Genomic DNA, 56,020 nt, shown 5'->3' with positions numbered 1-56,020 from the left:
GGCGTATCTGGTGGAGGGCCTCGGACATTGCGGCGCCTGCCATACGCCACGGGCCCTGACCATGCAGGAAAAATCCCTGAGCGCGGCCGAAAGCAGCAGTTTTCTGTCAGGCAGCGCGCCGCTGGAAGGCTGGATCGCCAAGAGCCTGCGCGGCGACCACAAGGACGGCCTCGGCAGCTGGAGCGAAGAGCAACTGGTGCAGTTCCTCAAGACCGGCCGCAGCGACCGCAGCGCGGTGTTCGGCGGCATGAGCGACGTGGTCACCCACAGCATGCAGTACATGACCGACGCTGACCTGACCGCGATCGCGCGTTACCTGAAATCGCTGCCGGCCAACGATCCTGCCGACCAGCCGCATCAGTACGACGAGAAAGCCGCCAAGGCGTTGTGGAATGGTGATGACAGTCACCGCGGTGCGTCGGTGTACATCGACAACTGCGCGGCCTGCCATCGTACTGACGGCCACGGCTACACCCGGGTGTTCCCGGCGCTGGCGGGCAATCCGGTGCTGCAATCGGACGACCCGACGTCGCTGATTCACATCGTGCTCAAGGGCGGCACATTGCCCGCGACGCATACGGCACCGTCCACTTTCACCATGCCGGGTTTCGCCTGGCGACTGTCGGATCAGGAAGTCGCAGATGTGGTGAGTTTTATTCGTGGAAGTTGGGGTAACAAGGGCGCGCCGGTCAAGGCTGCTGATGTTGCGGAGTTGCGCGAGGAGGACATGAAGCACACCTCCAGCGACGACCTCGGCCAAGTCACGCCACACAACTGACCAGACGCCCGACGGCACTAGCCAGATGCACGGCGCCTCGATACTGTATATGCAAACAGTATCGAGGCGCTGCCATGTCTACCCCTCTTCCCCCACGCGGCCGCGGCACCGCCACCAATCCGCACAACCGCTTCGCGCCGAGTCGTTCGGTGGCCGAGGACGACGGCTGGTTTCAGGAAGTGCCGCTGACCCAGGGCACCGAAGTCAGTTTCGAGACGGCGAAAACCATCATCACCCGCAACACCTCGCCGGACCTGCCCTTCGACCGCTCGATCAACCCCTATCGCGGCTGCGAGCATGGCTGCATCTATTGCTACGCACGACCGAGCCACGCCTATTGGGACATGTCGCCGGGGCTGGATTTCGAAACGAAGCTGATCGCCAAGACCAACGCCGCCCAGGTGCTGGAGGAACAGCTTGGCAAGAAAGGCTATCAATGTGCACCGATCAATCTGGGCTCCAATACCGACCCGTATCAACCGATCGAACGCGAACACAGAATCACCCGCCAGACCCTCGAAGTGCTGCTGCGTTATCGACATCCGGTGACCATCGTCACCAAGGGCTCGCTGATCCTGCGCGACCTCGACCTGCTTACCGAACTGGCGCAGCAACGGCTGGTGGCGGTGATGATCAGCCTGACCACCCTGGACGATGAACTCAAACGCATCCTCGAACCCCGGGCCGCCGCGCCCAAGGCCCGGTTGCGGGCGATCCGGGTGATGCGCGAGGCGGGGATTCCGGTCGGCGTGCTGTGCTCGCCGATGATTCCGATGATCAACGACAGCGAAATCGAAAGCCTGCTGACCGAAGCCCACGCCGCCGGCGCCCAGAGCGCCGCGTACATGATGTTGCGCCTGCCGCTGGAAGTGGCGCCGTTGTTCGAGGAATGGCTCGAGGCGCATTACCCGCAGCGCGCCGCCCATGTGTTGAGCCTGATCCGCCAGAGCCGTGGCGGCGAACTGTACGACAGCCGTTTTGGCGCCCGGATGCGCGGTGAAGGGCCGTTCGCCGACCTGCTCGCGCAGCGCTTCGCCAAGGCGTTGAAACGCCTGGGACTCAATCACCGCGAAGGTTTCAATCTCGACTGCACAGCCTTTTGCCCGCCGGGTCGCCAGATGGCGCTGATTTAAGGAGGGAATTACCGGCCCGGTTCACCCCAGTCACGTTTTTTGTGACCTGGAACACACGTTCTAGAGCGTTTCATTCAGTTTGAGTTAAGTTTCGGCGGTTACCGTGTTCATCGAGTGACTGATGGGTCAGGACGGCCCGGATGTTTTAAACAGCCACTGGCTTCATACCGGAATACACGGGAATGACTCCCCGAATCCGCCAAAGAGGATGAATCATGAGTGACAAGGATAAACAGCCGTTGGCTGCGTCGGCGCAAGCCGTCCCCGGGGCGGTTTCCGCCGATGCAGCACTGCGACATATCGTTGACGGCTTTTTGCATTTTCATCATGAGGTCTTTCCACAACAGGAAGAACTCTTCAAGAAACTCGCCACGGCCCAGTCGCCACGGGCGATGTTCATCACCTGCGCCGACTCGCGCATCGTTCCCGAACTGATCACCCAGAGCTCTCCCGGCGATCTGTTCGTGACCCGTAACGTCGGCAACGTGGTTCCCCCCTACGGCCAGATGAACGGCGGCGTTTCCACCGCCATCGAATACGCGGTACTGGCCCTTGGCGTGCAACACATCATCATTTGCGGCCACTCCGATTGCGGCGCCATGCGCGCGGTACTCAATCCGGGCAGCCTGGAAAAGATGCCGACGGTCAAGGCCTGGCTGCGCCACGCCGAAGTCGCGAAAACCATGGTGCATGACAACTGCAACTGCACCGACGAAAAAGAGAGCATGCCGATCCTCACCGAGGAAAACGTCATTGCCCAACTGCAGCACTTGCGTACCCATCCTTCGGTAGCCTCGCGCATGGCGAACGGTCATCTGTTCATCCATGGCTGGGTCTACAACATCGAAACCAGTGAAATCAAAGCTTACGACGCGGATCAGGGACGCTTCCGGCCGCTCGACGGCAGCCATCCGATTCCGGTGGCGACGCCCAAAGCGCGCTTCTGAATCCTCCTAAAAATCCGTGTGGCCTGATGCCGGTCGCTGTTCAAGCGACCCGGCTTCGCCACGCCTGAAGAAAACTTCGGGAGAGTCATCATGCGTACGGCTCAATTGAAAGCGGTGTTGCCACGGGAGCTGCTGGCTTCGGTGGTTGTGTTTCTGGTCGCCCTGCCACTGTGCATGGGCATTGCGATTGCTTCAGGGCTGCCGCCGGCCAAAGGCCTGATTACCGGGATCATCGGTGGTCTGGTGGTGGGTTGGCTGGCGGGGTCGCCGTTGCAGGTCAGCGGGCCGGCGGCGGGGCTGGCGGTACTGGTGTTCGAGCTGGTGCGCCAGCACGGGATCGAGATGCTCGGGCCGATCCTGCTGCTGGCGGGTTTTCTGCAACTGGTGGCCGGGCGACTGAAGCTCGGTTGCTGGTTCCGGGTCACGGCGCCAGCGGTGGTCTACGGGATGCTCGCCGGGATCGGCGTACTGATCGTGCTCTCGCAAGTGCACGTAATGCTGGATGCCGCGCCGAAACCCTCCGGGCTGGACAACCTGACAGCGTTCCCCGGCGCAGTGGCGCAGGCCTTGCCGTCCTTTGGCTGGCAGGCCGGGTTGCTCGGGCTGTCGACCATCGCCGTGATGTGGCTGTGGGAGAAATTCCGCCCGCACTCGCTGCGTTTCATTCCCGGTGCGCTGCTCGGTGTCGGCTTGGCGACCGGCGCCAGTCTGCTGTTGGCATTGCAGGTCAAACGGGTTGAAGTACCGGCGAATCTGGCCGAAGCCATCGACTGGCTGAAGCCGACGGATCTGCTGAGCCTGGCCGACCCGACCCTGCTGATCGCCGCGTTTGCCGTGGCGTTCATCGCCAGCGCCGAAACCCTGCTGTCCGCCGCGGCGGTGGATCGCATGCACAGCGGCCCGCGTTCGGACTTCGACCGCGAACTGTCGGCGCAAGGGGTCGGCAACATGCTCTGCGGGCTGGTCGGCGCGTTGCCGATGACCGGGGTGATCGTGCGCAGTTCGGCCAACGTCCAGGCCGGTGCGACCACGCGCTACTCGACGATTTTCCATGGCCTGTGGCTGCTGGCCTTCGTGCTGTTGCTGTCGAGTCTGCTGCAAAGCATTCCGGTGGCGAGCCTGGCCGGGGTGCTGGTTTACACCGGCTTCAAACTGGTGGATCTCAAGGCGTTTCGTGGCTTGGGCCGTTATGGCCGGATGCCGATGTTCACCTACGCCGCGACAGCGCTGGCGATTATTTTCACTGACCTGTTGACCGGTGTGTTGATCGGTTTCGGTTTGACCCTGGTGAAACTGGCGTTCAAGGCTTCACGGCTGAAGATCAGCCTGATCGACCTGCCGCAGGAGGGGGAAATGGAGTTGCGTCTGGTGGGCGCGGCGACATTCCTCAAGGTGCCGGCACTGACGCAGGTGCTGGGCAGCATTCCGCCGGGCACGACGGTGCATGTGCCGCTCAACAACCTGAGCTACATCGACCATTCCTGTCTGGAACTGCTGGAGGAGTGGGGCCGGGCCAATGCGGCCAAGGGTTCGAAGCTGTTGATCGAGTCGCGCGGACTGAAACGCAGGCTTGAGGGGAGAATCCGTACCACTACCGGCATCGGTGCGGCAGGCTGAAAAAACCTGGGGGAACAGAGCGATCTGTTCCCCCAAACGTTTGCGCCGAGATCAAGCCGCAGGCTGATCCAGTTCCAGGCCCACGCCCAGACGGCGGCTCATGCACGGCCAGCGTTTCCACGCTGCACCGGTGTCCGGGCTGCTGAGTTTTTCGCGGTAGGCTTCCACCGACTCCAGCGCAAAGCTATCGTCGTCGAGCATGCTGTCCACCGCGTGGTGCACCACTTCATCGAGTTGATTGGCAAATTCCTCACCGAGCAACTGGTGAGCAATCAGATTGGCGACCGTCATGTCCAGGGGGATCAGTGGCTGGCCGAAATGCTTGATGTACAGGTCGTTGACCTCTTCGACAAAGCGGTGGGCCAGATAGGCCTCGTCCAGCAGACTGTCCAGGCCGACCGGCGGCTGGAGAAAGTACTGTTCGGCGATTTTCAGCACCGGTTTGATCTGTGACTCGATTCCCGCTTCCCTGGCGACTTCATTGGCTGCATCCAGCAGGTCTGGCACTTCATCGATGTAGGCGGCGACAAAACGCGTCAGCACGCCGTTGGCGTCGGTTTCCGGCAACTGGATGGCCGGGTGCAGGTGTTGCAGTTGATTTTCGAGCTGACGGGTCAGCTTTCCGGTTTCGATCTCGTGTTGTCGGGCTATGTGGATCTGCTCGCGCAATGCGGCGGTGTTCATGAAAACTCCAGGAAACAAGGCAATGAAATAGGGAAGACATAACTTAGCTGGCTTACGAAAAATGCTAAGACGCATTTGTCATAATTATTTCATCCTTGATACACCTGCGTTATATCGGTTTGCCACCACTCGTCTGCATCCTTCTCCATTCGTGCCCTGGAACGCAAGTGCCAGCTGTTTCATTCGATTTACGTGCGCACATTGCATTTTTCCGCCGCTGTCTATACTCGCCATTGAATGGAGTTAGCTGATGACGCCCGACTGCACCCGCAGCAAGGCCCGGCGATTCAAGTTCGTAGTCTGATGCAGCCGCTCCCTTGCCGCAGGCGAAAGCCGGCGGGATAACAAGAACGATAAGGGGAACCCGCAATGATGCGACATCCACACGTCTGGATGGGCCTCCTGTTGTGGTCGATTTTCAGCCAGGCCAACGCCGCCTGGACTGTGAATATGGCGCCTGGAGCGACTGAAATCAGTCACGCAGTATTCGACCTGCACATGACCATTTTCTGGATCTGTGTGGTGATCGGGATCATCGTCTTCGGCGCCATGTTCTGGTCGATGATGGTGCACCGCCGTTCTACCGGGCAGGTCGCCGCAAAATTCCACGAAAGCACCACCGTCGAGATTCTCTGGACCGTCGTCCCGCTGCTGATCCTGGTGGCAATGGCCGTTCCGGCGACCGCCACCCTGATCCGCATGTACGACACCAGTGAGCCGGATATCGATATCCAGATCACCGGCTACCAGTGGAAATGGCACTACAAATACCTGGGCCAGGACGTCGAGTTCTTCAGCAACCTGGCCACCCCCGCCGAACAGATCCACAACAAGGAAGCCAAGGGCGAGCATTACCTGCTCGAGGTCGACAAGCCATTGGTGCTGCCGATCGGCGCCAAGGTGCGCTTCCTCGTTACTTCCGCCGACGTGATCCACTCCTGGTGGGTACCGGCCTTCGCGGTCAAGCGCGATGCGATCCCCGGATTCGTCAACGAAGCCTGGACGCGCATCGACAAGCCCGGCATCTACCGTGGCCAGTGCGCCGAGCTGTGCGGCAAGGATCACGGCTTCATGCCGATCGTGGTCGACGTCAAGGAAAAGGCCGACTACGAAAAATGGCTGGCCGACCGCAAGGCCGAGGCTGCGCAACTCAAGGAGCTGACCAGCAAGGAATGGACCCTCGACGAGCTCAAGGAACGCGGCGACAAGATCTACCACACCACCTGCGTGGCCTGTCACCAGGCCGAAGGCCAGGGCCTGCCGCCGATGTTCCCGGCGCTCAAGGGCTCGCCGATTGCCACCGGGCCGAAAGCCGATCACCTGCATCGCGTGTACTTCGGTAAACCGGGCACCGCCATGGCGGCGTTCGGCAAGCAACTCTCGGAAGTCGACATCGCAGCGGTCGTGACCTACGAACGTAACGCCTGGGGCAACAACAAGGGCGACATGGTCACGCCAAAAGAAGTGCTGGAGCTGAAACAGGCGGAAAGCAAATGAGCCGGTCTATTGCGTACTTCGTGAACCGGCCGGGGCAAGGCGCCCCGGCCTGCCAAGTCCACTCACTTGAAGGAGACCGGCCATGAGCGCTGTCATCGATGACCACGGTCATGCCGACCACGCCCACGGCCCCGCCAAAGGCCTGATGCGCTGGGTGCTGACCACCAACCACAAGGACATCGGCACGCTGTACCTGTGGTTCGCGTTCTGCATGTTCCTGCTCGGCGGCTCGTTCGCCATGGTGATCCGCGCCGAGCTGTTCCAGCCCGGCCTGCAGATCGTCGAACCGGCGTTCTTCAACCAGATGACCACCATGCACGGTCTGGTGATGGTGTTCGGTGCGGTGATGCCGGCGTTCGTCGGCCTTGCCAACTGGATGATCCCGTTGATGATCGGCGCGCCGGACATGGCCCTGCCACGGATGAACAACTTCAGCTTCTGGCTGCTGCCGGCGGCGTTCCTGTTACTGGTGTCGACCCTGTTCACCCCCGGTGGCGGGCCGAACTTCGGCTGGACGTTCTATGCGCCGCTGTCCACCACCTATGCGCCGGAAAGCGTGACCTACTTCATCTTCGCCATCCACTTGATGGGGATCAGTTCGATCATGGGCGCGATCAACGTGATCGCCACCATCCTCAACCTGCGTGCCCCCGGCATGACGTTGATGAAAATGCCGTTGTTCGTCTGGACCTGGCTGATCACCGCGTTTCTGCTGATCGCGGTGATGCCGGTGCTGGCCGGGTGCGTGACGATGATGCTGATGGACATCCACTTCGGCACCAGTTTCTTCAGTGCCGCCGGTGGCGGTGACCCGGTGCTGTTCCAGCATGTGTTCTGGTTCTTCGGCCACCCCGAGGTGTACATCATGATCCTGCCGGCCTTCGGTGCCGTCAGCCAGATCATCCCGACCTTCTCGCGCAAGCCGCTGTTCGGCTACACCTCGATGGTCTACGCCACGGCGAGCATCGCGTTCCTGTCATTCATCGTCTGGGCGCACCACATGTTCGTGGTGGGTATTCCGCTGGTGGGCGAGTTGTTCTTCATGTACGCGACGATGCTCATCGCGGTGCCGACCGGGGTGAAGGTGTTCAACTGGGCCAGCACCATGTGGCAAGGCTCGCTGACCTTTGAGACGCCGATGCTGTTTGCCGTGGCGTTCGTGATCCTGTTCTCCATCGGCGGTTTCTCCGGGCTGATGCTGGCTATCGCCCCGGCAGACTTCCAGTACCAGGACACCTACTTCGTGGTCGCGCACTTCCACTACGTGCTGGTGCCGGGGGCGATCTTCGGGATCTTCGCCTCGGCGTATTACTGGCTGCCGAAATGGACCGGCCACATGTACGACGAAACCCTGGGCAAGCTGCATTTCTGGCTGTCCTTCGTCGGCATGAACCTGACCTTCTTCCCGATGCACTTCGTGGGACTGGCGGGGATGCCACGGCGGATTCCGGACTACAACCTGCAGTTCGCCGACTTCAACATGGTCTCGTCGATCGGCGCGTTCATGTTCGGCGCCACGCAGATTTTCTTCCTGTTCATCGTGATCAAGACCATCCGTGGCGGGGAGCCGGCACCGGCCAAACCGTGGGATGGCGCCGAAGGCCTGGAGTGGAGCGTGCCGTCGCCGGCGCCGTATCACACCTTCACTACGCCGCCGGAAGTGAAATGAACACCCAACCCTATGTGGGAGCGAGCCTGCTCGCGATGAACGATGACGCGGTCTGCCTGCAGAATCGTAGCGCCTGCATCGCGAGCAGGCTCGCTCCCACAAGGGCTCTCGGGAGAGGCATGACTCATGGCTGACTCGATTTCGCTGAAGAAACTGGTGACCCGACTGTTGAGCGTGGTGGTGGCGATGTTTGTCTTCGGTTTTGCCCTGGTGCCGATCTACGACGTGATGTGCAAGGCGTTCGGCATCAACGGCAAGACTGCCGGGCAGTACGAGGGCGAGCAGGTTGTGGATAACTCGCGACAGGTGCGGGTGCAGTTCCTGTCGACCAACAATATCGACATGCCGTGGGAGTTTTATCCCAAGCATGACGAACTGACAGCCAATCCCGGGGCGGTGAACGAGATGATTTTCATCGCCCGCAATCCCACCGACAAGCCGATGAGCGCCCAGGCCGTACCGAGCATCGCACCGAGCGAAGCGGCGGCGTATTTCCACAAGACCGAATGCTTTTGTTTTACCCAGCAGGTGCTGCAGCCCGGTCAGCAGATCGAGATGCCGGTGCGCTTCATCGTTGACCGCGACATGCCCAAGGACGTGAAGCACCTGACGCTGTCCTACACGCTGTTCGATATCACCGCCCGACATCCTCCGGTGGCTGCAAACACTGGCGGTTAAGCGTGCCCGATAAGGAGAACAATAAATGGCAACTCATGAGCACTATTACGTCCCGGCCCAGAGCAAGTGGCCGATCATCGCCACCTTCGGCATGGTCATCACCGTCTACGGACTGGCCACCTGGTTCAACGATCTGAAGGCTGCACGCCCGGAATCCCACGGCCCGTACATCTTCTTCGTCGGTGGGCTGTTGCTGGCGTACATGCTGTTCGGCTGGTTCGGCGCGGTGATCAAGGAAAGCCGCGCGGGGTTGTACAGTCCGCAGCTGGATCGCTCGTTCCGCTGGGGCATGAGCTGGTTCATCTTCTCCGAGGTGATGTTCTTCATCGCCTTCTTCGGCGCGCTGTTCTACGTGCGGCACATTTCCGGCCCGGCGCTGGGCGGCGAAGGCACCAAAGGCATTGCGCACATGCTCTGGCCGAACTTCCAGTTCACCTGGCCGCTGCTGCACACGCCCGACCCGAAACTGTTCCCGCCACCCAAGGAAGTCATCAGCCCCTGGGGCCTGCCGCTGGTCAACACCATCCTGCTGGTGAGTTCCAGCGTGACCATCACCATCGCCCACCACGCGCTGAAGAAAGGCCATCGCGGGGCGCTGAAAATCTGGCTGGCGATTACCGTGCTGCTGGGTTGCGGCTTCCTCGCCTTGCAGGCCGAGGAGTACATGCACGCCTATCACGAGCTGGGCCTGACCCTCGGTTCGGGGATCTACGGCGCGACGTTCTTCATGCTCACCGGGTTCCACGGTGCCCACGTGACCATCGGCACGATCATCCTGTTCGTGATGCTGATGCGCATCATGAAGGGCCACTTCGACAACGAGCACCAGTTCGGCTTCGAAGCCGCGAGCTGGTACTGGCACTTCGTCGATGTGGTGTGGATCGGCTTGTTCATCTTCGTTTATGTGCTCTGAAGGACAGAGCTACCAAGGCGCATGCGACACCAGTTGGCCGCTGTAGAAACCCCAGGCAATCAAGCCGACGGTGCAAGCGGCCAATGCCACCCGAACACTCAAGGCGATGACCAGGCGATTTGAACTGCTGTCGTCCTTGACCAGGAAAAACAGGCCGCTGAACAGGCTGATCACCGTGGCAATCAGCATCAGGACGATAGCTGCTTTGAGCATGGGAAGACTCCGGGGGTACAGGCGATGCATTCAAGTATAGCGGTCGCATTCACTGCTTTTCTGGCGCGGCCATGAAGCGCTTCCGGCCGGGCGTCGTGCCGACGCTGGTGGTCGCCTTGCTGCTGCCGCTGCTGATTTCGCTGGGCTTCTGGCAGCTGGGCCGGGGCGCGGAGAAAACCGCCCTGCTCGCCAGTTACGCCGAACGCCGCGCTGCCGAGCCGATGGCCAGCACCGAGTTGCTGCACAGTGCCGATCCGGCCTTTCGCCGGGTGCATCTGCACGGCCAGTTCGATGCGGCGCACAGCCTGCTGCTGGACAACCGGCAGCGGGACGGCAAGGTCGGCGTCGAATTGCTGCAACCGTTTCAGGATCAGCGCACCGGCTTGTGGCTGCTGGTCAATCGCGGCTGGCTGCCGTGGCCGGACCGGCGCGTAACCCCGCAATTCAACACACCGGCCGAGGCCGTGAATGTTGATGCCTGGGTGTATGTCGCCCCCGGCGCGACCTTCCAGCTGCACGCCGACCCGGTCAGCAGCACCTGGCCGCAAACCGTCACCGCCGTCGAACCGGCCAAATTGTGGAAAACCCTCGAGCGCGACGGCTTCGCCTATGAATTGCGCGCTGAACCCGGTCCCGCCAGCTACCAGGCCGACTGGCCGGTAGTCGCCATGGGCCCGGAAAAACACCTCGGCTACGCCGTGCAGTGGTTCGCCATGGCCACCGCCCTGTTCGGTCTCTACATCTACCTCGGATTGCACAACGCGAAGGAGAAACACCATGGGAGCGGCCATGAATCCACCCAGCATGTCTGAAGCAAAGGCCCCGGCCGGTCGCCGCCGCGGGCGCATTCAACTGCTGTTGATCCTGCTCGGCGTGATCGGCCCGATGATCCTCGCCACCGGCATGTACAAATTGCAGTTCTGGGTGCCGGAAGGACGCAGTTATCACGGCGAACTGATCGGCAACGGTCAGAGCCGCGCCGACCTCGGCGTGACAGCTGACGAAGAACGCTGGCAGATGCTGGTGACCGCGCCGAAAGACTGCGCGGTGGACTGCCAGCAGCTGGTGTACCTGGCGCGGCAGATCCAGATCGGCCTCGGCCGCGATGCCGGCCGCGCCAGCCACGCCCTCGCCGCCGCACAACCGTTGAGCGCCGACTACGAAGCCAAACTCACTCGCGAATATCCGCAACTGCAACGCTATCCGCTGGACGCCGCCGCATTCAGCAAAGCGACGGGCGACAAAGCCACGCCACAGCTGTGGATCATCGACCCCCACGGCAATCTCGTGCTGCGCTACGACCCGAGTGTGAAGGGCAAGGATCTGCTCAACGACCTGCGTCACCTGCTGAAACTGTCGAACATCGGATAAGGGCATCGTCATGGCCAAACCTGGATTTCGCCTCGCGCTGTTTGCCACCCTGCTGGCACTGATCGTGGTGCTGCTCGGCGCCTATACCCGCCTGACCCACGCCGGCCTCGGCTGTCCGGACTGGCCCGGCTGCTACGGGTTCATCAGCGTGCCGAAGAGCGAAGCCCAACTGGCCCATGCCGAACTGCATTACCCGGACTCACCGGTGGAGGCGCACAAAGGCTGGAACGAGATGATCCACCGCTACTTCGCCGGCACCCTCGGCATGCTGATCTCGATTCTGGCTGGTCGCGCGTGGGTTAACCGCCGTCATCCGGGGCAACCGCTGAAACTGCCGCTGTTTCTGCTGGCGGTGGTGTTCGCCCAGGCCGCGTTCGGCATGTGGACGGTGACGCTCAAGCTCTGGCCGCAAGTGGTGACCGGGCATTTGCTCGGTGGCTTCGCGACCTTGAGCCTGCTGTTTCTGCTGACGCTGAGGCTGTCCGGCGTGCTGCCGGCGCTGACCGTGCCCAAGCGCCTGCAATATTGGGCCACCGCCGGATTGCTGCTGGTGATCGGCCAGATCGCTCTCGGTGGCTGGGTCAGTTCCAACTATGCGGCGGTGGCCTGCATCGACTTCCCGACCTGCCACGGCCAATGGCTGCCGCCGGCGGATTTCGCCAACGGCTTTCACCTGACCCAGCACATCGGCCCCAACTACCTCGGCGGGCAACTCGACAGCGACGCACGCACGGCGATTCACCTGACCCACCGCATCGGCGCCCTGCTGGTGACGATTGTCCTGCTCGGTCTGGCGTGGCAATTGAAAGGGGTGGGCATGACGCGACTGGCCGGGCTGGTGCTGGTTGCGCTCGGCGCGCAGATCACCCTCGGTATCAGCAACGTGCTGTTTCATCTGCCGCTGCCGGTGGCCGTGGCGCACAACGCCGGCGGCGCAGCGCTGCTGCTGACCATGGTGCTGGTCAACTATCACGCGCGGACCAGTCTGGTCAGGGTCAAGCAACCGATGCTCGCACGCTGGCGCCTGAGCCCGCGTAAACCCTCGGCGGCGCCCATCACCCTAAAAGGAGAGACGCCATGGCGATTCTGATCGGCGAGCGTCACGCACAGGCGTTGTGGCGAGACTATCTTGAGCTGACCAAACCGAAAGTCGTGGTGCTGATGCTCATCACTTCGCTGGTCGGCATGTTCCTCGCGACCCGCGCCGGGGTGCCATGGACAGTGCTGGTGTTCGGCAACCTGGGGATCGCGCTGTGTGCCGGAGGTGCGGCGGCGGTCAATCACGTGGTGGACCGGCGCATCGATGCGGTCATGGCGCGCACCCATAAACGGCCATTGGCCGAGGGCCGGGTTTCGCCCACGGCGGCGCTGACCTTTGCGCTGGTGCTGGCGCTGCTCGGCCAGGCGTTGCTGCTGACCTTCACCAACCCGCTGACCGCTTGGCTGACCCTGGCCTCGCTGCTCGGCTACGCGGTGATCTACACCGGTTTCCTCAAACGCGCGACACCGCAGAACATCGTCATCGGCGGCCTCGCCGGCGCCGCACCGCCGCTGCTCGGCTGGACCGCCGCCACCGGCCATATCGGTGCGGAACCTTTGCTGCTGGTGCTGATCATCTTCGCCTGGACCCCGCCGCACTTCTGGGCGCTGGCGATTCACCGCAAGGAGGAATACGCCAAGGCCGACATCCCGATGCTGCCGGTCACCCACGGCGAGCACTACACCAAGGTGCACATTCTGCTGTACACCTTCGCCCTGCTGGCGGTCAGTCTGTTGCCCTACGTGATCCACATGAGCGGCGCGCTGTACCTGATTTGCGCCCTCGGGCTGGGCGCGAGGTTTCTGCAATGGGCCGTGGTGCTGTACCGTGGCACTCGGCCGCACGCGGCGATCAACACCTTCAAGTACTCTATCTGGTACCTGTTTCTGCTGTTCATCGCCCTGCTCGTAGACCACTACTTACTGTTGAACCTATGACTCGAACCCAGAAAACCGTCTTCATCCTCGTGGCCGTGATCGCGCTGATCCTCGGCCTGACCGTCAACAAAGTGCTGAGCGGCAAGGGCCAGGGCGACCCGACCGCGCTGATCGACGCCGGCATCATCCTGCTGCCGCAGAGCCGCAACCTGCCGGACGTGACGATGACCAATCAGGACGGCCAACCGGTCACGGTCAACGAGCTCAAGGGCAAGTGGAGCCTGCTGTTCTTCGGCTACACCTTCTGCCCGGACATCTGCCCGACCACCCTCGCCCAGCTGCGCCAGATCAAGAGCGAACTGCCGAAGGATGCGGTGGATAAACTGCAGATCGTACTGGTCAGCGTCGACCCGAACCGCGACAACCCTGCGCAGCTGAAGCAGTACCTGGGCTACTTCGACCCGCAGTTCATCGGCCTGACGCCGAAGTCGATCGAGGAACTGCAGAAGGTGGCGAACGCGGTGAGCATTCCGTTCATTCCGGCGGATACCAGCAAGCCGAATTACACGGTGGATCACAGCGGAAATCTGGCGGTGATCGGGCCTGATGGGACGCAGCGCGGGTTTATTCGCGCGCCGTTGACCAACGCCAAGCTGGTGGCGCAGTTGCCGGTGATGTTGAACCGCAAGTAAACGCTGAACGCACAAAAAAGGGGACGCCATTGGCGTCCCCTTTTTCGTTGCAGCGTCCGAATCAGAACGCCGGCAACACCGCACCTTTGTACTTCTCGGTAATGAATTTCTTCACTTCCGGGCTGTGCAGGGCAGCGGCCAGTTTCTGCATGGCGTCGCTGTCCTTGTTGTCCGCGCGGGACACCAGGATGTTCACGTACGGCGAATCGTTGCCTTCGATGACCAGCGCGTCCTTGGACGGATCCAGCTTGGCTTCCAGCGCGTAGTTGGTGTTGATCAGCGCCAGGTCGACCTGGGTCAGCACGCGCGGGATGGTCGCGGCTTCCAGTTCACGGATCTTCAGGTCTTTCGGGTTCTGGGCGATGTCCTTGACGGTCGACAGGATGTTGGTCGGATCCTTCAGGGTGATCACGCCAGCCTTGGCCAGCAGCAACAGCGCACGGCCGCCGTTGGTGGCGTCGTTCGGGATCACCACGTTGGCGCCGCCTGGCAGGTCTTCGATTTTCTTGATCTTGCTGGAGTAGGCGCCCAGCGGCTCCAGGTGCACACCGGTCACGGCAACCAGGCTGGTGCCCTTGGCCTTGTTGAACTCATCGAGGTACGGCTGGTGCTGGAAGAAGTTGGCGTCCAGACGCTTCTCGGCCACCTGCACGTTCGGCTGGATGTAGTCGGTGAAGACCTTGACCTTCAGATCCACGCCTTCCTTGGCCAGTGCCGGCTTCACGAATTCGAGGATTTCCGCGTGCGGCACCGGAGTGGCAGCAACGGTCAGGGTTTCAGCGTGAGCCGAAAAAGCGGCTACGGCAGCGAAAGCAGCGATCAGTTTTTTCATTCAGCTAACTCCTTTTGAGGTGCCCGTGTGGCACCTGCCAGCGAATGGCCGGCTCATTTTTTGATTACCAAACCGGGTTATTTGCGCGAGAAATGCACGACCAGTCGGTCGCCGACCATTTGCAGCACTTGCACCAGAATCAGCAGCAACACCACGGTGACGATCATCACGTCGGTCTGGAAACGCTGGTAACCGAAACGGATCGCCAGGTCACCCAGACCACCGGCGCCGACCACACCGGCCATGGCCGTGTAGGAAACCAGTGTAATCGCCGTCACCGTAATCGCTGCGAAAATGCCCGGACGGGCTTCCGGCAGCAACGCGTTCATGATGATCTGGCGAGTGGTCGCGCCCATCGACTGGGTCGCTTCGATGATCCCGCGATCCACCTCACGCAGGGCGGTCTCCACCAGACGCGCGAAGAACGGCGTTGCACCTACCACCAGCGGCGGAATCGCACCGGCCACGCCCAGCGAGGTGCCGGTGATCAGCACGGTGAACGGGATCATCACGATCAACAGAATGATGAACGGCAACGAGCGCAGGATGTTCACCACCAGCGACAGCAGCGCATATACGCCTTTTGCTTCAAGCAACTGACGCGGGCTGCACAGGAACAGCAACACGCCCAGCGGCAGGCCGAGCAACACGGTGAACAGCAGCGAACCGCCGAGCATCATCATGGTGTCGCCGGTGGCCAGCCAGATTTCGTACCAGTCGATATTGGTGAAGAAACTCATCAGGTCTGCCATTAGCGCAACACCTCCATGTGAACGTCAGCGGCGGTGAAGCGGGCAAAGGCCGCTTCCATGTCGCCACCGGTGACGGCGAGGGTCAATTGCCCGTAAGGAATGTCTTTGATGCGGTCGATGCGACCGGCCAGGATGCTGTAGTCCACGCCGGTTTCCCGGGCGACGGTACCCAGCAGCGGCGCGTAGGTCGCTTCGCCCTGGAAGGTCAGACGCACGATGCGGCCCGGCACGTGAGCGAAGTCATCGCGCTGCTCGCTTTCATCGATCTGCTCGTCTTCCTGCACGAAACGCTTGGTGGTCGGATGCTTCGGATGCAGGAACACCTCGGCCACCGAACCCTGTTCGACGATCACGCCGGCGTCCATCACCGCCACCTGGTCGCAGACACGGCGGATCACGTCCATCTCATGGGTGATCAGCACGATGGTCAGTTTCAGCTCGCGGTTGATCTCGGCCAGCAGTTGCAGCACCGAAGCGGTGGTCTGCGGATCGAGGGCGCTGGTGGCTTCGTCGCACAGCAGGATTTTCGGCTTGGTCGCCAGGGCGCGGGCGATGCCGACGCGCTGCTTCTGGCCACCGGACAACTGTGCCGGATACTTCTTCGCGTGATCGGACAGCCCGACCCGCGCCAGCAATTCGGCCACACGCTGGTCGATCTCGGCGCGGGACAGTTCACCGGCCAGGGTCAGCGGCAGCGCAACGTTATCGGCGACGGTCTTGGACGCCAGCAGGTTGAAGTGCTGGAAGATCATCCCGACCTGCTGACGGAAACGGCGCAGGCCATTGGCGTCCAGCGCGGTGACTTCTTCGCCGTCGACGATGATCTTGCCGCCACTGGAATCTTCCAGGCGATTGATCAGACGCAGCAGGGTACTTTTTCCCGCGCCGGAATGGCCAATCAGGCCGAACACCTGACCGTTCTCGATGGAGAGACTGGTCGGATGCAGCGCGGTGATGTCCTTACCGGCGACGCGGTAAGTCTTATGGACGTTTTGAAACTCGATCACGTAGCGAACCTTGTGGGGCGCGTTGGAAAAGGATCAGCGGTTAGCCGGGCGCGCATTTTAGCCTGTCCGTATAGAGGTTCTTAGCATTTATTTCGCAATTAACCTTCGATTTGGCAATAACAGGATCAAAGGTCATAAAAAAGGAACGCCCAAAACCCTCGTCAGTCACTAGGTAAGCGACTTGAAAACCCTGGGTGCCGTGCCCGGGAACCACTCGAGCGCCCCGGCGCAACGCCGGGGCAGACAGGAGTTCATGACTGATGAGTACGAAAAAACCTGCCACAGACAAAAGCCAACTGGCCGGCACCGACACCCCGGATCGAGCCAATACCAACGCCAAGCTCGACAGCCTGGAAAAATTCCGTTCCGACGCCACCGGCCAGGCCCTGCGCACCAATCAGGGCGTGAAGGTCGCTGACAACCAGAACACCTTGAAGGCCGGGCCGCGCGGGCCGTCGCTGCTGGAGGACTTCATCATGCGTGAGAAAATCACGCACTTTGACCATGAGCGGATTCCCGAGCGCATCGTCCATGCTCGCGGTACCGGGGCCCATGGTTTCTTTCAGACCTACGAGAATCATTCGGCGCTGACCAAGGCCGGTTTCCTGCGGGATCCGGAAAAGAAAACACCGGTGTTCGTCCGTTTTTCCACGGTGCAAGGGCCACGGGGCTCCGGCGATACCGTGCGCGACGTGCGCGGTTTTGCCGTGAAGTTCTTCACCGATGAAGGCAACTTCGATCTGGTCGGCAACAACATGCCGGTGTTTTTCATTCAGGACGCGATCAAGTTTCCCGACTTCGTCCATGCCGTGAAACCTGAGCCACACAACGAAATCCCCACCGGCGGTTCGGCCCACGACACGTTCTGGGACTTCGTGTCGCTGGTGCCGGAGTCAGCACACATGGTCATCTGGGCCATGTCCGACCGGGCCATCCCGAAAAGCCTGCGCAGCATGCAGGGTTTCGGCGTGCACACCTTCCGGCTGATCAACGCCGAGGGCAAATCGCGTTTCGTCAAATTCCACTGGCGCCCCACCGCCGGCACTTGTTCGCTGGTGTGGGACGAAGCGCAGAAGCTGGCCGGTAAAGACACCGACTACCATCGGCGCGATCTCTGGGAGGCCATCGAGACCGGGGACTACCCGGAATGGGAACTTGGCGTACAGGTCATCGAGGAGGAAAACGAGCACGACTTCGATTTCGACATCCTCGACCCGACCAAACTGATTCCCGAAGAAATCGTCCCGATCACGCCGCTGGGCAAGATGACCCTCAACCGCAACCCGGACAACTTCTTCGCCGAAACCGAGCAGGTCGCGTTCTGCCCCGGCCATATCGTGCCGGGTATCGACTTCTCCAATGACCCGCTGCTGCAAGGTCGGCTGTTTTCCTACACCGACACGCAGATCAGCCGACTCGGCGGGCCGAACTTTCATGAACTGCCGATCAATCGTCCGGTGGCGCCCTTCCACAACGGCCAGCGCGATGCCCAGCACCGTACGGTGATCGACAAGGGCCGTGCGTCCTACGAGCCGAACTCCATCGACGGCGGCTGGCCGAAAGAAACCCCGCCAGCCGCGCAGGACGGCGGGTTCGAGAGCTACGCGGAGCGCATCGACGCCAACAAGATCCGCCAGCGCAGCGAGTCGTTCAGCGATCACTTCTCCCAGGCGCGACTGTTCTTCAAGAGCATGAGCAAGCACGAGCAGGAACACATCATCTCGGCCTACAGCTTCGAACTGGGCAAGGTCGAGCGGGAGCACATCCGGGCCCGGGAAGTGAACGAGATTCTGGCCAACATCGACCTGGAACTGGCCAAACGCGTGGCGCACAACCTTGGGTTGCCGGCGCCAGCCAAAGGGACGGTCGAAATGCGCAAGACATCTCTCGACCACTCACCGTCCCTGAGTCAGGCCAACCTGTTGCCGGAGAACATCAAGACGCGAAAAGTAGCGATTCTGGCCGCCAACGGCGTCGATGGTGCCGCGATTGATGTAATGAAGAAGGCTCTGGCGGCAGAAGGTGCACACGCCAAACTGCTCGGCCCGACTTCGGCACCAGTGAAGACGGCCGATGGCAAGAGCCTGGCGGTGGATGCGTCGATGGAAGGTTTGCCTTCAGTTGCGTTTGACGCGGTGTTCGTGCCGGGCGGCGCGGCGTCGGTCAAGGCGTTGAGCGGAGACGGCGTGGCATTGCATTACCTGCTGGAGGCGTACAAGCACCTGAAGGCGATTGCCCTGCAAGGCGAGGCCAACCAGTTGCTGGATGTGCTGAAGCTGGAGGCGGATGCCGGGTTGATCGAGGGCAAGGATGTGAAGGCGCTGACCAAGCCGTTCTTTGCGGCGATCGGGCAGCATCGGGTCTGGGATCGGGAGCCTAAGGCCAAGGCAATTCCGGCCTGAAAAAAAAACGCAGCCTGCGAAAAGCAGGCTGCGGTTAATTCATGGTTTGCGCGGGCTCAGAACCATCTGTGCCGGGACTGTGCGCAGAATCTGCTTCTCGATCTGCAGATCGAAATCCGGATCGAGCTTCTTCACACGCTTGGTGATCAATGTCGCCAGCCACGGATAATCATTGGTACGCGGTGCCTGAATGCTCACGGCACAGTCGTAATTCACCACATCGGCGGCGATCGCATCGAGTTGACGGCGAAGTTTGCGGCTATCGGTGATGTTCAACGCAACCGTGGTGCTCTCGGCAGTCGGATCGATCACCCTGGCTTTCGGCTTGGCCTCGGCGGCCAGGAGCGCTGCTTCGGCTTTTTCCAGCTCAGCCTTGCGCGCTTCGGTGATGGCGCCGTTGACGCCACCGGTCAGCGCCGGGGCCTTGGGCATCAGCGCGCGAGCCCGGGCCAAAGCGGTTGCGGCAGCATTCACATCGCCCTTCTGCAGGACGATCTGGCTGCGGCGCAGATAGGCTTCGGCCAACTGGCGCTGGTATTGCTCCAGGGATTGATCGTTGGGCGTTTCGGCCTGCAAGGCTGCCAACTGGTCTTCAGCAGTGGCCAGTTCGCTGCTGGCCAGGCTTTGCTCCAGCTGTGCGATGGCCGTGGCCCTCGCATCGGGGGCTTCGGCCACCGGCGGCGTGCTTTGGCAGGCGCCCAGCAGCACTGAAAATGCGACAAGGAGCAGATAACGGGAGGCGAACGGCTTCATTCCTGCGACTCTCTATTTGCGCAAAAAACGAGCAAGTCTACACCCCTCGACGGGGCAGAACAAAACTCAGCAGAAACAGTGCGGCCGCCGTCACAACGATTGACGGGCCGGCCGGGGTGTCCTTGAACCAGGACAGCGCCAGCCCGCCACACACGGCGAGCATGCCCAGCAGGCTCGCGCCCAGTGCCATCTGCTCCGGCGAACGGGCGTGACGTTGTGCCGCAGCTGCCGGAATGATCAACAGCGACGTAATCAGCAATACACCGACGATTTTCATCGCCACAGCGATCACCACCGCAATCAACAGCATCAGCGCCATGCGCAATCCGGCAACCGGAAGCCCTTCGACCCGGGCCAGTTCTTCGTGCACGGTGATCGCCAGCAGCGGCCGCCACAGCGTCACCAGCAACACCAGCACCGCCGCGCTGCCGCCGAGGATCCACGCCAGATCGGTCGGGCTGATCGCCAGCAAGTCGCCGAACAGATAGGCCATCAGGTCGATCCGCACTTCATGCATGAAGCTTAGTACCACCAGCCCGAGAGAGAGCGTGCTCGGCGCAAGAATGCCCAGCAACGTGTCGGACGCCAGCGGCTGGCGCTGTTGCAGGGTCACCAGCAGCACCGCCAGCAGCAGGCAGCCCACGGTGACCGCAACGGTCGGGCTGACATCCAGCAGAAAACCCAGCGCCACGCCGAGCAGCGCGGCGTGGGACAGGGTGTCGCCGAAATAGGCCATGCGCCGCCAGACCACGAACGAGCCCAGCGGCCCCGCGACCACCGCCAGCGCCAGACCTGCAAGCAGGGCGTAGAACAGAAAATCAGCCATGCTTGCAGCTATCTCCGTGAACGTGAGGTTGGCCTTTTACAGGCCCCTTGACCACCGAGCCGTGCAGGTCGTGGGCGTGGTCGTGATGGTGGTGATAGACCGCGAGGCTCGGCGCGTGGTTGCCGAACAGCTCGACGAAAGCCGGATCGCCACTGACCTGCTCGGGATGCCCGGAGCAGCAGACGTGACGGTTGAGGCACACCACCTGATCCGTGGTGCTCATTACCAGATGCAGGTCGTGGGACACCATCAGCACGCCGCAACCGTGGCGGTCGCGCAGCCGGGTGATCAGGCTGTACAGCTCGGCCTGCCCGGCGACGTCGACACCCTGCACCGGTTCGTCGAGCACCAGCAGTTCCGGCTCGCGCAACAGCGCCCGGGCCAGCAAAACGCGCTGCATTTCACCGCCGGAAACGCTTTGCACCGGGCTGTCGATGACATGCTCGGCCCCAACCTCCTTGAGAGCCGCCAGCGCACGCGGGCGGTCAACGCCCGGCACCAGACGCAGGAAGCGCAGGACTGACAGCGGCAGGGTCGGATCGACGTGGAGCTTTTGCGGCATGTAACCGACGCGCAGTTTCGGCTTGCGCCAGACACTGCCGCTGTCGGGTTTCAGCAAGCCGAGGACGGCGCGTACCAGCGTGGTCTTGCCGGCGCCGTTGGGGCCGATCAGGGTGACGATCTGCCCCGGCTCGACGCTCAGGTGAATGTTGTCCAGCACGTTCTGCCCGGCAAACCGGACAGCCACCTGCTCAAGACGGATCAACGCATCGCTCATCAAGCCCCCCGGCAACCGGAGCAGAGGCCGACCACTTCGACGGTCTGGGCTTCGACGATGAAGCCGACGTCCTTGGCGCTGTGGACGATGGCGTCGCTGATGGTTTTTTGCTCAAGTTCGATGGCGGCGTGGCATTCGCGGCAGATCAGGAACTGGCCTTGGTGCGAATGCTTGGGGTGAACACAGCCGACAAAGGCGTTCAGCGAGGAAATGCGGTGTACCAGACCGTTTTCCAGGAGGAAATCCAGCGCGCGGTACACGGTCGGCGGCGCTGCGCGGCGGCCGTCCTGCTCGCTGAGCACAGCGAGGATGTCGTAGGCACCCAGCGGCTTGTGGCTCTGCCAGACCAGTTCCAGCACCCGCCGACGCAATGCGGTCAGGCGCAGGCCTTTCTGTGCACACAAGGCATCGGCCTCGGACAGGGCGCTGTGGACGCAATGAGAGTGGTCGTGGGGACGGCTGGCAATCGGGGTAATAGGCATGAGCGGCGACGAGTTTGGTTAGAGACGTTATTATGTTACCCGTTCTCGCCTCCTTGAGTGGTCATCGTGTCCCGACTTTTTTCTGTTTTTGTGGCCTTTGTCGCCAGTTTTCTGCTGATCGGTTCGGCTCAGGCCGAAGTCAGAGTCCTCACCAGCATCAAGCCGCTGCAACTGATTGCCGCTGCGGTGCAGGACGGCGTGGCGATTCCGGAAGTGTTGCTGCCACCGGGGGCTTCGCCGCATAACTATGCGTTGCGCCCTTCCGACGTGCGCAAGGTGCAATCGGTGGATCTCTTGTACTGGATCGGCCCGGACATGGAAGGTTTCCTGCCTCGCGTGCTGAACGGTCGTACGCTGCCGAGCGTTGCAGTGCAGGACCTGCCGGGCATGAAGTTGCGCCGCTTTGCCGAAGACAGCCACTCCCACGCCGAAGACGACGACGAGCATGATCACGATCACCGCCCCGGCACTCTCGATGCGCATTTGTGGCTATCGCCGGTGAACGCGCGGGTTATTGCCGACAAAATGGCCGCTGACCTGAGCGCTGCCGACCCGGCCAATGCCGAGCGCTACCAGAGCAACGCCAAGGCGTTCGACGAGCGTCTCGATGCGCTGGATCAGCGTCTGAAGAAACGTCTGGCCAGCGTTGAAGGCAAACCCTATTTCGTCTTTCACGAAGCGTTCGACTATTTCGAAGACGCCTACGGCCTGAAACACACCGGCGTATTCAGCGTGGCCGCGGAAGTGCAGCCGGGCGCTCAGCATGTGGCGGCAATGCGCGCGCGTTTGCAGCAAGTAGGCAAAACGTGCGTGTTCAGTGAGCCGCCGCTGCGCCCACGTCTGGCGGAAACCCTGGTGGCAGGCTTGCCGGTGAAGCTGGCGGAGCTGGATGCACTGGGCGGGTATACACCGGCGACGGCTCAGGGTTATGAGCAAGTGCTGGAGAAGCTGGGGAATGACCTGGCGGGTTGCCTGGAGTCGCTCTGATACAAAAAAACCGCAGCCTGCACAGGCTGCGGTTTTTTTCTTTTACAGGGCAAATGGCAGCGGTGTGCTGACCTGCTGACGCTGCGCCAACCGCTGCTCGAACTCTTTCGGATCGTGAATCAGCACGTCCTGCCCGGCGAACGATTCCGCCGCGATCAACCGCGACAGCCAGAACCGCACGCACGCCACGCGCAACATGGTCGGCCAAAGTTCGGCCTCAGCCGCCGTGAACGGACGCAGTGCCGCGTAGGCACCCAGGAAGGCCCGCGCCCGAGGGCCGTCAATCAGGCCGTCATCGTCCGAACACCAGTCGTTCAAGGCAATCGCCACGTCGTAGAGCATCGGCCCGGAACAGGCGTTGTAGAAGTCGATCAGCCCGGTCAGGTGCGTGCCTTCGAACATCGCGTTGTCACGGAACAGGTCGGCGTGGATGTTCGCCCGCGGCAGCGCGAGAATTTTCTCTTTGTGCTGGGTGATTTCTTCCAGCGCCTTTTGCAACAGCGCACGCGGCTCGTCGCTCAGGTGCGAGAGAAACTCGGTCCCCTCCTCCAGCATCCAGTCCAGCCCACGATCGGTCTTGCGCTTGATCATGCTGTCGCCCTGGGTCGCCAGGTGCAGGTGCGCCTGCAAGTCACCGACCTGCGCGCAATGCTGGGCGTTGGCCTGTTTGATGTGCTTGCCGGCCAGACGTGGCTGCAGCAGCGCCGGTTTGCCTTTCAGCTCGCGCAGGGCCACGCCGTCGGTGGTGCGCAGCGCGTAGGGTACCGGCAGGTCGGCTTCGTGGAGGACGTCGAGCAGGTCGATGAAGAACGGCATTTCCTGCACCGGGCCGCGCTCGACCAGGGTCAGGACGAACTCGCCCTTTTCCATGCTGATGAAGAAGTTGGTGTTTTCGCTGCCGGCGGCGATCCCCTGGAAATCGAGCAGACGGCCGAGCCCGTAAGGGGCGAGAAAGGTTTCCAGCTCGGGCCGAGCCAGGGGGGTGAACACAGACATGGTTAAAAACTGCTCAGTTCTGGCGCCGCCATCGAGCCGGCGCCGGTTGAAATTAAGAAACTACTTCCACTCGAAAATCTTCCACGCCGGGATCAGCATATCCGGCTGGTCCGAGCGGATGAAGTTTGCATCAGTACCGTCCGCACGCACCAGAAAATAGGGCGGGAAACCCTTCTTGGTCACCTTGATCGCGTACAGGAAACCGTTCTGCCGGTACTCCTGAATGGTCTTGTCACCCTCGGTGCGGATGGTGACTTCCGGCTCCGCTGACGGCGCATCATCCGCCGCGATCGCAGGCAAGGGTGAGACAGCAATCAAACTGACCAGCAGCAAGCGATTTAACGTACGCATGATAACCTTGTCCCTTTGTCGTCAACGGTCCCGCTATTCTAGCGCCGGACCCGCCGAAAAGGTTGATCCTGCTCATGAGCCAAGCCCCCCTCGTCCTGGTGGACGGTTCGTCTTACCTGTACCGCGCCTTTCACGCGCTGCCACCGCTGACCACGTCCAAAGGCCTGCCGACCGGCGCGGTCAAGGGCGTGCTGAACATGCTCAAGAGCCTGCGCAAGCAGTATCCGGACAGCCCGTTCGCCGTGGTGTTCGACGCCAAGGGCGGGACATTTCGCGATGAGATGTACGCCGAATACAAGGCCAACCGCCCGAGCATGCCCGACGACATGCGCCTGCAGATCGAGCCGCTGCATCAGAGCGTGAAAGCCCTCGGCTTCCCGCTGCTGTGCGTCGAAGGCGTCGAGGCCGATGACGTGATCGGCACCCTGGCCCGCAGCAGCGCGGCCGCCAACCGCCCGGTGATCATCTCCACCGGCGACAAGGACATGGCGCAACTGGTCGACGGCCACATTACCTTGGTCAACACCATGTCCGGTAGCTCGATGGACGTGGAGGGCGTGAAGGAGAAATTCGGCGTCGCTCCGGAGCAGATCATCGATTATCTGGCCCTGATGGGCGACTCTTCCGACAACATCCCCGGCGTTCCCGGCATCGGGCCGAAAACCGCGTCCGGCCTGCTGGTGGGCGTCAACGGCGGCCTGACCGAGCTGTATGCGCAGCTCGACATCGTGCCGACCCTGCCGATCCGTGGCGCCAAGACACTGCCGGCCAAGCTCGAAGAGCACAAGGAGATGGCGTTCCTTTCCTATCAGCTGGCCACCATCAAGGTCGACGTGCCGCTGGACATCGGCCTCGACGACCTGCAAATGGGCCCGGAAGATCCGGCCAAGCTGCTTGAGCTTTACACCCTGCTGGAGTTCAAGAGCTGGATCAACGATCTGGAGCGCGATGCCAAACGCCTGGAACTGAGCAGCGCCGCCGCGCCTGAGCCGGCCGTCGACCTGTTCAGCGCACCTGCGGAAGAAGCACAGGTCGCACCGGCCAAGGCCGCGTACGAAACCATCCTCGATCAGGCCCGTTTCGATGTCTGGCTGGAAAAACTGAAGAACGCCAAGCTGTTCGCCTTCGACACCGAAACCACCGGCGTCGACGCGCAACAGGCGCAACTGGTCGGTCTGTCCTTCGCAGTGCAGGCCAACGAAGCGGCCTACATCCCGCTGACCCACTCCTACATCGGCGTGCCGGAGCAACTGGATCGCGACACCGTGTTGCGCGCGCTCAAACCGATCCTGGAAGACCCGAACAAACTCAAGGTGGGCCAGCACGCCAAGTTCGACATGAACATCCTGGCCAACTGCGCCATCGGTGGCGACCAGAACGAAGGCATCACCGTGCGCGGGATTGCCTTCGACACGATGCTTGAGTCCTACGTGCTCAACTCCACCGCCACCCGTCACGACATGGACAGCCTGGCGCAGAAGTACCTGGATCACACCACCGTGAGTTTCCAGGACATCGCCGGCAAAGGCGCCAAGCAACTGACCTTCGATCAGATCGCGCTGGAACAGGCGGGCCCATACGCCGCCGAAGATGCCGACGTGACCCTGCGCCTGCACCAGACACTGTTCGAAAAACTCAGCGCCATCCCGAGCCTGGCCAGCGTGCTGACCGACATCGAGATCCCGCTGGTGCCGGTGCTCGCTCGCATCGAGCGTCAGGGGGCGTTCGTCGATGCGGCGCTGCTGGGCGTTCAGAGCATTGAGCTGGGCGACAAGATGGTCGCGCTGGAACGTGAAGCCTTCGAGATCGCCGGTGAAGAATTCAACCTCGGCTCGCCAAAGCAACTGGGCGTGATCCTCTACGAAAAACTCGGCCTGCCGGTACTGAAGAAAACCGCCAAGGGCCAGCCGTCCACTGCCGAAGAAGTGCTGGCGAAACTGGCCGAAGACGATCACCGCCTGCCGAAAGTGCTGATGGAACACCGTTCCATGAGCAAGCTGAAAAGCACCTACACCGATCGCCTGCCGGAGCAGATCAACCCGCGCACCGGACGTATCCACACCTCGTACCATCAGGCCGTCGCGTCGACCGGGCGCCTGTCTTCGAGCGATCCGAACCTGCAGAACATCCCGGTACGCACCGCCGAAGGCCGACGCATTCGTCAAGCCTTCGTTGCGCCGAAAGGCTACAAACTGCTGGCGGCGGACTACTCGCAGATCGAACTGCGGATCATGGCGCACCTGTCCCGCGACGAAGGCCTGATGAACGCCTTCCGCAACAATCTGGACGTGCACACCGCCACGGCGGCGGAAGTGTTCAAGGTCGAACTGAACGAAGTGACCTCCGACCAGCGCCGTGGCGCCAAGGCGATCAACTTCGGTCTGATCTACGGCATGGGCGCACAAAAGCTGGGCAAGGACATCGGCGTCGACACCAAGACCGCCAAGGCCTACATCGACACCTACTTCGCGCGCTACCCGGGCGTTCGTGAATACATGGACCGCACCCGTGCGCAGGCAGCGGATCAAGGCTTCGTGGAAACGATCTTCGGCCGCCGTCTGTATCTGCCGGATATCAACTCCAACAAGCCGCAGGAACGTGCCGCTGCCGAACGCACGGCGATCAACGCGCCGATGCAGGGCACCGCAGCGGACATCATCAAGAAAGCCATGGTGGCGGTGGACAACTGGCTGAGCGCTTCGGGGCTGGACGCCAAAGTCATTCTGCAGGTGCACGACGAACTGGTGCTGGAGGTTCGCGAGGATCTGGTGGATCAGGTTCGCGACGAAATTCGCGTGCACATGAGCGAAGCGGCGAAGCTGGATGTGCCGTTGCTGGTGGAAGTGGGGGTTGGCAACAACTGGGACGAGGCGCACTGAGGCCTCTGGACCGGGCTTTTGCCGCGACATGGCGTCGCGGCAAAAGCATCGGAAGGGACTTAGTTCTGATCGTTCTTGAGCTTATTCCAAAGTTTTTTGAAAAGAATCTGAACTAATCTTGCGACAGGCCACTCAGAGTTACTGAATGGCTGGTGAAGCCCTTCGATGCTCCTATGTTGTGTTAAGTGTTGGCAGATATCTGAACCCCGCCCTAGCGGTTCGGAACTTGAACCCCGGAACTTCTCCCTCCCCATATGAAGTCCGGGGCTTTTTTTTGCCTGCGATTTACTCAGCAGGCAATTCAGCACCTTTATCCGCCAGTTCCATCCAGCCCGCCAGCCTGGTGTAGGCCTCTTCCAGGCCCATGCGTTTTGGTGCGGAGAACAGCTGGATCGTCACCAGATCGCCCCACCCCTTGCGAATTTCCGACTGCACTTTTAGCAAAGTGTTCTTGGCGGCGCCGTAGGTCAGCTTGTCGGCCTTGGTGAGCAGAATATGCATCGGCATGCCGGCCGCAACGGCCCAGTCGAGCATCAGCAGGTCGAAGTCGGTCATTGGATGACGGATGTCCATCATCAGAATCAGCCCCTTCAAACTCTCGCGGCCACCGAGGTAAGCCTCGAGGTGACGCTGCCAGTGTTGCTTGAGCGGGATCGGTACTTTTGCATAACCGTAGCCCGGCAGGTCGACCAGACGCCGTTCATCGTCTAGCTTGAAGAAGTTCAACAGCTGTGTGCGACCCGGGGTTTTCGAGGTGCGCGCCAGGCTGGCGTGAGTCAGGGTGTTCAGCGCGCTGGATTTACCGGCGTTCGAACGACCGGCGAACGCCACTTCGAAGCCTTCGTCGTCGGGACACTGATCGACTTTGGCGGCACTGAGCATGAACGTGGACTGTTGGCACAGGCCGAGGATGGGATTCTTGAGTTGCATGGGATTTCCGATGTGGGCAGCGCCGGGATTGGGCGCGGAACGCGGTGTCGCTTCCGTTTCAGTGACGCCAGTATATAATGCCGCAGATTTTGTGTGTGCTTTGTCCCAGCGAAGGATGAAGTTCACGAGAGCGACAGACTTTGATTGCGCAACAGAACGCAGATCGCTCTCAACCCTGAAAAGGTCGTTTTATGACGAAATGGCTGCTGGCTGCCGGAGTTCTGATGCCGCTTTACAGCGCACAGGCTACACAGGATCCGGAAGCCGTGTACAACCGTGTTTGTGGTGCCTGTCATTCCGGCCAACTACCCATGGCGCCCAGAAGAGGCGATCAGGAAGCTTGGACGCCGAGGTTGGCGAAAGGTATGGAGACGCTGGTGCAACACGTGACCCAGGGTTTCAAGGCGATGCCGCCGCGTGGTTTGTGCATGGACTGCAGTGCCGAGGATTACCAGGCCATCATCCTCTGGATGAGCGGAAGTAAACCCGGTCCATAACTCTTAACCCTTAGCCGTAGTTGGATTAGCTGATGAACAAACTGATCGTGAGTCTGCTGTTGACCGTGGGAATTTCAGGTTTCGCCCATGCTGCAGGCGATGCTGCCGCAGGCCAGGCGAAGGCTGCCGTATGCGGGGCCTGCCATGGCCCGGATGGCAACAGCATGGCGCCAAACTTTCCGAAACTGGCCGGCCAGGGTGAACGCTACCTGACCAAGCAACTGCACGACATCAAGTCGGGCAAGCGCACCGTTCTGGAAATGACCGGACTGCTGACCAACCTGAGCGATCAGGACCTCTCTGACATCGCCGCCTATTTCGCCAGCCAGAAAGGCAGCGTCGGCGCCGCCGATCCGAAGATCGTCGCTCGCGGTGAAGCCCTGTTCCGTGGCGGCAACCTGGAAAAAGGCCTGCCAGCCTGCACCGGTTGCCACTCGCCGAACGGCGCGGGCAATGCCGCCGCCGGCTTCCCGCACCTGGGTGGCCAGCACGCTCAATACATCGCCAAACAGCTGACCGATTTCCGCAAGGAAGAAGCCGGTCGCAACAACGATGGCGATGCCATGACCATGCGCACCATCGCTCGCAAGCTGAGCGACGAGGACATCGCGGCGGTCTCCAGCTACATTCAAGGCCTGCACTAAGGCCAGGCCTGCGAGGGTGATTAGAGCGTTGCGCGCGCAGGACAACTCCCGCCACGTTAACGCTCGATTAATCCGTTGCATGAAGTATAAAAAGGGTGGCTTTGGCCGCCCTTTTTTGTGGCCGCTGCCGTTACACTACAGAACTCATGCCCGCCAGGATCTGTCTGAAAACAGCCCGCGCGAGGCAAACAAAATTGTCCAGGAGTAAAGCATGCGTAATCTGATCATCAGCGCCGCTCTCGTCGCTGCCAGCCTGTTCGGCGTAACCGCCCAGGCTGCCGAAGCACCTGCTGCCCCGTACGTCGAGCTGAGCAATCCGGTTCCGGTTGCCGTGCCTGGCAAGATCGAAGTGGTGGAACTGTTCTGGTACGGCTGCCCGCACTGCTACGCCTTCGAGCCGGTGATCAATCCTTGGGTTGAAAAACTGCCTTCCGACGTCAACTTCGTCCGCATCCCGGCCATGTTCGGCGGCCCTTGGGACGCACACGGTCAGATGTTCCTGACCCTGGAAGCCATGGGCGTTGAGCACAGCGTTCACGCGGCCGTGTTCAACGCGATTCAGAAAGAACACAAGAAACTGACCGACAAGAACGACATGGCCGACTTCCTCGCCACCCAAGGCGTGGACAAGGACAAGTTCCTCGCCACCTTCGACTCCTTCGCCATCAAGGGCCAGATCGTCAAGGCTCGTGAACTGGCCAAGAAGTATGAAATCTCCGGCGTTCCAACCATGATCGTCAACGGCAAATACCGCTTTGACATCGGCTCTGCCGGGGGTGCCGAGGAAGCTCTGAAGCTGGCTGACCAACTGGTCGCCAAAGAGCGAGCGGCCAACAAGGCAGCCGCCAACTAAGCGCGGCAATCGCCATGCGCCGCTGGGGAACCGAACGTCTCGTCGGCCTGCATGATCCGCAGGTCAACGAGCATCACCTGGAATCCACGGGCCTGCCCGCAGACAGCCGTTTGCGCTTGCTCAGCTTCAATATCCAGGTCGGCATCAGTACCGAGCGTTATCGGCACTACCTGACCCGCAGCTGGCAGCATCTGCTGCCGCACCCTGGCCGCTCAGGCAATCTGCAGAAGATCGGCAATCTGCTCGGCGACTTCGACCTGGTCGCCCTGCAGGAAGCCGATGGCGGCAGCCTGCGCTCAGGCTACGTCAATCAGGTCGAACACCTGGCCCATCTCGGCGCCTTCCCCTACTGGTATCAACAACTCAATCGCAACCTTGGCCGACTGGCCCAGCACAGCAACGGCGTGCTCAGTCGCCTGCGCCCGTGGGCGATCGAAGACCATCCGCTGCCAGGGCCGAAAGGTCGCGGGGCGATTCTGGTGCGCTTCGGCGAGGGTCCCGAGGCGCTGGTGGTGGTGATGATGCACCTGGCGCTCGGCGCCCGGGTACGCACCATGCAACTGGCTTATATTCGCGAGCTGATCGGCGGCTACAAGCATCAGGTGCTGATGGGCGACATGAACACCCACGCCAGCGACCTGCTGCAACACTCGCCCCTGCGCGACCTCGGCCTGCTGGCCCCGCAACTCGAAGCGACATTCCCCAGCTGGCGCCCGCAGCGCTGCCTGGACCATATTCTGCTCAGCCCGACCCTGACGCTGGAAAAGGTCGAAGTGCTGGCCCAACCGATTTCCGATCACCTGCCCGTCGCGGTAGAGATTCGTCTGCCGGGTTCGCTCACGGCCGATGCATTGCCCGCGTTGAGTCCTGCCCCTCGCGGAACGCCTGAATGAGCGACGAAGCCCAGCGCTGGAAAGAGAAATACCTCAAAAGCATCGAACAACAGGAAAAGCTTGAACGTCGATGGGACGCCCGGCTCGACCTGCTGCGTCGCGGCCTGGTGCGTAGCACGCTCGCGGCTGAAGGCACCGATCGAGTGGTCGATCAATGCATGAAGGAAATGCGCGATGTAGTGCGCACCGACGACATGGATGCCGGCCTCGCCGCCCTGTTGCCGCGCCTTGAAAAAGCCGTGCTCGACTCCGAGCAACGCCGTGAAACCCGGATCGAGCAGGTCAGCACCGCGCTGAACTCGCTGGTGACTCAGTTGCAATCGCTGCCCCTGCCCCGGGACGTCGCCCAGCCACTGAAGAAGTTCGCCAAACAGCTCGACGGCCGGGTCAGTCAGGCGCGGGAAATGCCGCTGTTGCTCAGTGAGCTCAGTGGTTTGCAGGGCAAGGCGTTGAGCCAACTGGAGACGCCGGCGGAACCGGGGCGTCCGGGGTTGCTGCAACGCCTGTTCGGCAGCCGCGACAGTGAGGAAACGCCTGCACCTGCAGCCCAGCCTGCCGTGGCTTCTCCAGCCGCTCAGCCAGAGCAACCGCCCGCCGCACCTGAAAGCGCGCCAATGCCAGAAACGCCAGCCGCAATTGCCGAACCGGCAGTCCTTGCGACCGTCAAAGAAACTCCGGTCGCCGCACCTCTGGCCGCGCCACTGCAAGCTTCAGCTTCAGCACCAATAGCAACACCCGAGCCTGTTGCAGAGCCGGAAGTGGTCGCCTTCGAGCCTGCCCGGATCATCACAGAAGTCGTTACAGCTCCCGACGAACCGGTACTCTCCGAGCCAGAACCCGAGCCGCAAGCCTTCACGCCGCCTCCGGTCTTTGCGCCATCGACACCGTTCGCCATCAACCCCGACGAACTGATCCACCCCGGCGACAACCCGCCCCCGGTCTTCCTCGACCGTCTGCCCCTGCCCGAGCCCATCGCGCAGGCTCTGGCGGCCATCGACCCGGAGCAACCCGAGCAAGACATTCTCTATGCCCTGCCGGATTCACCCGAACCCTCCTACAGCTCGGTGGCCAAGCACATCGAAGACACGCTGATCGGCCTGCTGGACGACCTGACCCTGCCTGAGCGCCACCGCCCGCAAGCCGAGGCCATGCGCGATCGGCTGAAACACGGCCTCAACTGGTACGAACTGCTACCGATTCTCGACGATCTGGCGACCTTGATGCTGGCCATTACCGACAGCGGTCAGCACGAGTTCGAAGCCTATCTGCAGCAGCTCAACGAGCGCCTCGAAGCGTTCCAGAGCAACCTGCAGGCTGCCAGCGAAGGTCACGCCGACAACAGCTCTGCGGCGCGAGCGATGGACACGCAGATCCGTGAACAGGTCGATGGCCTGCAGAACAGCGTGCAGGAAGCGGCGGACCTGGACGACCTCAAGCAGGTACTGGAAAACCACCTCGAAGGCCTGCTCGGCACGATGGACCAGCATCAGAAACAGCGTGACGCCCGGGAACAGGAAGTGGCCGGACGTTTGAAAAGCCTGGCCGAACGGGTGGCGCATATGGAGCAGGAAGCACTGGGCTACCGCGAACACCTTGAAGAGCAGCGCCAGAAAGCCCTGATCGATCCGCTTACCGGCCTGCCCAACCGCGCCGCCTGGAGCGAGCGGCTCGACCACGAAATCGCCCAATGGCAGCAGCATGGCAATACCCTGAGCCTGGCCATGCTCGATCTCGATCACTTCAAGCGGATCAACGACAACTACGGCCATCTGGCCGGCGACAAAGTGCTGAAGATCATCGCCACGGTGCTGCGCAAGCGCCTGCGCGGCAGCGATTTCATCGCCCGGTTCGGCGGCGAGGAATTCGTCCTGCTGCTGCCGGCAACTCCGCCGGCCGTCGGCGCCAAACTGCTGGAAACCCTGCGCGCGTCCATCGAGGCCTGCCCGTTCCATTTCAAGGGTGAGCGAGTCACGATCACCATTTCCATGGGGCTGGCGGCGTTCAGACCGGGAGAACACAGCGATCTGGTGCTCAAAAGAGCTGATCAGGCGTTGTACCGGGCCAAAAACGCAGGTCGCAACCGGGTAGAGCTGGGCTGAAGACAATTGTTCCATTTCATTTAAATCAGCCCTTTTGCCGTTCGCACGCAGGTCAGTACGTTACACTGTTGCATTACTGACTTGCGTGTACTGCCATGAAATTCCTTGCCCTCATCACGTCGCTGCTCATTCTGACCGGTTGTGCCAGCGGACCGCGCTACGACACCAGCCATCCTTCTGCCAATCACGACAGCCGCGCGCAATTCGTGATCGTGCATTACACCTCCGCCTCCCTTGAGCGCTCCCTGCAACTGCTGACCCACGGTGAAGTCAGCAGCCATTACCTGATCGGCGACGACAAGAAAGGCACGATCTACAAGCTGATGGATGAAAACCTGCGGGCCTGGCATGCCGGCGAAAGCGAATGGCAGGGTCGTACCTGGCTGAACTCGAGCTCCATCGGCATCGAAATCGTCAACCCTGGCTTCAAGGACACTCCGACCGGGCGCGTGTGGTATCCGTACAGTGAAGCCCAGGTTCAGTCGTTGATCGTCCTGCTCAAGGACATCAGCAAACGCAACGGCATCAGCCCGGACCACATCATCGGCCACAGCGATATCGCACCGCTGCGCAAGCTTGATCCGGGCCCGTTGTTCCCGTGGAAGCGCCTGGCTGCCGAAGGCCTTGGCTTGTGGCCGGACGAACAAGCTGTCGCCCGCCAGCAAGTGCGGTTCGAGGTGGAGTTACCGAGCATCAGCTGGTTCCAGACCCAACTGGCACGCCTGGGCTACGCAACGCCGCAGAACGGCGAGCTGGACGTGGCGACCCGCCATGTCCTCGCAGCCTTCCAGATGCACTTCCGCCCTTCCCGCTTCGACGGTACTCCGGATGCGCAAACGGCAGCGTTGCTGCTGGTGTTGAATCAGACAAAATAATGACGCCCGCCCGACGGTCAGGGCGAAAGTCCAATCAGCAGCTATAACTCATTGGTAATTCTTCGGATATCCATATGGTTGCTACCCGAGAGGCGCTGCGTAGCTGGTTTTATCGTCCGTGGTTTCTGGCGATGCTGGCGGCTGTCCTCAGTGCAGGCCTGTTGATCACCGGCGGGCTGTTCGTCGCCATGCATCAAGTCGAACAGAGCGAAAGTCAGGAAATGAATGCCCAGGGCGAACGTTTCCTCGCCCGCCTCGAGCAATTGTTCGGCCAGTTGCGTGAAAGTCTGGACGACCTCGAGGCCCAACCCCTGCGCAGTTGCGACGACGAGATGATCGCCACGTTGCAGCAAGTGACCTTCAACTACCGCTTCGTCTATGAAGCCGCCTACATGGATGCCTCGCGCATCTGTTCCAACCGCCCACGCCAGGAAGGGCTGTCAGTCGTCCGCCCGCCGGACATCAAGGGCCCGACCTACAGCTATTGGCTGAATACCACCACCGAACCCGACGAAAACCGCGCAGCGCTGATGCTCGGCCGCGGCAACTTTCGCGTGGCCACCTCACGCGGGCATCTGACCGACATGGTCGACCTGTCTCCCGACAGCAGCCTGCTGGTGGTGCTGGATCACGGGACCCGGGCGATTCCGGTGCTTGGCGTGCCACAGGCCTGGCCACCCACTGAACCGTGGCCACCGAAGTCCACCGACGCGTTGCAGGTTACCCAGACGCATCTCATCTATCGCATGCCCACCGACAATCCGGAATATCAATTGGTATTGATCACGCCGCGTACCGGCATGCATATCCCGGAATTGTGGTGGTGGATGGTGCCGTTCTGTCTGGTACTCGGGGCGCTGGTGGGCGTTCTGGTGTTCTGGATCGTGCGCCAGCGCCAGTCTCTGGATGCCGAGCTTCACGGTGCGATCCGCAGGGGCGAATTGCAGGTGCTGTATCAACCGATCTTCGATCTCGACAGCCGCAACTGCGTCGGTGCCGAAGCCTTGCTGCGCTGGCGCCGGCCGGACGGCACGCTGACCAGCCCCGACCTGTTCATCCCGATGGCGGAAAACACCGGGCAGATCCGCCAGATGACCGATTTCGTCCTCCAGCGCCTGCTGGAGCAACTGGGTCAATTGCTGCGGGCCAATCCGCAGCTGTACATCTCGGTAAACCTGGCAGCGTGCGATGTGATGGTGCCGCGCATCGGCCAGGTCATGGCACGGCTGCTGAGCCTGCATCGGGTGGCAGCGCGGCAGATTGCGTTCGAAGTGACCGAGCGCGGCCTGATCGATGTGGTGGTCGCACGGGAAAACCTGCAAGCGCTGCGCGATGTCGGTCATCAAGTGCTGATCGACGATTTTGGCACCGGCTATTGCAGCCTCGCCTACCTGCAGACCCTACCGGTGGACTGCCTGAAAATCGACAAGGCCTTCATCGACGCCCTCGGCCATGACGCGGCCAGCAGCGGCGTCGCGCCGCACATCATTCACATGGCCCAGGCACTGGACCTGAAGGTGATTGCCGAAGGTATCGAACATGAATCCCAAGCAGCGCTGCTCAGCAGCGAAGGCGTGAAGTTCGGCCAGGGCTGGCTGTTCGCCCATGCCTTGAGCGCCGTGCAATTCATCGAGCTGATTACCCGGGGACGGCGGCTCGCCGGCCGCCGGATGGACGACGAAGCCTAGACCGCCAGCGCCATGTAGAACTGTGTGCCCTGCCCCGGCCGCGAATAGACGCCCATCCGGCCGCCATGCAGCTGGACGATTTCCTTGCACAGCGCCAGCCCGAGCCCGGCCCCGCCCTTCTTGCGTCCGACCTGGACAAACGGTTCGAAAATTCGCCCTTGCTGGCCGTAAGCGATGCCTTCGCCGTTGTCCTCGACGCTGATGATCACCCGCTCGCCATGCCGGCGCGCCTGCAAACGGATCAGGCCGTCGCGGGCCGTATGGCGCAAGGCGTTGTCGATCAGGTTGTCCAGCACCCGATCCAGCTGGGCCTGATCGGCCTGCAAGCGCGGTAACGGGCTCTGTACCTCGACATTCAATGCCACGCCCTTCTGCGCCGCCGTGTCGGCAAAACGCGATTGAGCCTGAGCCAGCAAATCCTCGATGGAGCACGGCGCCAGCGTGAGTTTCTGCAAGCCGCTTTGATAGCGCGAGAAGTTCAGAAGGTCGTTGATCAACTGCATCAGGCGCTGCATTTCTTCATTGACCGTGTCGAGCAGATCCGACTCGCGGGATTCCGCCGGAAACTTCGCCCGCTCGCGGAACAGCCCGAACGCCATGTGCATGCCGGTCACTGGCGTACGCAGTTCGTGGGAGGCACGCAACACGAATTCGCTGCGAACCCGCTCGAAGGCCCGCTGTTCGGTGACATCGTGCAGCACCATCACCGCGCCGAGGATATGCCCCTGAGTATGGCTGACCGGCGTAAGGCTGTAGGTCAGCAGCCGCGACTCGCCATCAACCTCGATGCTCAAATCTTCCGGCGCGCGCTCAAGGGTGCCGCCGCGCAGCACCAGTTGTAGCTGCGCATCCAGTTCCGGACGCTGGAGCGCAGTGCCCAGGCCTTCGCCAAAACGGTCACTGTCCCAACCCAATTGCCGCTGGGCCACCGGGTTCAAGTGCTCGAGATGGCCCTGACGGTCGATCATCAGCAAACCGTCATCGATGCTGTCGAGCACCGCTTGCAAGCGTTGCTGGCCGGCCAGCAGTTCATCGACATTGGTCGCCTGATGCTCGCGCAGCGCTTCGGCCATCAGCCCGAAACGCCGGGTCAGCAGGTTGATTTCCATGGCCGAGGACACCGGCAGGGTCACTTCAAAATTGCCCTGGCCGATGTTGTCCGCCGCTTTCGCCAGCGCCTCGATCGGTGCACCGAACCGGCGGGCGATTCCCTGGGCGGTAATGAAACCGATGATCAACACCGCCAGCCCCACCAGCCCGAGCAGGCCGGCAATCAGCAAGGCCCGGTCGCGGGCGGCGTGTTGTACGGAGTTGATGTTGTCCAGTGCGTGCTTGTGCTCGGCGATCAAGCCGTTGCGCAGAGTGTTGAAGCGTTCACGCAGATCGCCGCTACCGCTCAGGGCCGCAGCCGGGTCGCGGGACACATCGAATGCCTGGAGGAAGTTCAGATAATCCGCCTTGGCCTGACTGAACCCGTATTGGCGTCCGTCGTCCTTCTGTTCCTGGGCGATGCCCTCGTCGAGCAGTTCGAAGTAATGCTGTTTGGACGCTTCGAAGGCCACCGGATCGGGCTTCTCGGCAAGCATCATGATCAGTTGATCGCCCAGGGTCTGGCGCAGCTTGAGGCCCAGGTCGAGGGTGACGAAGTTGTTGCGGATCAACGCCTCCTGAGTACCGGCCATTTGCATCACGCTGACCAGCCCGAGCATCAGCCCGAGCAAGGCCACGGTGATCAGCGCGGAAATGCTCAGGAACAAGCGGGTCCGCAACTTCATCGCCAGTTTCATCGGCGGGCGCTCACAGGTTGTACTGCTTGCGCTTGCGATACAGGGTCGAGGCGTCGATCCCGAGAGTCTTGGCCGCCTGGTCGAGGGTGCCGGCAGTCGCCAGCACTGCGCCGATGTGGGCCTTCTCCAGTTCGTCGAGGCTCAGGGCCGCACCGACGCGCGGCGCATTGTTGGCGGGTTGTTCGGCCATGCCGAGGTGGCTGATTTCCACACGCTCCTGCGGACAAATGATGCTCGCCCGCTCGACCACGTTGCGCAGCTCGCGAATGTTGCCGGGCCAGCGGTAGCCCAGCAACGCTTCCCGCGCCTCGTCACTGAAGCCCCGGGCCGGGCGGGCATATTCCTTCACGAAACGGGCGAGGAAGCGGTCGGCCAGGGTCAGGATGTCTTCGGCCCGCTCGCGCAGCGGAGGTAAATGCAGAGTGATGACGTTCAAGCGATACAGCAGGTCTTCACGGAAACGACCGTCGCGCACCATGTCTTCAAGGTTGAGGTTGGTGGCCGCAAGGATGCGCACATCGGCGCGGCGGGTGACTGGGTCCCCTACCCGTTCGTATTCCTTGTCCTGAATGAATCGCAGCAACTTTGGCTGCAATGTCAGTGGAAAATCGCCGATCTCGTCGAGAAACAGCGTGCCGCCATCCGCCTGATTGACCCGGCCCAGGGTACTTTCGCTGGCCCCGGTAAATGCGCCGCGACTGTGACCGAACAGCTCGCTTTCCATCAGTTCAGCGGTCAGCGACGGGCAATTGATGGTGACGCAGGATTTCTTCTCGCGCTTGCTCCAGCCGTGAATCGCCCGAGCCAGCTCACCTTTACCGGTGCCGGACTCGCCGAGGATCAGGATATTGGCGTCGGTGCTCGCCACTTGCCGCGCGGTTTCCAGTACGACTTTCATCGCCGGGCTGTGGGAATCGAGGCCGTCCTTGGGTTTGCGGATCTCGCCTTCGAGGGCTTCCAGACGCGCAGACAACTGGCGGACTTCAAGCTGCTTGGCGGTCGCCAGGCGCAACTGGTCAGGGCTGCACGGTTTGACCAGATAATCGGCGGCGCCCGCCTGAATAGCATCCACCGCCGTATCGACAGCCGAATGGGCGGTGACGATCACCACCCGCATCCACGGCGCCTGGATGCGCATTTGCGCCAGCACGTCGAGGCCGTTGTCTTCGCCGAGGCGCAGATCGAGGAAGCACAGATCGAACACCTGACGCTGCAACAGCGCGTCAGCCTGGGCCGCGCTGTTGGCGGTGGCAACCGTATAGCCTTCGTCTTCGAGGCAATAACGGAAGGTTCGCAGGATGGCGGATTCATCGTCCACCAGCAGAATGCGGCCTTGATGCTCAGTGGCTGATTCCATTTTTCCTACGCTCCATAAGTGAATGTCTTGGGTTAGTCCCGGAAAAATCGGGCAAGTTGCATGGTTGATTCTGATCGATTCCAGTCATAGCAGGGTAGCTCTCTCCTGCCCTCACGGCTAATTCACTGATTTTGTTGATTTTTTAAACAACCGGCGTTTTTCAGGCATTTGCCTGCTTCCTTTTCTGACATCCGCACCCTGCTCTCAATTCAAAAAGAATGATTTCTCCTACGAAACATTCGTGCATTTCGCACGACCGTGGATGAGCCATCGTGCAGGATGCGTCGTCCTGATTTCTCATTACATTCATAACTATCTGATTTTATTGGATTTTTTAAAACAAAAAAGCTGGCATGCAGGCTGCAATACCTCTCTCAGCCCGGGCAGATATGCACTGCCATAACCGAATAAGAGTGAGGAACCCAGGATGACTCGCCAACGTGCCGCCCAAATGCGTATCTCGCCACTGCACCTGCAGCAGGCCCTGTTTGGCGCACTTGCGCTGCTGATTACCCTGATCGCCTGCCAGCAATACCTGCGCTGGGAACAGAGTCAGCAACCTGAGCCCCTGATTTCGATGCAGCACGCAACGCAGACGCACTTCAGCGCCGTCAGCAGCAGCCAGGCCGACAACGGTGCAATGCGCATGATGGATGTCGACCAGCCGCAACCGCTGGGCGACATGCCACGTGAAGAACGCTGGGTTTTCTGATCCACGAATCTGGGCGCCGCTGCGCCGAGACCGGCAACACCCCTAAATAGAAACAAGGAGAATCACCATGTTGAGCTGGGCAATCACATTCCTGATCATTGCCATCATCGCTGCAGTACTGGGCTTCGGTGGTATCGCGGGCACCGCCACGGGTATCGCCAAGATTCTCTTTGTCGTGTTCCTGGTGATGTTCATCGCCTCGTTCTTCTTTGGCCGTCGCGGCCGAGGTTGACCATGAGTGCTTTAAAGACACTGGCAGCCGCCCTGCTTCTGGGCGGTAGTGCCATGGCGATGGCGGCCAATGATGGCCAGACGCGGGTCAACGAACTGCTGAGTTCCGACCCGCACTACAGGGAAACCTGGGAAGGCGTGGTGAAGAAGGAAGAACGCCTGCCGGAATGGGTGATGAACCTCTCCGGTACGCCGGACCAACAGATGAATGCCGTCACTGAAGACGGCGACAAGTATCTGGTCGGGCCGCTCTGCGAATCGCAGGACAAATGCCTCAACCACCGCTTGATCGTCGCGTTCAGCTTCGACAAGAAACACGCTTACGCCATGCTGGTCGATGTGCCCGAAGGATTGCCGGCCGACAAATCGCCCACGCGACATGCCACCTACCGCTTCCTCGGCAAACCCGATCAGGGCATGCAGGATCTGTTGATGGAAACGCTGAAGAAAGATCCGAACTGGTATTGAACATGAAGGCAGCCGACAGCTGCCTTCCATTGCGCCCGCCCGAGGAAGGCCGGCGCATGACCAGGGGGCCGGGACGTTCTGACTGTTGCAGGGTCGGAGTGACCTACGGGTACAGGGAGTGCCTGCGATGAGGGCCGGGTCAGGGTAAAAGCTGCGACGCAAGTTCGCCAACCCGGAGCGGTTCGACGGACTTGCGCTGAGCTTTCAAAGTGACAAAACATTGATCCAGAGCGTTCTGCTCGTCCTTTTATGGCTCACACTTTGCGCGAAAAGCATTTCGCGGTGTTTCGTCGCGACCGTATATCGAGAAAGAGTCGATTAAGCCAGTGGGACTTTTAGTTTCCAAACGTAGGCTTTTTCCGAAAATTTTCGTCGAAATCACTCGTTCAAAAAATAACCAATCTACGCTGTAATGGCCGGTTCACGGCACTTATGCCTGCCGAAATGTCGTATTCGAACCGGTTGGGACGTCAGTTTCATTTAAAAAAGCTCATGCCGATTCGGCATAGGGTAGGCGTTTACGGCATTAGACGGCGCAACCCCGCATCGGAATAGTTGCGCCTTTTTTCGCCTGCCGGAGAGCCGTAAACACGCGCTTCGGGGCACCTTATACGGAGGCAGATGCACAGACTTTTCCGCCAAGAGCGTTCCAGTTCCTGCATGTGCCTTGAGTCAAACGCAAGTAAGGGTAAAGAATATGAAGAAGGCAAAGCTTAGCCTCGCCTGGCAGATCCTCATCGGTCTGGTATTGGGGATTGCAATCGGTGCGTTGCTCAACCATTTCAGTGCCGAAAAGGCCTGGTGGATCAGCAACGTCCTGCAACCGGCAGGCGATATCTTTATCCGTCTGATCAAGATGATCGTGATCCCGATCGTCATTTCTTCCCTTATCGTCGGCATCGCCGGCGTGGGCGACGCCAAGAAGCTCGGGCGTATCGGCCTGAAGACCATCATCTACTTCGAAATCGTCACCACCATCGCCATTGTCGTCGGCCTGCTGCTGGCCAACCTGTTCCATCCGGGTGCCGGCATCGACATGAGCACCCTGGGCACCGTGGACATCTCCAAGTACCAGGCGACCGCCGCCGAAGTACAGCATGAACACGCGTTCATCGAGACCATCCTCAACCTGATCCCGTCGAACATCTTCGCGGCCATGGCCCGCGGCGAGATGCTGCCGATCATCTTCTTCTCCGTGCTGTTCGGCCTCGGTCTGTCGAGCCTGCAGTCGGACCTGCGCGAGCCGCTGGTGAAGATGTTCCAGGGCGTCTCGGAAAGCATGTTCAAAGTCACCCACATGATCATGAACTACGCCCCGATCGGCGTATTCGCCCTGATCGCGGTGACCGTGGCCAACTTCGGTTTCGCTTCGCTGCTGCCGCTGGCCAAGCTGGTGATCCTGGTTTACGTCGCCATCGCCTTCTTCGCTTTCGTGATTCTGGGCCTGATCGCCAAGATGTTCGGTTTCTCGGTGATCAAGCTGATGCGCATCTTCAAGGATGAGCTGGTGCTGGCTTACTCCACCGCCTCCTCGGAAACCGTGCTGCCACGCGTGATCGAGAAGATGGAAGCCTACGGCGCACCGAAAGCCATCTGCAGCTTCGTGGTGCCGACCGGTTACTCGTTCAACCTCGACGGTTCGACCCTGTACCAATCCATCGCGGCGATCTTCATTGCACAGCTGTACGGCATCGACCTGTCGATCAGCCAGCAACTGCTGCTGGTCCTGACCCTGATGGTGACCTCCAAAGGCATCGCCGGCGTGCCGGGCGTGTCCTTCGTGGTACTGCTGGCCACTCTGGGCAGCGTCGGTATTCCGCTGGAAGGCCTGGCGTTCATCGCCGGTGTCGACCGTGTGATGGACATGGCGCGTACCGCCCTGAACGTGATCGGCAACGCCCTCGCCGTACTGGTCATCGCCCGTTGGGAAGGCATGTACGACGACGCCAAGGGCCAGCGCTACTGGAACTCGCTGCCGCACTGGCGCAGCAAGGAAAAACTGCCGGCCGGTGACGTTTCGAAAAACTGATCCCCGCCCGCAAGGCACCCTGACAAACCCCGGAGAAATCCGGGGTTTGTCGTTTCTGGCGACCCCGCTATCATTCGCCGCATCTTCCGGGGGATTTGACTGATGCTTAATGGCCTGTGGCTTGGCTTCTTCATCGTGGCAGCCGTGTCGGCGCTGGTGCAGTGGCTGGTCGGCGGTAACGCCGGAATCTTTGCAGCGATGGTGGAAAGCATTTTTGCCATGGCCAAGCTGTCGGTCGAGGTCATGGTGCTGCTGTTCGGCACCCTGACCCTGTGGCTGGGCTTTCTGCGCATTGCCGAGAAAGCCGGGATCGTCGAATGGCTGGCCAAGGTACTCGGGCCGCTGTTCCTGCGGCTGATGCCGGAGGTGCCGGCCGGGCATCCGGCGCTGGGCCTGATCACCCTGAACTTCGCCGCCAACGGCCTGGGCCTGGACAACGCCGCCACGCCGATCGGCCTCAAGGCCATGAAAGCGCTGCAGGAACTCAACCCCAGCTCGACCATCGCCAGCAACGCGCAGATCCTGTTCCTGGTGCTCAACGCGTCGTCCCTGACCCTGCTGCCGGTGACGATCTTCATGTACCGCGCCCAGCAAGGTGCGCCGGACCCGACGCTGGTGTTTCTGCCGATCCTGCTGGCCACCAGTTGCTCGACCATCGTCGGCTTCCTGTCGGTGGCGTTCATGCAGCGCCTGCGGGTCTGGGACCCGGTGGTGCTGGCCTACCTGATTCCCGGCGCGCTGATCCTCGGCGGCTTCATGGCGTTGCTGGCGACGATGTCGGCCACGGCGCTGGCGGGCCTGTCGTCGATCCTCGGCAACCTGACGCTGTTCGGCCTGATCATGTTGTTCCTGGTGATCGGCGCCTTGCGCAAGGTGAAGGTCTACGAGGCTTTCGTCGAAGGTGCCAAGGAAGGTTTCGACGTCGCCAAGAATCTGCTGCCGTATCTGGTGGCGATGCTTTGCGCCATCGGCGTATTGCGCGCGTCAGGCGCACTGGATTTCGGCCTCGACGGCATTCGTCATCTGGTGCAGTGGGCAGGGTGGGACACGCGCTTCGTCGATGCGCTGCCGACTGCGATGGTCAAACCGTTCTCCGGCAGCGCCGCCCGGGCGATGCTCATCGAAACGATGAAGACCTCCGGGGTCGACAGCTTCCCGGCGCTGGTGGCGGCGACGATCCAGGGCAGCACCGAAACCACGTTCTACGTGCTGGCGGTGTACTTCGGCGCGGTGGGCATCCAGCGCGCCCGGCATGCCGTCGGTTGCGCGCTGCTGGCCGAGCTGGCCGGTGTGCTCGGCGCTATCGGCGTCTGCTACTGGTTCTTCGGCTGATACTCAAGGCCGGGCGGTTGGCGCAACTTTCTGGCCTTGTTCCACCGCCCAAGCCACCACCTTCGCCGTCAGCCGATCACTGGCCTGAGCGAATCCGGCCACCACCGCCGGCACCTTCACATCATTGAGCGGCTGACGTTCTTCAAAGCGGCGGCTGGCGAGAATCTTCTGGTCATAGCCGCGCACCAGCAACGCATCGACCCGCACCACGACGCTGGCCTGATTGCCCTGGTATTCCGTCTGGAACGCCTGCAAGCTGCCGCCCAATTCCAGATCCGCAGCAAAATTACTGTCATCGGTGCTCAGCAGCGTCACCCGGCCATCACGCGCAAAGCCATCGAGCAGCCTGTTACGCACCAGCACCGGCGCCGGATCGCTCCAGCGCGAAGCCTTGTAGGTGCTGATCACATCGCCCTGGGGAATCACGGCGATGCCTGGACGGTTCAGCGCTTCGCTGGCCTGCAGTTTGTTCAGGCGCAGCGACCAGTGCTGAGTTGCTGCCGAACCGGTCGAGGCGGGCGCCTGTGCAGAAGGCAGGCGGTAAACGTCCAGCGGCTCGGACTTGGGCAGGATCGAGCAGGCGCCGATCAGCGTGAAGCCGGCGAGGAGGGCGAGGCGAGTCAGCTTCATGGCGTGAACTCCTTGTTCTTTTCACTGCCCAGCAGGTAACCGCTGGGGTTGGCCTCCAGACGTTGGGAAATGGCCCGCAGCGAAGTCAGGGTTTCACGCAGTTCGCGCACTGCCGGCGCGAGGCCGTTGAGCCCCTGCATGCCGCTGTCGAGGGAATTCTGATTCTTGCTGAGCAAGCCATTGATGGTGGCGCTGCTCTGTTCCAGCGACTTCATCGCCTGCTCGGCGCTGCCCAAGGCCTGTTTGCCCTGATCGTTGAGCAGGCCGTTGGCGTTGCGCATCAGCGCCGAAGTCTGCTCGAGCATGCTGCCAGCCTGTTTGCCGACGGTTGCCAGTTGTTGCATGGCCTGGCGCAAGTCGCCGCGCTGATCGTTGATCGAACCGGTGGTCTGCTCCAGGTGCTCGAGGGTTTTGCTCACGCGCTCGATGTTGTCGGCGGAGAACATCTGATTGGCATTGCTCAGCAGCGTGCTGACCCCGCTCATCAGGTCGTTGCTGTCATTGAGCAGCCGCGAGATAGGCGAGGGCGAGGCAACGATGGTCGGCAGCTCGCCGTCCTTGCCACGCAGTTTCGGACTTTCCGGCGTACCGCCGCTGAGCTGGATGATCGAGGTGCCGGTGATCCCGGCCAGGGCCAGTTTGGCCAGGGTGTCTTCCTTGACCGGCGTGTCGCCGCCAAGGCGAATCCGCGCCAGCACCCGGCGCGGGTCCTTCGGGTCGAGCCGCAGGCTGACCACGTCGCCGACCTTGATCCCGCTGTACTGCACCGGGCTGCCCCGGGACAGGCCGCTGACCGCCTCGTTGAAGACGATTTCGTAATCCTTGAACTCGGTGTCGACGCTGGACTTGGCCAGCCACAGACCGAAGAGCAGGGCGCCGGCCACCACAATCACCGTGAACAGGCCGATCAACACATGATGGGCTCGGGTTTCCATGTCAGACCTCGTTGAGCAGTTTGGCGGCGTCCAGCGCCGAGCGGCCGCGAGGGCCGTGGAAATATTCGTGAATCCACGCGTCGTCGGTTTCCGAGACCACATCGATGGGCCCGGCCACCAGCACTTTTTTCTGCGCCAGCACCGCCACCCGGTCGGTGATGGTGTAGAGCGTGTCGAGGTCGTGGGTCACCAGAAACACGCTCAGCCCCAGCGCGTCGCGCAGGGTCAGGATCAACTGGTCGAACTGCGCCGCGCCGATCGGATCGAGGCCGGCAGTGGGTTCGTCGAGAAACAGGATGTCCGGGTCCAGTGCCAGCGCCCGGGCCAGCGCCGCCCGCTTGATCATGCCGCCGGACAGCGACGCCGGGTATTTGTCCGCCGCCGACAGCGGCAGCCCGGCCAGCGCCAGCTTCACCGCCGCCAGGTGCTCGGCGTCGTCACGGCTCAGGCCGGCGTGCTCGATGAGGGGCAGGGCGACGTTCTCGGTGACGGTCAGCGAGGAGAACAGCGCGCCTTTCTGGAACAGCACGCCAAAGCGCCGCTCGACCAGCGACCGCTCGTGCTCGGACAGGCTCGGCAGGTTCTGGCCGAACACTTTCACGTTGCCTTCGCTGGGCCGACGCAAGCCGACGATGCTGCGCAGCAGCACCGATTTGCCGCTGCCGGAACCGCCGACCACGGCGAGAATTTCGCCTTTGTACAAGTCCAGGTCGAGGTTCTCGTGCACGCTCTGGCTGCCGAAACGATTGCACAGGCCACGGACTTCGATCACCGCCTCGGACGGAATGCGGGGTAGACGACTCACCAGCCCATCTCCATGAAGAACAGCGCGGCAACCGCATCGAGCACGATCACCACGAAGATCGATTGCACCACGCTCGAGGTGGTGTGGGCGCCGACCGATTCGGCGCTGCCGCTGACCTTGAAGCCTTCCAGACAGCCGATGGCGGCAATCAGGAACGCGAAGATCGGGGCTTTGACCAGGCCAACCAGGAAATGTTGAATCCCTATGTCGCTTTGCAGCAGCGACAGAAACATCGCCGGCGAAATATCCAGCGACACCGCACACACCACAGCGCCACCGATGATCCCGCAGATCATCGCGAGGAAGGTCAGCATCGGCAGGGCCACCAGCAACGCCAGCACCCGCGGCACCACCAGCAATTCCATAGGGTCGAGGCCGAGGGTGCGGATCGCGTCGATTTCCTCGTTGGCTTTCATCGAGCCGATCTGTGCGGTAAAGGCACTGGCGGTGCGGCCGGCCATCAGGATCGCCGTGAGCAGCACGCCGAATTCGCGCAGGAAGGCGAAGCCCACCAGATCCACGGTGAACACGCTGGCGCCGAAACTGGCCAGCACTGTCGCCCCGAGAAACGCCACCACGGCGCCCACCAGAAAGGTCAGCAACGCCACGATGGGCGCGGCGTCGAGGCCGGTCTGTTCGATGTGCGCGATCATTGGCGTGATCCGCCAGCGCTTGGGCCGGAACAGACTGCGAGCAATGGTTTCGAGGATCAGCCCGACGAAGCCGAGCAATTGCAGGGTGTCCTGCCAGACCGTGTCGACGGCCCGGCCGATGCGGGTCAGCAGTTGCACGCTGACGCTGATTTCCGGCTCCTTGATCGGCACGCAGAAGTCGGTCAGCGAGCGATACACGGTTTGCAGCAACGCGCGGTCGGCCGTGGAAATCGTGCAGTCGGGATGTTCGGCGGATTTGCCCAGGCGCTCGGAGCCAAGCAGTTCCACCAGCAGCGAGGCGCCGGCAGTGTCGAGGGCGCCGAGGCCATTGAGATCGATGGTGGTGCTGGCGTCGTACTGACCGCGGAGCGTTTCGCTCAGATGCTTGAGTTCGGCGTAATGGGCAAGCGTCCAGTCCCCGGTGACCCGCAGGCGGGCAGGGCTGATCGTGGTGTCCAGTCGGGCATTACCGGTCATCGAGCGGCTGGTCATAAGCTCCGTGCTTGTTCGGCTGAATTCGCGAACCTACGTAATAGCACGAACCGGATTACTTTTCTTTGGTCGGTGTGCTGTCCGTGACTTCGAAGCGCAGCACGCCGATCACCTGGTCGTCTTCGGTCAGCACCCGCACCTGCCAGTCACCGACCGGGTTGCCGGGGAAAACCTGCTTGTGGGTCCACGCCCGGTAGCCTTCCTTGCGCCCGCCATGGATGTCGAGGGCAATACGGTCGACCTCTTTGCCGTTGAACTGCCACACGTGATAGATCCGCTCATCGAGCCCGCGCGGTGCGTTGATCGCGGTGTAGGCGTAGAGCCCGCCGTTGCGGATCTGCTCGGCGCTGACTTGTTCAAGGCTGGCGCCGGGAGTGCGATCCTGCAACTGGGTGCTGATCGCCACGTCAGTCATCCACAGCGTCGCCGGCGGCACCCACGAACGCAGGACCCAACCGACGCCGCCGATACCAATGGTGATGCTGAGGATCGCCAGCGCGTTGCGCACGGTGCGGATCGGGAAGATCGACGCCAGGCTCGGGAACGACAGCACCACGGCAGTCCCCAGCGCCCATTTGAAACTCTGCGACGTGGTCAGGTGCATGATCACCGGCAACGCGGTGAGCAGGGCGGCGAACAATGTCAGGGTATGCAATGCAAGGAACGCCCAGCGCCGGGGCGCCAGCCATTTGTAGTAGAGCGGGTCGACAATCGAGATCAGAGCGGCGATGCACAGCAATCCGGTGAACACCAGTTGGCCGCTGTTCCAGGTGGTGGTGATGAAGAAGAACGGCAGGACGAAAAACAGGCTTTCCTGATGGATCATCTGCGTCGCATAACGCAGCAGCGGCTGGGGGATTTCCCGTTTGAAAACCCGCGTGAACAGCTCGGTCAGGCTGTTTTCCAGCATCAGCCAGATCCAGCTCAGCAGCATGATCGTGGTGATCCAGCTCGCCAGCCCCTGTTGCCGGTCGACCAGAATGAAACTGCCGACCCCAGAGATGAAGCCGCCGAGCGCAATGACCCCGGGGTAGCGCTTCATCAGTTCGAGGATGCGCTGGATCAGAAGGGTCAATTTGGGCATTTGGGCGGTTCACGACAGTCGAAGAAAAAAACCTCGACAGAGTACCGCCCGCCGGGGGCTGTGGCGAGGCTGTCGATCAGTCTGAAGGCACGGATTTACGCCGGCGCAGATGCCAGCCGAGCAGGACAAGCCCCAGAACACCGACCGCGCCGCCAATCAGCCACAGCACCTGATCGTCACTGAACAACGGCTTCTCGATCCGCAGATAGCCCGGCTGCAACAGCAATTCGCGCATGGCCTTGTTCGCTGCTTCCAGGGTGACCCCTTGCAGTTCCCGGGCGGGATCGGCGAAGCGACCATCCTCATAGTCGCCCAGCGCGCTCCAGTAATAGTCGGCCATGCCGCTGTTGCCCTGCACGGCCCAGGCCTGGTGGGCGATAGCTGCCTGTTTGATGCGATTGAAGGTATCGGCATCGAGGCCGTTTTTCAGCAGGCTGGCCTTGAGATCTTCCAGCACCTGTTCGGCTTCGCTGATGTCACCACGATCCAGATCGGCGTTGAGGCTCATGAAGCCGACACCGCCGAACACCTCACGCTCGGCCCAGGGCCCGTAGGACAGGCCATGGTTCAAGCGCAGCTCGCGGTACAGCGCCCACTCCAGATATTCCTTGAGCAAGTCGAAAGTCTCGTCGTACTGATCGTCGAGCATCGGCTCCGGCACCAGCCAGTGCAGCTTGGCGCTGTTACCGATGAAACCGCGAGTGATCGTGCGTTCGTGAGCAGCGCTGGTGCGGATGTCCGGCAGCGATCGGTGCTCGCTCGGATCGACCGCCTCGAGCGCGCCCCACGCCCGCTCGAGATAGGCCGGCAGCAGCTTGTCGAGGTCACCGACGACGATCAGGGTCATGTTGTTCGGTGCGTACCAGGCCTTGCGCACCTTATCCAGCTGCTCGCGGGTCAGGCCATCGACTTCGGCCCGTTGCGGGCATTTCAGGCCCAGCTCGACCGCCAGTTGATTGCTCGCGCTGTGCCCCAGATCCTGACGGTCGAGAAAACGCCGCAGACGGGTGTAGTGGCCGCCATCCTCGCGCTCGACCACCCGTTTGGCGGCGTTGATCGCGTTGTCGTCGAAACGGGTCTGGGTCAGCAGGTCCAGCAGCAGGTCGAGCACCTTGCGCTGGTTTTTCGCCGGGGCTTCGATGACGAACGTGGTGTCGGCATTGCTGGTGAAGGCGTTCCAGTCGCCGCCCAAAGCCTGCATACGTTCTTCGAGGCCACCTTCGCCAGTGGCGTCGATGCCGCTGAACAGCAAGTGTTCGAGCAGGTGCGGCAGCTCCTTTTCATTGCAGCCGAAGTCATCGAGGCCGACGCCCACCACCAGCCGGATCGCCACATGCCCGCGTTCGGTGCCGGGCTTGAGCAGCAGTTGCAGGCCGTTGGGCAACGCATAGCCTTCGACCTGGAAGCGATCCAGGGCGAAGGCGGGCAGGGAACCGAGCAACAGACAAGCGAACAACAGGCAACGCATAACGAGCTTCCATACAGCTGAATTGGAGATCCGTGTCGTCAGTCCGGCCCTCATCGCCAGCAGGCTGGCTCCCACATCTGAAATGCATTCCCTGTGGGAGCCAGCCTGCTGGCGATAGCGGCCTGAAGGCTGAATCAAAGTTACTGACTGACCACAGTCCCAGACGTTCAAGGCGAATGCGTGATGTCGGCCATTTCGTCCGCCGCCAGCGCGCCGGTATCGGAGGTTTCCAACACCACATAGGCGCTGCTGCAGAACAGCGAGTTCAAACGTTTCATGTCGGCAATCAACTCCAGGTGCAGCGAACTGGTCTCGATACTTTGCACGATCTTGCGTTGCAAACGGCTGACATGGGCGTGGGCCAGACGGCGTTCCTGGGCGCGGAAGCGTCGTTTCTCCCGCAACAACTGGCGAGCGCTTTCCTTGTCGCCACTGAGAAACACCGACAGCCCGAGCCGCAGATTGGCGATCAATTGCTGGTGCAGCCCGGCCAGCTCTTCCAGCCCGTCTTCGGAAAACGAGCGGCGTTGCGAAGTCTTCTGCTGCTGGATTTTGCGCAGCATGCGTTCGATCAGGTCGCTGGCGAGCTTGAGGTTGATCGCCAGCTCTATGATCTCCGCCCAGCGCCGACTGTCCTGCTCACCGAGATCCTCCCGGGGCATCTGCGCCAGATAAAGCTTGATCGCGCTGTACAGCGCTTCGACGTCATCGGTCAGTTTGCGCATTTCCTGGGTGACGGCGGTCTGTTTGCCGCGCAGCACATCGAGGGCGGCATCGAGCATGTTGTCGATCAGATCACCCATGCGCAGGGTTTCCCGAGCGGCGTTGGCCAGCGCCAGGCTCGGCGTGACCAGTGCCGTCGCGTCGAGATGACGGGGTTTGGCGGTGCCGTTGACCTCCGGACGCTCCGGCAACAGCCAGGCGCACAGCCGCGCCATGGGTGCGACCGTCGGCAACAGGATCAGGCAGCGCGCCGTGTTGTAGAGCAGATGGAAGCCGATGACCATTTCCTGCGGGCTGTAATCGAGGCTGTCGATCCAGTGCACCAGCGGATCGAGTACCGGGATGATCAGCAACAGCCCGATCAGCTTGTACAACAGGCTGCCCAGTGCAACCTGACGGCCGGCAGCGTTCTGCATGCTGGTGCTCATGAACGCCAGCACGCCGCTGCCGATGTTGGCGCCGATCACCAGACCGAGCGCCACCGGCAGGCTGATCACATTGGCGCCGGCCAGCGTGGCGGTCAGCAGCACGGCGGCCAGGCTGGAGTATGAAATCATCGCGAACAGAGCACCGACCAGGGCGTCGAGCAGGATGTCGCCGGTCAGCGAGGCAAAAATCACCTTCACGCCTTTTGCGTGAGTGATCGGCCCGGCGGCCTCGACGATCAGTTGCAGCGCCAGAATGATCAGCCCCAGCCCGATAGCCACACGGCCCATCTGCCCGAGCCGCGTCTGTTTGCGCGAGAGAAAGAAAATCACCCCGAGAAAAATCAGCAGTGGCGACAGCCACGACAGGTCGAACGTCAGCACCCGCGCCATCAACGCCGTACCGACGTCGGCGCCGAGCATGGTGGTCAGGGCCGGGGTCAGCGCCATCAGGCCCTGGCCGACGAAGGAGGTGACGAGCATGGCGGTGGCGTTGCTGCTCTGCACCATCGCGGTCACGAGGATGCCGGCGATGAAGGCGAGCCAGCGCCTGGACATGTTCTGGCCAATCACATGCCGCAGGTTGGTGCCGTACACCCGCAGGATGCCGGTCCGGACGATGTGCGTGCCCCAGATCAGCAGGGCCACGGCAGAAAGCAGATTGAGCAGGGTGAGCATGCAGACCCCCTGTAGTTGCAGCGCCCCAAAGGGGCAAGTTGACGATACCGCGCGGTTTCTACGTGTTGTTCTTAAGCTGTAGTTGGCTAACGGTCCGGGCGCCAGCATTGCACAGCTAAAGTGGGGATTGAAACAAAAGCGTCATGAAAACAGGTTCATGCAGCCATGAAAAAAGGGCCCGAAGGCCCTTTGATCATCAGCGCAGCGTTCCGGTTACTGACCCGGAACATCCTTGTGCAGTTTCACCGGATCCTGCTGCTTCTTCTTTTTTGCCATCGCGGTGCGCAGCTTGATGTTGATGGCCTCGACCGCCAGCGAGAAGCCCATGGCGAAGTAGACATAGCCTTTTGGTACGTGCACGTCGAACGCTTCGGCGATCAGCACGGTGCCGACCACCAGCAGGAACGACAGCGCGAGCATTTTCAGCGACGGGTGCTTGTCGATGAACTCGCTGATCTTGCCCGAGGCCGCCATCATCACCAGTACCGCGACGATGATCGCCGCCACCATCACCGGCACATGGGACACCATGCCGACGGCGGTGATGACCGAGTCCAGCGAGAACACGATGTCGATGATCGCGATCTGGATGATGGTGTAGAGGAAGTTGCCACCCTTGCCGCCGGGCGTCTCGTCGCTTTCGTCTTCACCTTCCAGCGCGTGGTACATCTCCTGGGAGCTTTTCCACAGCAGGAACAGGCCACCGAAGAACAGGATCAGGTCACGCCCGGAAATACCCTGGCCGAACACCACGAACAGGTCGGCGGTGAGGCGCATGACCCAGGTGATCGACAGCAGCAACAGGATCCGCGTGATCATGGCCAGGCCAAGACCGAAGATCCGGGTGCGCTGCTGCATGTGTTTGGGCATGCGGCTGACCAGGATCGAAATCATGATGATGTTATCGATGCCCAGGACGATTTCCAGGGCGGTCAGGGTGAAGAAGGCAACCCAGATCTCAGGGTTGGTCAGCCATTCCATGTGTATTCCTTTGAGCGTGTGTTAAACCAGGACGCCAGCAAGCAGCTGGCGTTCTGGTGAGTTGATGCCGTTACAAAGTGCTGAACAGCGGGAAAGTCCCCAACAACAAGGCTGCGGCCAGTATGCACAGGCAGACCAGCACTGCCCACTTCAGGGTGAAACGCTGGTGATCGCCGAACTCGATCCCGGCCAGAGCCACCAGCAGATACGTCGACGGCACCAGCGGGCTCAGCAGGTGAACCGGCTGGCCAACGATCGAGGCACGGGCCATTTCCACGGCGGTGATGCCGTAATGGCTGGCCGCTTCCGACAGCACCGGCAGCACACCGTAGTAGAACGCGTCGTTCGACATGAAGAACGTGAACGGCATGCTCACCAGCGCGGTAATCACCGCCAGGTACGGGCCGAGGAAATCAGGGATCACCGCCAGCAGGCTTTTCGACATGGCATCGACCATGCCGGTGCCCGACAGGATACCGGTGAAGATGCCCGCCGCGAAGATCAGACTGACCACCGACAGCACGCTGCCGGCGTGAGCCGCGACGCGATCCTTCTGCTGTTGCAGGCAAGGGTAGTTGACGATCATTGCAATACTGAACGCCACCATGAACAGCACCGGCAGCGGCAGCAGGCCGGCGATCAGGGTGCACATCAGCGCCAGGGTCAACAGGCCGTTGAACCAGATCAGCTTCGGACGACGGGCATCCGGGAACTGCGACACGCTGATTTCACTGTGATCGATTTCGTCGCCGATCAGGTGCAGCTCACCCAGACGCGCACGTTCACGTTTGCCGTAGAAGTAGGCAATGATCAGGATCGCGATCACACCGGCGCCCATGGCCGGGATCATCGGCACGAAGATGTCCGACGGGTCCACGTGCAGCGCACTGGCGGCACGGGCGGTCGGGCCGCCCCACGGGGTCATGTTCATCACGCCGCCGGCGAGGATGATCAGGCCGGCCATGATCCGCGGGCTCATGCCGATGCGGCTGTACAGCGGCAGCATGGCGGCCACGCAGATCATGTAAGTGGTCGCGCCGTCACCATCGAGGGAAACGACGAGCGCCAGTACGGCGGTGCCGACCGAAACTTTCAGCGGGTCGCCCTTGACCAGTTTGAGGATCTTGCGCACGGCCGGGTCGAACAGGCCGGAGTCGATCATCAGGGCGAAGTACAGAATGGCGAACATCAGCATCACGCCGGTCGGCGCAAGCTTGGTAATACCTTCGAGCATCATCGGGCCGATCTTCGGGGCGAAGCCACCGAACAGGGCGAACAGGATCGGGATGATGATCAGAGCGATCAGCGCGGACAGGCGCTTGGTCATGATCAGGAACATGAACGTGATGACCATGGCGAAGCCAAGGAAAGTCAGCATGGGAATACTCCAGGCGTAGCGCGGCTAGGTAAGTGAGCGGATCGGGCGGGATCAGCGCAGAACGGGAAGCACAAGACGTACGGGCGGAGTTGGAGCGAGGAGGCGGGCTACAGAGGACATCAGAATCACCATTGTTGTTGTTAATTGGGCCTGACGCGGGAGCAATCACACGCGCTGGCCAACCGGTCTGTTGCCGGTAGTGGCGGCGATCCTAATGGGGCAACCTTTCAGCCAGCTTTCGCAGGTGAAAGCTTCGATGCGAACGGCCAACCGACCGTCGGATGCGGCTAGAGTCAATGAACACGGGAACGGGAGGCAGGATGATGAATGAATTGCACAGCGGCGGCTGCCATTGCGGACATATCCGCTATCAGTTCAGCGGAACGTTGCAGGACATCGCCCACTGTCATTGTTCGATTTGTCGAAAGGTCAGCGGTGGCATCGTCACCACCTGGATCACGCTGCCGGCGGCGAATTTCCAATGGCTGACCGGAACACCTTCGCGCTATGACTCGTCAACCAGCTGCGCGCGGTTCTTCTGCCCGGACTGCGGCGCGCAACTGGCGCTGGTGACCTTGCTCAGCCCCGAAAGCATCGATCTGACCATCGCCACGCTGGATCACCCGGAACAAGCCGCCGCCGAGCGGCACATCTGGACCGACAGCCAGTTGCCGTGGCTGCATCTGGATGAACATCTGCCGGGCGAGCCCGAAGAAACCATCTGATCAAAAAACAGACAGATCCAGCGGCCGCATCGCGCCCATCCAGATCGCGTGCTCGGTGTGGTCGAGCAAGTCATCGCCGGTGTCCGGGTGCAGGAACACCACCAACCCCTTGCGATTGAGCGCCAGCCACGGCAGCACGTCGCCGATCAGCTCCGGGCCGAAGGCCAGTTGGCAGCTCCAGTCCGGATGCGGGCCGACCGGGCGTTCGTGAACGCGGCCCATCTTCAACGGGAATAATTGCGCGGCCTGCTCACACAGCGCCCGCGCCTGTTCGATAGTGCTGGCGTCGTAATAAACGTGGGCGTGATAACCCTTGATCGTCTGCATCGCAAACCCTCTGAATCGGTTCGAACCCTTGGCGCCGTGCGTATGTCACACGTCATACAAAGGAAAATAAAAGGGAACTCAGCCATGAAAAATGCCGAAACCCCGGTGGTGAAAGTGGTGCTCTATGGTGCCATGAGTAGCCTGGGCAGTGCGTTGATGGCTGAACTGCTGCGGCGTCAGCACGAAGTCATCGCCATTCTCGACGACCTGACCGCACTGGCGCCGCGTCCTGGCCTGCGTACCAAAAGCGGCGATCTGTTCGATGCCGAGCGGGTCCACCAGAGTGTGGCCGGCAGCTCGGCGGTAATCTGCCTGCTCGATGCGCCGGGCCTGCCGTTCAGCAGCGATCATGTGGAAAAGTCCGTGGTGCTGGGACCGGTGGAACAAGTGCTGGCGGTCGATGCGCTGATCGATGGCCTGCAAGCGGCGCACGTGTCGCGGCTGTTTGTCGTGGGGGATTTCGCGCTGCTGGACGAGCCGGATCTGGATGATCGCCTGCAACGCCACGCCGCCGAGGAAATCCGCGAAGCCCTGCAAGGCAGCCCGTTGCACTGGATGCTGGTCGATGCGCCCCGTGGAGTAGCGGGGCTGACCATCGAACATTTCAGCCAGGTCGGCGGCACGCTGGAACCGGGCCTGGCAGAGCCGCTGGAACGTCTGCATCGGGTAGCGGTCGGGATTTCCGATGAGCTGCGGCTGAACCTGCATGCAGGTGAGCATGTAAGTTTTGTCGCCGCGTCTGACACCTGATCACACCGCGATCGAAGGCAAATCCATTCCCGTCAGTGACTGCGCGCTGCTGGCCTGTTCGGCCATCAACCAATCGACGAATTGTTGAATCAACGCCCCACGCCGTTTGCGTTGCGGCAGCACCACGTAATAGCCGAGGCGGGAGAGGGTGGTCTCGGCAATCGGCCGGCACAACAACCCCTGGGCCAGCAAGTTATCCACAAGGTGCCGCCAGCCAATCGCCACACCCTGACCGCCAATCGCCGCTTGAATCAGCAAGGTGTAGTTATCGAAACGCAGTTGCCCCGGCGCGGGCGGCGTGTTGATGCCGAGTTCGCGGAACAGACCGCTCCAGTCGAACCAGTTGCTGCTGTTCTCACCGCGCAAATGCAGCAGCGGAAACTCCAGCAGCGCCTGTGGCGGCAAGGGAAGGGTGCG

The 56,020-nt window shown here is 61.6% G+C and carries 55 protein-coding genes (2 of these 55 only partly in view); 30 read left to right on the top strand and 25 right to left on the bottom strand.

From position 1 onward, the window contains the following. The 4 genes from DXT77_RS27785 to DXT77_RS27770 all read left to right on the top strand — a co-directional run. Window positions 1-778: the 3' portion of a cytochrome c gene (locus DXT77_RS27785; protein ID WP_119429936.1), read on the top strand. The gene continues 524 nt to the left of window position 1, outside the view; 778 of the gene's 1,302 nt are visible here — the last part of the coding sequence; its start codon lies off the left edge, out of view; it ends in the stop codon at window positions 776-778. Window positions 779-852: 74 nt separating this feature from the next. After that, window positions 853-1,911 carry a PA0069 family radical SAM protein gene (locus DXT77_RS27780; protein ID WP_119429935.1) on the top strand — a complete coding sequence of 353 codons (1,059 nt, stop codon included), beginning with the start codon at window positions 853-855 and terminating at the stop codon, window positions 1,909-1,911. A 215-nt stretch (window positions 1,912-2,126) separates the two neighbouring features. Beyond that, window positions 2,127-2,858: a carbonic anhydrase gene (locus tag DXT77_RS27775; protein ID WP_119429934.1), complete on the top strand. Its 732-nt coding sequence runs from the start codon at window positions 2,127-2,129 to the stop codon at window positions 2,856-2,858. 90 nt (window positions 2,859-2,948) lie between these two features. Beyond that, a complete protein-coding gene (locus tag DXT77_RS27770; RefSeq protein WP_119429933.1) occupies window positions 2,949-4,475 on the top strand; it encodes a SulP family inorganic anion transporter in 1,527 nt (508 codons plus the stop codon). Window positions 4,476-4,526: 51 nt separating this feature from the next. Here the strand turns inward: DXT77_RS27770 and DXT77_RS27765 are convergent, their stop codons facing one another. Beyond that, a complete protein-coding gene (locus DXT77_RS27765) occupies window positions 4,527-5,159 on the bottom strand; it encodes a hypothetical protein (RefSeq protein ID WP_065260651.1) in 633 nt (210 codons plus the stop codon). 369 nt (window positions 5,160-5,528) lie between these two features. Between DXT77_RS27765 and coxB the strand changes: the two genes are divergently transcribed. The 4 genes from coxB (at window position 5,529) to DXT77_RS27745 (ending at window position 9,916) form a co-directional block, all read left to right on the top strand. Continuing rightward, on the top strand, window positions 5,529-6,656 hold the full coding sequence (coxB, locus tag DXT77_RS27760) for a cytochrome c oxidase subunit II (protein ID WP_085713027.1): 1,128 nt from the start codon (window positions 5,529-5,531) through the stop codon (window positions 6,654-6,656). A gap of 82 nt (window positions 6,657-6,738) precedes the next feature. Then, complete coding sequence (gene ctaD, locus DXT77_RS27755) at window positions 6,739-8,325, top strand: cytochrome c oxidase subunit I (RefSeq protein WP_114880897.1); 1,587 nt, start codon at window positions 6,739-6,741, stop codon at window positions 8,323-8,325. Between the two features lie 126 nt (window positions 8,326-8,451). Next, complete coding sequence (locus tag DXT77_RS27750; RefSeq protein WP_119429932.1) at window positions 8,452-9,003, top strand: cytochrome c oxidase assembly protein; 552 nt, start codon at window positions 8,452-8,454, stop codon at window positions 9,001-9,003. A gap of 25 nt (window positions 9,004-9,028) precedes the next feature. Next, window positions 9,029-9,916 (top strand): cytochrome c oxidase subunit 3, encoded by an 888-nt coding sequence (locus tag DXT77_RS27745; RefSeq protein ID WP_085713030.1) that lies wholly within the window; start codon window positions 9,029-9,031, stop codon window positions 9,914-9,916. A 9-nt stretch (window positions 9,917-9,925) separates the two neighbouring features. Here DXT77_RS27745 and DXT77_RS27740 read toward each other — a convergent pair whose 3' ends face one another. Then, a complete protein-coding gene (locus DXT77_RS27740) occupies window positions 9,926-10,129 on the bottom strand; it encodes a twin transmembrane helix small protein (RefSeq protein WP_065260656.1) in 204 nt (67 codons plus the stop codon). Between the two features lie 71 nt (window positions 10,130-10,200). On the opposite strand from DXT77_RS27740, the gene DXT77_RS27735 reads away from it, so the two are divergent. Genes DXT77_RS27735 through DXT77_RS27715 form a run of 5 tightly spaced genes read left to right on the top strand, consistent with a single transcriptional unit; the run spans window position 10,201 to window position 14,109 of the window. After that, window positions 10,201-10,941 (top strand): SURF1 family protein, encoded by a 741-nt coding sequence (locus DXT77_RS27735; protein WP_119429931.1) that lies wholly within the window; start codon window positions 10,201-10,203, stop codon window positions 10,939-10,941. Beyond that, window positions 10,907-11,500, top strand: a complete 594-nt coding sequence (locus DXT77_RS27730; protein ID WP_119429930.1) for a hypothetical protein — start codon at window positions 10,907-10,909, stop codon at window positions 11,498-11,500. The genes DXT77_RS27735 and DXT77_RS27730 overlap by 35 nt, the downstream gene beginning before the upstream one ends. A gap of 10 nt (window positions 11,501-11,510) precedes the next feature. After that, entirely contained in the window at window positions 11,511-12,590 is a 1,080-nt protein-coding gene (locus DXT77_RS27725) for a heme A synthase (RefSeq protein WP_119429929.1), read from the top strand. Then, a complete protein-coding gene (gene cyoE, locus DXT77_RS27720; RefSeq protein ID WP_085713033.1) occupies window positions 12,578-13,477 on the top strand; it encodes a heme o synthase in 900 nt (299 codons plus the stop codon). Before DXT77_RS27725 ends, cyoE begins: the two co-directional genes overlap by 13 nt. Then, the gene (locus DXT77_RS27715) at window positions 13,474-14,109 is read left to right on the top strand and encodes an SCO family protein (RefSeq protein WP_119429928.1); all 636 of its coding nucleotides are present in this window, start codon (window positions 13,474-13,476) and stop codon (window positions 14,107-14,109) included. The genes cyoE and DXT77_RS27715 overlap by 4 nt, the downstream gene beginning before the upstream one ends. 61 nt (window positions 14,110-14,170) lie before the next feature. Here the strand turns inward: DXT77_RS27715 and DXT77_RS27710 are convergent, their stop codons facing one another. The 3 genes from DXT77_RS27710 to DXT77_RS27700 all read right to left on the bottom strand — a co-directional run bounded on the left by DXT77_RS27710 (window position 14,171) and on the right by DXT77_RS27700 (window position 16,700). Beyond that, a complete protein-coding gene (locus DXT77_RS27710; protein ID WP_119429927.1) occupies window positions 14,171-14,941 on the bottom strand; it encodes a MetQ/NlpA family ABC transporter substrate-binding protein in 771 nt (256 codons plus the stop codon). Window positions 14,942-15,018: 77 nt separating this feature from the next. Beyond that, entirely contained in the window at window positions 15,019-15,693 is a 675-nt protein-coding gene (locus DXT77_RS27705; protein ID WP_065260662.1) for a methionine ABC transporter permease, read from the bottom strand. Continuing rightward, on the bottom strand, window positions 15,693-16,700 hold the full coding sequence (locus tag DXT77_RS27700; RefSeq protein ID WP_085713036.1) for a methionine ABC transporter ATP-binding protein: 1,008 nt from the start codon (window positions 16,698-16,700) through the stop codon (window positions 15,693-15,695). Before DXT77_RS27700 ends, DXT77_RS27705 begins: the two co-directional genes overlap by 1 nt. Before the next feature lie 260 nt (window positions 16,701-16,960). Here DXT77_RS27700 and katE point away from each other — a divergent pair, with 260 nt between their 5' ends. After that, the gene (gene katE / locus DXT77_RS27695) at window positions 16,961-19,102 is read left to right on the top strand and encodes a catalase HPII (protein WP_119429926.1); all 2,142 of its coding nucleotides are present in this window, start codon (window positions 16,961-16,963) and stop codon (window positions 19,100-19,102) included. 39 nt (window positions 19,103-19,141) lie between these two features. Here the strand turns inward: katE and DXT77_RS27690 are convergent, their stop codons facing one another. The 4 genes from DXT77_RS27690 to zur are packed head-to-tail and all read right to left on the bottom strand — an operon-like array spanning window position 19,142 to window position 21,941. Then, window positions 19,142-19,855, bottom strand: coding sequence for a PA5502 family lipoprotein (locus tag DXT77_RS27690; protein WP_119429925.1), 714 nt, complete (start codon window positions 19,853-19,855; stop codon window positions 19,142-19,144). A gap of 37 nt (window positions 19,856-19,892) precedes the next feature. After that, window positions 19,893-20,681, bottom strand: a complete 789-nt coding sequence (gene znuB, locus DXT77_RS27685; protein ID WP_065260666.1) for a zinc ABC transporter permease subunit ZnuB — start codon at window positions 20,679-20,681, stop codon at window positions 19,893-19,895. Beyond that, window positions 20,674-21,459 (bottom strand): zinc ABC transporter ATP-binding protein ZnuC, encoded by a 786-nt coding sequence (gene znuC / locus DXT77_RS27680; RefSeq protein ID WP_065260667.1) that lies wholly within the window; start codon window positions 21,457-21,459, stop codon window positions 20,674-20,676. The genes znuB and znuC overlap by 8 nt, the downstream gene beginning before the upstream one ends. Further along, window positions 21,459-21,941, bottom strand: a complete 483-nt coding sequence (gene zur / locus DXT77_RS27675; protein WP_011331783.1) for a zinc uptake transcriptional repressor Zur — start codon at window positions 21,939-21,941, stop codon at window positions 21,459-21,461. The genes znuC and zur overlap by 1 nt, the downstream gene beginning before the upstream one ends. A 66-nt stretch (window positions 21,942-22,007) precedes the next feature. Between zur and DXT77_RS27670 the strand changes: the two genes are divergently transcribed. Then, entirely contained in the window at window positions 22,008-22,928 is a 921-nt protein-coding gene (locus DXT77_RS27670; protein ID WP_178083501.1) for a zinc ABC transporter substrate-binding protein, read from the top strand. A 42-nt stretch (window positions 22,929-22,970) separates the two neighbouring features. Here the strand turns inward: DXT77_RS27670 and DXT77_RS27665 are convergent, their stop codons facing one another. Next, window positions 22,971-23,924 carry a homoserine kinase gene (locus tag DXT77_RS27665; protein ID WP_119429923.1) on the bottom strand — a complete coding sequence of 318 codons (954 nt, stop codon included), beginning with the start codon at window positions 23,922-23,924 and terminating at the stop codon, window positions 22,971-22,973. Between the two features lie 60 nt (window positions 23,925-23,984). Next, window positions 23,985-24,275, bottom strand: a complete 291-nt coding sequence (locus tag DXT77_RS27660) for a DUF2782 domain-containing protein (protein ID WP_114880887.1) — start codon at window positions 24,273-24,275, stop codon at window positions 23,985-23,987. A 74-nt stretch (window positions 24,276-24,349) separates the two neighbouring features. Between DXT77_RS27660 and polA the strand changes: the two genes are divergently transcribed. Beyond that, window positions 24,350-27,154 carry a DNA polymerase I gene (polA, locus tag DXT77_RS27655; protein WP_119429922.1) on the top strand — a complete coding sequence of 935 codons (2,805 nt, stop codon included), beginning with the start codon at window positions 24,350-24,352 and terminating at the stop codon, window positions 27,152-27,154. Between the two features lie 285 nt (window positions 27,155-27,439). Here polA and yihA read toward each other — a convergent pair whose 3' ends face one another. Then, complete coding sequence (gene yihA / locus DXT77_RS27650) at window positions 27,440-28,084, bottom strand: ribosome biogenesis GTP-binding protein YihA/YsxC (RefSeq protein WP_119429921.1); 645 nt, start codon at window positions 28,082-28,084, stop codon at window positions 27,440-27,442. Window positions 28,085-28,275: 191 nt separating this feature from the next. Here yihA and DXT77_RS27645 point away from each other — a divergent pair, with 191 nt between their 5' ends. From DXT77_RS27645 to DXT77_RS27615, 7 genes are all read left to right on the top strand, one after another. Then, window positions 28,276-28,581, top strand: coding sequence for a cytochrome c5 family protein (locus DXT77_RS27645; protein WP_085713044.1), 306 nt, complete (start codon window positions 28,276-28,278; stop codon window positions 28,579-28,581). Window positions 28,582-28,613: 32 nt separating this feature from the next. Beyond that, window positions 28,614-29,225, top strand: a complete 612-nt coding sequence (locus DXT77_RS27640; RefSeq protein WP_065260178.1) for a cytochrome c — start codon at window positions 28,614-28,616, stop codon at window positions 29,223-29,225. Window positions 29,226-29,436: 211 nt separating this feature from the next. Beyond that, the gene (locus DXT77_RS27635; RefSeq protein WP_085713046.1) at window positions 29,437-30,078 is read left to right on the top strand and encodes a thiol:disulfide interchange protein DsbA/DsbL; all 642 of its coding nucleotides are present in this window, start codon (window positions 29,437-29,439) and stop codon (window positions 30,076-30,078) included. A gap of 14 nt (window positions 30,079-30,092) precedes the next feature. Further along, the gene (locus DXT77_RS27630; RefSeq protein ID WP_085713047.1) at window positions 30,093-30,971 is read left to right on the top strand and encodes an endonuclease/exonuclease/phosphatase family protein; all 879 of its coding nucleotides are present in this window, start codon (window positions 30,093-30,095) and stop codon (window positions 30,969-30,971) included. After that, window positions 30,968-33,070 (top strand): GGDEF domain-containing protein, encoded by a 2,103-nt coding sequence (locus tag DXT77_RS27625; RefSeq protein WP_119429920.1) that lies wholly within the window; start codon window positions 30,968-30,970, stop codon window positions 33,068-33,070. Before DXT77_RS27630 ends, DXT77_RS27625 begins: the two co-directional genes overlap by 4 nt. A gap of 95 nt (window positions 33,071-33,165) precedes the next feature. Continuing rightward, a complete protein-coding gene (locus DXT77_RS27620) occupies window positions 33,166-33,945 on the top strand; it encodes an N-acetylmuramoyl-L-alanine amidase (RefSeq protein ID WP_119429919.1) in 780 nt (259 codons plus the stop codon). A gap of 74 nt (window positions 33,946-34,019) precedes the next feature. Next, window positions 34,020-35,633: an EAL domain-containing protein gene (locus DXT77_RS27615; RefSeq protein WP_119429918.1), complete on the top strand. Its 1,614-nt coding sequence runs from the start codon at window positions 34,020-34,022 to the stop codon at window positions 35,631-35,633. Here DXT77_RS27615 and DXT77_RS27610 read toward each other — a convergent pair. Both DXT77_RS27610 and algB read right to left on the bottom strand, forming a co-directional pair. Next, a complete protein-coding gene (locus DXT77_RS27610) occupies window positions 35,630-37,420 on the bottom strand; it encodes a KinB sensor domain-containing domain (protein WP_119429917.1) in 1,791 nt (596 codons plus the stop codon). The two genes, DXT77_RS27615 and DXT77_RS27610, sit on opposite strands and share 4 nt — an antisense overlap. 10 nt (window positions 37,421-37,430) lie before the next feature. Further along, complete coding sequence (algB, locus tag DXT77_RS27605; RefSeq protein ID WP_025112294.1) at window positions 37,431-38,777, bottom strand: sigma-54-dependent response regulator transcription factor AlgB; 1,347 nt, start codon at window positions 38,775-38,777, stop codon at window positions 37,431-37,433. 427 nt (window positions 38,778-39,204) lie between these two features. Here algB and DXT77_RS27600 point away from each other — a divergent pair, with 427 nt between their 5' ends. The 5 genes from DXT77_RS27600 to DXT77_RS27580 all read left to right on the top strand — a co-directional run bounded on the left by DXT77_RS27600 (window position 39,205) and on the right by DXT77_RS27580 (window position 43,549). Continuing rightward, on the top strand, window positions 39,205-39,489 hold the full coding sequence (locus DXT77_RS27600; protein WP_039764878.1) for a hypothetical protein: 285 nt from the start codon (window positions 39,205-39,207) through the stop codon (window positions 39,487-39,489). Window positions 39,490-39,556: 67 nt separating this feature from the next. Then, window positions 39,557-39,721, top strand: a complete 165-nt coding sequence (locus DXT77_RS27595) for a DUF1328 domain-containing protein (RefSeq protein ID WP_003177151.1) — start codon at window positions 39,557-39,559, stop codon at window positions 39,719-39,721. 2 nt (window positions 39,722-39,723) lie between these two features. Continuing rightward, window positions 39,724-40,188: an inhibitor of vertebrate lysozyme family protein gene (locus DXT77_RS27590; RefSeq protein WP_085713053.1), complete on the top strand. Its 465-nt coding sequence runs from the start codon at window positions 39,724-39,726 to the stop codon at window positions 40,186-40,188. Window positions 40,189-40,885: 697 nt separating this feature from the next. Further along, window positions 40,886-42,217 (top strand): glutamate/aspartate:proton symporter GltP, encoded by a 1,332-nt coding sequence (gene gltP / locus DXT77_RS27585; RefSeq protein ID WP_011331769.1) that lies wholly within the window; start codon window positions 40,886-40,888, stop codon window positions 42,215-42,217. 102 nt (window positions 42,218-42,319) lie between these two features. Further along, window positions 42,320-43,549: a nucleoside recognition domain-containing protein gene (locus tag DXT77_RS27580; protein WP_085713054.1), complete on the top strand. Its 1,230-nt coding sequence runs from the start codon at window positions 42,320-42,322 to the stop codon at window positions 43,547-43,549. A gap of 3 nt (window positions 43,550-43,552) precedes the next feature. Here DXT77_RS27580 and DXT77_RS27575 read toward each other — a convergent pair whose 3' ends face one another. The 9 genes from DXT77_RS27575 to DXT77_RS27535 all read right to left on the bottom strand — a co-directional run bounded on the left by DXT77_RS27575 (window position 43,553) and on the right by DXT77_RS27535 (window position 53,801). Beyond that, entirely contained in the window at window positions 43,553-44,179 is a 627-nt protein-coding gene (locus DXT77_RS27575; RefSeq protein ID WP_119429916.1) for an ABC-type transport auxiliary lipoprotein family protein, read from the bottom strand. Beyond that, the gene (locus DXT77_RS27570) at window positions 44,176-45,114 is read right to left on the bottom strand and encodes an MlaD family protein (RefSeq protein WP_119429915.1); all 939 of its coding nucleotides are present in this window, start codon (window positions 45,112-45,114) and stop codon (window positions 44,176-44,178) included. The genes DXT77_RS27575 and DXT77_RS27570 overlap by 4 nt, the downstream gene beginning before the upstream one ends. 1 nt (window position 45,115) lies before the next feature. After that, window positions 45,116-45,919 (bottom strand): ABC transporter ATP-binding protein, encoded by an 804-nt coding sequence (locus tag DXT77_RS27565; RefSeq protein ID WP_119429914.1) that lies wholly within the window; start codon window positions 45,917-45,919, stop codon window positions 45,116-45,118. Then, the gene (locus tag DXT77_RS27560; protein WP_119429913.1) at window positions 45,916-47,064 is read right to left on the bottom strand and encodes an ABC transporter permease; all 1,149 of its coding nucleotides are present in this window, start codon (window positions 47,062-47,064) and stop codon (window positions 45,916-45,918) included. Before DXT77_RS27560 ends, DXT77_RS27565 begins: the two co-directional genes overlap by 4 nt. Window positions 47,065-47,119: 55 nt before the next feature. Beyond that, window positions 47,120-48,148, bottom strand: a complete 1,029-nt coding sequence (locus DXT77_RS27555) for a DUF5924 family protein (RefSeq protein ID WP_119429912.1) — start codon at window positions 48,146-48,148, stop codon at window positions 47,120-47,122. A 76-nt stretch (window positions 48,149-48,224) separates the two neighbouring features. Then, a complete protein-coding gene (locus DXT77_RS27550; RefSeq protein WP_119429911.1) occupies window positions 48,225-49,616 on the bottom strand; it encodes a pitrilysin family protein in 1,392 nt (463 codons plus the stop codon). Window positions 49,617-49,783: 167 nt separating this feature from the next. Beyond that, the gene (locus DXT77_RS27545; RefSeq protein WP_119429910.1) at window positions 49,784-51,442 is read right to left on the bottom strand and encodes a Na/Pi cotransporter family protein; all 1,659 of its coding nucleotides are present in this window, start codon (window positions 51,440-51,442) and stop codon (window positions 49,784-49,786) included. Between the two features lie 213 nt (window positions 51,443-51,655). Then, entirely contained in the window at window positions 51,656-52,423 is a 768-nt protein-coding gene (locus DXT77_RS27540; RefSeq protein ID WP_119429909.1) for a TerC family protein, read from the bottom strand. A 70-nt stretch (window positions 52,424-52,493) separates the two neighbouring features. Then, window positions 52,494-53,801 carry a CitMHS family transporter gene (locus DXT77_RS27535; RefSeq protein WP_119429908.1) on the bottom strand — a complete coding sequence of 436 codons (1,308 nt, stop codon included), beginning with the start codon at window positions 53,799-53,801 and terminating at the stop codon, window positions 52,494-52,496. Window positions 53,802-54,124: 323 nt separating this feature from the next. Here DXT77_RS27535 and DXT77_RS27530 point away from each other — a divergent pair, with 323 nt between their 5' ends. Continuing rightward, window positions 54,125-54,526, top strand: a complete 402-nt coding sequence (locus DXT77_RS27530) for a GFA family protein (protein ID WP_119429957.1) — start codon at window positions 54,125-54,127, stop codon at window positions 54,524-54,526. Here DXT77_RS27530 and DXT77_RS27525 read toward each other — a convergent pair whose 3' ends face one another. Further along, the gene (locus tag DXT77_RS27525; RefSeq protein WP_114880871.1) at window positions 54,527-54,853 is read right to left on the bottom strand and encodes a DOPA 4,5-dioxygenase family protein; all 327 of its coding nucleotides are present in this window, start codon (window positions 54,851-54,853) and stop codon (window positions 54,527-54,529) included. An 84-nt stretch (window positions 54,854-54,937) separates the two neighbouring features. On the opposite strand from DXT77_RS27525, the gene DXT77_RS27520 reads away from it, so the two are divergent. Next, window positions 54,938-55,603, top strand: a complete 666-nt coding sequence (locus DXT77_RS27520) for an NAD(P)-dependent oxidoreductase (RefSeq protein WP_119429907.1) — start codon at window positions 54,938-54,940, stop codon at window positions 55,601-55,603. Here DXT77_RS27520 and DXT77_RS27515 read toward each other — a convergent pair whose 3' ends face one another. Further along, window positions 55,604-56,020, bottom strand: partial view of a LysR family transcriptional regulator gene (locus DXT77_RS27515; RefSeq protein WP_119429906.1) — the 3' portion only. Its footprint extends 534 nt past the window's final position; 417 of the gene's 951 nt are visible here — the last part of the coding sequence; its start codon lies off the right edge, out of view; its stop codon occupies window positions 55,604-55,606.

It is taken from the genome of Pseudomonas sp. 91RF, from assembly GCF_003576265.1.
In the GTDB taxonomy this organism is placed as follows: domain Bacteria; phylum Pseudomonadota; class Gammaproteobacteria; order Pseudomonadales; family Pseudomonadaceae; genus Aquipseudomonas; species Aquipseudomonas kribbensis.
The sequence above is the reverse complement of the archived record's forward strand: the minus strand, read 5'-3'. Positions and strand labels throughout refer to the sequence as shown.

Excerpts from the sequence above, each read along its gene's own strand:
- DXT77_RS27575 (WP_119429916.1), bottom strand. The coding sequence starts at position 44,179 with ATGAAGCTGACTCGCCTCGCCCTCCTCGCCGGCTTCACGCTGATCGGC.
- DXT77_RS27580 (WP_085713054.1), top strand. The coding sequence starts at position 42,320 with ATGCTTAATGGCCTGTGGCTTGGCTTCTTCATCGTGGCAGCCGTGTCG.
- katE (WP_119429926.1), top strand. The coding sequence starts at position 16,961 with ATGAGTACGAAAAAACCTGCCACAGACAAAAGCCAACTGGCCGGCACC.
- DXT77_RS27705 (WP_065260662.1), bottom strand. The coding sequence starts at position 15,693 with ATGGCAGACCTGATGAGTTTCTTCACCAATATCGACTGGTACGAAATC.
- DXT77_RS27630 (WP_085713047.1), top strand. The coding sequence starts at position 30,093 with ATGCGCCGCTGGGGAACCGAACGTCTCGTCGGCCTGCATGATCCGCAG.
- DXT77_RS27545 (WP_119429910.1), bottom strand. The coding sequence starts at position 51,442 with ATGCTCACCCTGCTCAATCTGCTTTCTGCCGTGGCCCTGCTGATCTGG.
- ctaD (WP_114880897.1), top strand. The coding sequence starts at position 6,739 with ATGAGCGCTGTCATCGATGACCACGGTCATGCCGACCACGCCCACGGC.
- coxB (WP_085713027.1), top strand. The coding sequence starts at position 5,529 with ATGATGCGACATCCACACGTCTGGATGGGCCTCCTGTTGTGGTCGATT.
- DXT77_RS27555 (WP_119429912.1), bottom strand. The coding sequence starts at position 48,148 with ATGCCCAAATTGACCCTTCTGATCCAGCGCATCCTCGAACTGATGAAG.
- DXT77_RS27710 (WP_119429927.1), bottom strand. The coding sequence starts at position 14,941 with ATGAAAAAACTGATCGCTGCTTTCGCTGCCGTAGCCGCTTTTTCGGCT.
- DXT77_RS27770 (WP_119429933.1), top strand. The coding sequence starts at position 2,949 with ATGCGTACGGCTCAATTGAAAGCGGTGTTGCCACGGGAGCTGCTGGCT.
- DXT77_RS27590 (WP_085713053.1), top strand. The coding sequence starts at position 39,724 with ATGAGTGCTTTAAAGACACTGGCAGCCGCCCTGCTTCTGGGCGGTAGT.
- DXT77_RS27660 (WP_114880887.1), bottom strand. The coding sequence starts at position 24,275 with ATGCGTACGTTAAATCGCTTGCTGCTGGTCAGTTTGATTGCTGTCTCA.
- DXT77_RS27615 (WP_119429918.1), top strand. The coding sequence starts at position 34,020 with ATGGTTGCTACCCGAGAGGCGCTGCGTAGCTGGTTTTATCGTCCGTGG.
- DXT77_RS27640 (WP_065260178.1), top strand. The coding sequence starts at position 28,614 with ATGAACAAACTGATCGTGAGTCTGCTGTTGACCGTGGGAATTTCAGGT.
- DXT77_RS27610 (WP_119429917.1), bottom strand. The coding sequence starts at position 37,420 with ATGAAACTGGCGATGAAGTTGCGGACCCGCTTGTTCCTGAGCATTTCC.
- DXT77_RS27780 (WP_119429935.1), top strand. The coding sequence starts at position 853 with ATGTCTACCCCTCTTCCCCCACGCGGCCGCGGCACCGCCACCAATCCG.
- cyoE (WP_085713033.1), top strand. The coding sequence starts at position 12,578 with ATGGCGATTCTGATCGGCGAGCGTCACGCACAGGCGTTGTGGCGAGAC.
- DXT77_RS27715 (WP_119429928.1), top strand. The coding sequence starts at position 13,474 with ATGACTCGAACCCAGAAAACCGTCTTCATCCTCGTGGCCGTGATCGCG.
- DXT77_RS27620 (WP_119429919.1), top strand. The coding sequence starts at position 33,166 with ATGAAATTCCTTGCCCTCATCACGTCGCTGCTCATTCTGACCGGTTGT.
- DXT77_RS27735 (WP_119429931.1), top strand. The coding sequence starts at position 10,201 with ATGAAGCGCTTCCGGCCGGGCGTCGTGCCGACGCTGGTGGTCGCCTTG.
- DXT77_RS27645 (WP_085713044.1), top strand. The coding sequence starts at position 28,276 with ATGACGAAATGGCTGCTGGCTGCCGGAGTTCTGATGCCGCTTTACAGC.
- DXT77_RS27595 (WP_003177151.1), top strand. The coding sequence starts at position 39,557 with ATGTTGAGCTGGGCAATCACATTCCTGATCATTGCCATCATCGCTGCA.
- DXT77_RS27570 (WP_119429915.1), bottom strand. The coding sequence starts at position 45,114 with ATGGAAACCCGAGCCCATCATGTGTTGATCGGCCTGTTCACGGTGATT.
- DXT77_RS27525 (WP_114880871.1), bottom strand. The coding sequence starts at position 54,853 with ATGCAGACGATCAAGGGTTATCACGCCCACGTTTATTACGACGCCAGC.
- algB (WP_025112294.1), bottom strand. The coding sequence starts at position 38,777 with ATGGAATCAGCCACTGAGCATCAAGGCCGCATTCTGCTGGTGGACGAT.
- DXT77_RS27550 (WP_119429911.1), bottom strand. The coding sequence starts at position 49,616 with ATGCGTTGCCTGTTGTTCGCTTGTCTGTTGCTCGGTTCCCTGCCCGCC.
- DXT77_RS27665 (WP_119429923.1), bottom strand. The coding sequence starts at position 23,924 with ATGTCTGTGTTCACCCCCCTGGCTCGGCCCGAGCTGGAAACCTTTCTC.
- DXT77_RS27635 (WP_085713046.1), top strand. The coding sequence starts at position 29,437 with ATGCGTAATCTGATCATCAGCGCCGCTCTCGTCGCTGCCAGCCTGTTC.
- DXT77_RS27600 (WP_039764878.1), top strand. The coding sequence starts at position 39,205 with ATGACTCGCCAACGTGCCGCCCAAATGCGTATCTCGCCACTGCACCTG.
- yihA (WP_119429921.1), bottom strand. The coding sequence starts at position 28,084 with ATGCAACTCAAGAATCCCATCCTCGGCCTGTGCCAACAGTCCACGTTC.
- DXT77_RS27765 (WP_065260651.1), bottom strand. The coding sequence starts at position 5,159 with ATGAACACCGCCGCATTGCGCGAGCAGATCCACATAGCCCGACAACAC.
- DXT77_RS27540 (WP_119429909.1), bottom strand. The coding sequence starts at position 52,423 with ATGGAATGGCTGACCAACCCTGAGATCTGGGTTGCCTTCTTCACCCTG.
- DXT77_RS27520 (WP_119429907.1), top strand. The coding sequence starts at position 54,938 with ATGAAAAATGCCGAAACCCCGGTGGTGAAAGTGGTGCTCTATGGTGCC.
- zur (WP_011331783.1), bottom strand. The coding sequence starts at position 21,941 with ATGCCTATTACCCCGATTGCCAGCCGTCCCCACGACCACTCTCATTGC.
- znuB (WP_065260666.1), bottom strand. The coding sequence starts at position 20,681 with ATGGCTGATTTTCTGTTCTACGCCCTGCTTGCAGGTCTGGCGCTGGCG.
- DXT77_RS27690 (WP_119429925.1), bottom strand. The coding sequence starts at position 19,855 with ATGAAGCCGTTCGCCTCCCGTTATCTGCTCCTTGTCGCATTTTCAGTG.
- polA (WP_119429922.1), top strand. The coding sequence starts at position 24,350 with ATGAGCCAAGCCCCCCTCGTCCTGGTGGACGGTTCGTCTTACCTGTAC.
- DXT77_RS27775 (WP_119429934.1), top strand. The coding sequence starts at position 2,127 with ATGAGTGACAAGGATAAACAGCCGTTGGCTGCGTCGGCGCAAGCCGTC.
- DXT77_RS27745 (WP_085713030.1), top strand. The coding sequence starts at position 9,029 with ATGGCAACTCATGAGCACTATTACGTCCCGGCCCAGAGCAAGTGGCCG.
- DXT77_RS27750 (WP_119429932.1), top strand. The coding sequence starts at position 8,452 with ATGGCTGACTCGATTTCGCTGAAGAAACTGGTGACCCGACTGTTGAGC.
- znuC (WP_065260667.1), bottom strand. The coding sequence starts at position 21,459 with ATGAGCGATGCGTTGATCCGTCTTGAGCAGGTGGCTGTCCGGTTTGCC.
- DXT77_RS27560 (WP_119429913.1), bottom strand. The coding sequence starts at position 47,064 with ATGACCAGCCGCTCGATGACCGGTAATGCCCGACTGGACACCACGATC.
- DXT77_RS27730 (WP_119429930.1), top strand. The coding sequence starts at position 10,907 with ATGGGAGCGGCCATGAATCCACCCAGCATGTCTGAAGCAAAGGCCCCG.
- DXT77_RS27535 (WP_119429908.1), bottom strand. The coding sequence starts at position 53,801 with ATGCTGACTTTCCTTGGCTTCGCCATGGTCATCACGTTCATGTTCCTG.
- DXT77_RS27740 (WP_065260656.1), bottom strand. The coding sequence starts at position 10,129 with ATGCTCAAAGCAGCTATCGTCCTGATGCTGATTGCCACGGTGATCAGC.
- DXT77_RS27530 (WP_119429957.1), top strand. The coding sequence starts at position 54,125 with ATGAATGAATTGCACAGCGGCGGCTGCCATTGCGGACATATCCGCTAT.
- DXT77_RS27725 (WP_119429929.1), top strand. The coding sequence starts at position 11,511 with ATGGCCAAACCTGGATTTCGCCTCGCGCTGTTTGCCACCCTGCTGGCA.
- gltP (WP_011331769.1), top strand. The coding sequence starts at position 40,886 with ATGAAGAAGGCAAAGCTTAGCCTCGCCTGGCAGATCCTCATCGGTCTG.
- DXT77_RS27625 (WP_119429920.1), top strand. The coding sequence starts at position 30,968 with ATGAGCGACGAAGCCCAGCGCTGGAAAGAGAAATACCTCAAAAGCATC.